The sequence below is a fragment of the Streptomyces sp. NPDC111507 genome (assembly GCF_055638955.1).
In genome coordinates this window covers 1,626,637-1,684,307 of record NZ_JBVKBU010000001.1, presented here as the reverse complement: position 1 = coordinate 1,684,307, position 57,671 = coordinate 1,626,637, and the positions used below count along the sequence as shown (strand labels likewise).

Here is a 57,671-nt window from a genome sequence, read left to right as displayed (position 1 = left end):
ACACGGAGCTGAAGAAGGGCGTCACGTCGCTGTCGCCCGACGACCGCAACAGGGTGACGGTCCCCCTGAGCAAGAAGGCCGACCGGGTCGGAGAGACCCAGTGCAACAAGATGGCCACCCAACTCCTCTTCACGCTCCAGGACCTGACGCCCACGGGTGTCGACGAGGTGGAGCTGCAGCGGTCGAACGGTTCGCAGTTGTGCGTGGTCACCGAGAGCCAGGCGGAGACCGTCGCTTCGCACGGCACGGCCAAGCACCCTGAGTACGAGTACTTCATTGACGCCAAGCAGCGGCTCGTACGACTGCCCAGCGGCAACAGTGACAAGCAGCCCGAGCCGGTACCCGGTGCGCTGGGAGTGGGCGACAAGAAGCTGCGGTCGGCCGCGGTGTCCCGGAACGAGGACAGCGCGGCCGGCGTGTCGGCCGACGGGAGTTCGCTGTACGTCGGATCGCTGGTGTCGGGCGCCTCGCTGGGGGACGCGGTGCTGCACAGTCAGGGGACGAAGGCGGACGACCGGCTGACGACGCCCAGTTGGGACGGACAGGGCGACCTGTGGGTGGCCGACCGCGATCCGAAGAACCCGCGGCTGCTCCTGCTGGAGAAGGGCGCGGGTACTCCGCTGGCGGTCACCGCGCCGGGTATCGACGGGCGTGTCCAGGCGGTGCGGGTGGCCGCCGACGGGGTGCGGATCGCACTGATCGTGCAGAAGGACGGCAAGAGCTCGCTGCAGATCGGGCGCATCCAGCGTGACACCAAGACCGGCGGACGGCCTCTCATCTCGATCCTCGAGCTGCGCTCCGTGGCGCCGCAGCTGGAGGAGGTCACCGCCATGTCGTGGGCCGGGGACAGCCGGCTCGTCGTCGTCGGGCGCGAGTCCGGCGGGGTGCAGCAGATGCGCTACGTCCAGGTCGACGGCTCCACTCCGGTGGGCGCCGCACCCTCCGCGCTGACGGGGGTGAAGGAGGTCGCCGCGTCCGAGGACGAACGGCTGCCGCTGGTGGCGCACTCGGAGGAGGACGGGATCGTGCGGCTGTCCTCCGGGGAGCAGTGGCAGAAGATCGTCAAGGACGGCACGGCACCGGTTTATCCCGGGTAGCGACCTCTTTCTTCCGATTTCTTCCGGGTACGGACTTGCCGGGCCTCCCCTTTCGGGCAGGCCCGGCTGCCGTATGGGGTGGATCCGGCCGTTGCAGGGGGCGGACCTGGCCGTCGTACGGGGTGGACTTGGCCGCCATTGCGGGCCGGGTCCCCCGGACGGGTGATGGGCGTGGAGTTGTCCACAGGCGGTTGTCCACAGGGGTGGCCGGTCGGCCCGCGCGTTGGCACAGTGGTGGGCATGCGGGGGTGGTGGCAGGACCTCACCGATCTGGTGCTGCCGGCCGAGTGCGGAGGCTGCGGAAGGTCTCGCACGGTGCTCTGCCCGGAGTGCCGTGCCGCCCTGAGCGGGGCCGCACCGCGCCGGGTGCGACCGGATCCGGAGCCGCCCGGGCTGCCGGTCGTGCACGCGGCGGCCCCATACGAGGACGAGGTGCGCGCGACGCTCCTCGCCCACAAGGAACGGGGGGCGCTGACACTTGCGAGACCTTTGGGGACGGCCCTGGCGGGGGCTGTACGGGCAGGGCTGCGGCACCTGTGTCTCCCGGTCCCGGAGGGGCTGTCCACGGCCCGGGACGGGCACCTGAGGGGCGGCAACAGGCAACTGCGGCCCGGGGGTGGTCAGGGGCGTGTGCCGCTTTCCGGCACAGGTTCTCTGCTGCTTGTTCCCCTGCCGTCCTCGCGGCAGGCGGTGCGGGCGCGCGGCCATGATCCGGCGCGGCGGATCGCGCTCGCGGCGGCGGGGGAGCTGCGGCGCACGGGGACACCGGCCCGGGTGCTGGCCGTGCTGCGGCAGCGGCGCGCCGTGGCCGACCAGGCGGGGCTCGACTCGCGGCAGCGACTGGACAATCTCGCGGGCGCCCTGGAGGTGGCGGCCGGAGGTGCCCGGCTGTTGGCGAGCGGGGGCAGGGTCGTCCTCGTGGACGACCTGATGACGACGGGTGCCTCGATGAGGGAGGCGGCCCGTGCCGTACGGGCGGCGGTGGCGGGGGAAGCAACGGGGGAACGGATGACGGAGGCAACGACAGTGGTTACCGACCGGGCACAAGGAGCCCAGCGAATGGCGGGTATGAGCGGAGTCGACGACATGATCTGCGCGGCTGTGGTCGCGGCCCCGCCGGACTCTTTCGAAATAAACCGGAACTGACCGGGAACTTCCATCGTTGCAGGTAATGACCAGGTCAATTCACCTGAACGGAGGTACGCCGCAGTAGAGGGTGACGACATCCGTCCAGGCGAGATATGTTCGGTTGTGAGGCAATGGCGCAGGCCGTACCTCGCCCATCCGAATGTTGTGCTGCGGGTTTCTGAATCACCCGCAGCGATGGGGTGTAGATCTTGCCCATGGGGGAGGAGGAGGTGAAAGTCACCAAGTCCGAGGTTCCGGCACTCACCGGGGCCTGGTGCAAAAGGGAGACGCTCCGCCAGTGCAGCGGAGCAATCCGGGAACGGAGTTCTGCGTGGACATCGTCGTCAAGGGCCGCAAGACCGAGGTGCCCGAGCGGTTCCGCAAGCACGTGGCCGAGAAGCTGAAGCTGGAGAAGATCCAGAAGCTCGATGGCAAGGTGATCAGCCTCGACGTGGAGGTGTCCAAGGAGCCCAACCCCCGGCAGGCCGACCGTTGCGACCGAGTGGAGATCACGCTCCACTCCCGCGGTCCGGTGATCCGGGCGGAGGCGGCGGCAAGTGACCCGTATGCGGCACTCGACCTGGCGGCGGACAAACTCGAAGCCCGTCTGCGCAAGCAGCACGACAAGCGCTACACCCGCCGCGGCAACGGACGGCTCTCGGCCGCGGAGGTCGCCGACCACGTCCCCGGCGCCGCGACGCTCAACGGGAACGGGACCGTCGTCCACGAGGACGAAGCGGACAGCGTGCCGACGAAGAAGATCGGCTCCCTCGAGGTCATGGGCGAAGGCCCCCTCATCGTTCGCGAGAAGACCCACGTGGCCGCCCCGATGACGCTCGACCAGGCGCTCTACGAGATGGAGCTGGTCGGGCACGACTTCTATCTCTTCGTCGACTCCGAGACGAAGGAACCCAGTGTCGTCTACCGGCGGCACGCATACGACTACGGCGTCATTCACCTCAGCACGGACCCCATGGTCACCCAGGCCGGACCGGACGCGCCGGGCGGTGCGCTCGGCGGCTGACCCGCCCCGATGACGGCTGAGCCGGTGCCCCTGGAGCGCGCGTGCGCCCCCAGGGGCACCGGTGTGCGACCACTTCGCGACCCGCTCTGTCACCGCACTGTCGTCCGGGCATGGAATCATGGCCGAACCGGCCCCAACCGGTGGGTCGTTGCCTCGGATTGGCGATGGCACAAGAACGCAGGCCACGGCCTTCAGGGGGAGGAACGATGGCGGACAGTTTCGGACCGATGCGTGACGGGGATGCCGACGGCGGCGTCGTCGGCATGGGCCCGGACGCGGGCTCTCCACGCAAGGAGCCCATTCGGGTCCTCGTCGTGGACGACCATGCCCTCTTCCGCCGCGGCCTGGAGATCGTGCTCGCGGCCGAGGAGGACATCCAGGTCGTCGGCGAGGCGGGTGACGGGGCGGAGGCGGTCGACAAGGCGGCCGACCTGCTCCCCGACATCGTGCTGATGGACGTACGAATGCCGAAGCGGGGCGGCATCGAGGCGTGCACCTCCATCAAGGAGGTCGCTCCGAGCGCGAAGATCATCATGCTGACGATCAGCGACGAGGAAGCCGATCTCTACGACGCGATCAAGGCGGGCGCTACCGGTTATCTCCTCAAGGAGATCTCCACGGACGAGGTGGCCACGGCCATTCGCGCGGTGGCGGACGGGCAGTCGCAGATCAGCCCGTCGATGGCGTCGAAACTTCTCACCGAGTTCAAGTCGATGATTCAGCGGACGGACGAGCGCCGGCTCGTGCCCGCGCCGCGGCTCACGGATCGCGAGCTGGAGGTTCTCAAGCTCGTCGCGACCGGGATGAACAACCGGGACATCGCCAAGGAGTTGTTCATCTCCGAGAACACCGTGAAGAACCATGTGCGCAACATCCTGGAGAAGTTGCAACTGCACTCCAGGATGGAGGCGGTGGTCTACGCGATGCGGGAGAAGATCCTCGAGATCCGGTGAGTCTGCGTTGCGTCTGCGTAAGGCTGGTCGGGTCGGTCGGCCGAGTTGCCGGTCGGGTCAGGCCAGTGCGCGGGTGAGTTCCTTTGCGAGGGGCTCGCGGAGGTCCGGGGCGTCCACCCGTTCCACCCGTACGTTTGTGCAGTCCACCCAGCTCGCTGCCTCCAGGAGGGCCTGGGCCACGGCAGGGACCGCCTTGGCGCCGTCCAGCGTGACCTGTTTGGCGACCAGGGTGCGGCCCTCGCGGGCGGGGTCCACGCGGCCGACGAGCCGGCCCCCGGCGAGGACCGGCATCGCGAAGTAGCCGTACACCCGCTTCGGCTTGGGCGTGTACGCCTCCAGACGGTGGGTGAAGCCGAAGATCCGCTCCGTGCGGGCCCGCTCCCAGACGAGTGAGTCGAACGGGGACAGCAGCGTCGTACGGTGGCGGCCGCGCGGCGGTGTCTCCAGGGCCGCCGGGTCCGCCCACGCGGGCTTGCCCCAGCCCTCCACCGTCACCGGGACCAGGCCCGAGTCCGCGATCACCGCGTCGACCTGCTCGCCCTTGAGACGGTGATAGTCGGCGATGTCCGCGCGCGTGCCGACGCCCAGGGACTTGCCGGCCAGGCCGACCAGACGGCGCAGGCACTCCGTGTCGTCCAGCTCGTCATGGAGCAGGGCCTCGGGGACGGCGCGCTCGGCGAGGTCGTACACGCGCTTCCAGCCGCGGCGCTCCGTGCACACCACCTCGCCGTACATCAGCGCGCGCTCCACGGCCACCTTGGTGCCCGACCAGTCCCACCACTCGCTGGTCTTCTTCGCGCCGCCCAACTCCGTGGCCGTGAGGGGGCCTTCTGTACGGAGCTGCTTGATGACCTGGTCGTAGGTGCCGTCAGGCAGGTCGTGGTTCCAGTGCGGGCGGGAGCGGTAGGCGCGGCGGCGGAAGGCGAAGTGGGGCCATTCCTCCACGGGGAGGATGCAGGCGGCGTGGGACCAGTACTCGAAGGCGTGGGTGTCGGTCCAGTAGGCCTGGTCGACGGTTGTGCGGCCTACCGCGCCCAGGCGGGCGTACGGGATGAGTTCGTGGGAGCGGGCCAGGACGGAGATCGTGTCGAGCTGGACCGCGCCGAGGTGTCGCAGGATTCCGCGGACGCCGGCCCTGCGGTCGGGGGCGCCCAGGAAGCCCTGGGCCCGTAGGGCGATGCGGCGGGCTTCTTCGGCGGAGAGGTCGGTGGTGGGACGCGGGAGGCTCGTCATGTTCCACACGGTAGGCGGTGCCACTGACAGTGGACTCGCCCCCGCCGCCCCTACCCGTCCCATCCCAGGGGCTCCGCCCCAGCCCCGCCAGGGGCTCCGCCCCTGAACCCCCGGCGGGGCTGCACCCCTGCACGCATGGCGGGGCTCCGGCCCTGGACCCCCGGCGGGGGCTCCGGTCCTGGACCCCGGTGGGGCTGCGCCCCTGCACCCATGGCGGGGCTCCGGACCTGGACCCTGGTGGGGCTCTGCCCCAGCCCCCGCCAGGGGCTCCGCCCCCGGACCCCTGGCAGGGCTCCGCCCCTGAACCCTGGCAACGCTGCGCCCCCGGCCCCCCGGCGGGTGCCCCTGCACCCTGGCGGGGCTCCGCCCTCGGACCCCCGGCGGGGCTGTACCCCGGACCCCCGGCACGGTTGCACCCCGGCCCCCCAGCGGGGCTCCGCCCCCGGACCCCGGCCGGGCTCCCCCCTACTTCCCTCGAACCCCCCGTGGGGCTTTGCCTCCGGGCACCCGCAGGGGCTGTGGCTGTGGTGGGGCTGTCGCCCCAGCGCACTGCGGGGTTTCGCTCTGTCGCGGACGGGCTGCGTCACAGCCCTGCCCCCGCAGGGCTGTGCCCTGCATCCTCCCGGGGCGGCAGCCGCAGGTCTCTGGGGAGCCGGTGTCGGGCGGCCTGGATGAGGTGGGTGTGTGGTGGAGGGGGGTTTACGGGGTGGAGGGCGGGGCGGGCAAGTACGGGGCCGTTGAGGCCAGGCCCAGGTCCGAGGGGAGCAGGGAGCCGATCCAGCAGTCGCGGCGTACGCCCTTGTTGTTGAGGGCGGAGCGGAGGGTGCCTTCCAGGGTGAAGCCGGCGCGTTCGGCGACCGCGCGGGAACCCTTGTTGCCGACCTCGGCGCGCCATTCCAGGCGGTCGACGCCGAGGCTCGTGAAGGCCCAGCGGGCAGCGGTGAGGGTGGCCTCGGTGATGTAGCCGTTGCCGCGGTGCTCCTTGGCCGCCCAGAAGCCGACCTCGCCGACACCCAGGGAACGCATGCTGATGGAGAGCATGCCCGCGAGGTCCCCCGACAGGAGGAAGGCGCCGAAGGTGAACATGGAGCCGTCCGCCCAGCCGTCCGGCACCATCTGATCCGTGAAGCCCGTCGCGTGCTCGCGGAGATAGGGCGAGGGGATCGTGGTCCAGCGCTGGATATCGGGGTCCTGGACGGCTTCGTACACCGAGTCGGTGTCGTGCGAGTCCACGGCGCGCAGGAGCAGCCGGTCGGTGGTCAGCGTGACGGGGTCCATCGGCCGATTCTGCTAGGGCCACCGAAAGGGCGCCATTCCTTTGCGGCGAGTGACGGTTCGGTTACTTTTCGCAGCGCGGGCACGGCACCTTCCGCCACCCCTGTCCGTTGTCCTAGTGGCTGTCACTGGCAGACCTCCCGGCGCGGTGGGGTCCTCGCTTACGATGGCCGTTGCTCAAGCTGTGATTTGAATCTGACATTGAACCCGACCGTCCCAGGCCCGACCGGCAAGGAGACAAACCCCCGTGTCCGTCCTCTCGAAGATCATGCGTGCAGGCGAAGGCAAGATCCTGCGCAAGCTGCACCGCATCGCGGACCAGGTCAACTCCATCGAAGAGGACTTCGTCGACCTCTCCGACGCCGAGCTGCGCGCCCTCACTGATGAGTACAAGCAGCGGTATGCGGATGGGGAGAGCCTGGACGACCTGCTCCCCGAGGCCTTCGCCACCGTGCGTGAGGCCGCCAAGCGCGTCCTCGGACAGCGTCACTACGACGTGCAGATGATGGGTGGCGCCGCGCTCCACCTCGGCTACGTCGCGGAGATGAAGACCGGCGAAGGCAAGACCCTCGTCGGCACGCTGCCCGCGTATCTGAACGCTCTCTCCGGAGACGGCGTTCACCTGATCACGGTCAACGACTATCTGGCCGAGCGCGACTCCGAGATGATGGGTCGCGTCCACAAGTTCCTGGGTCTGACCGTCGGCTGCATCCTCGCCAACATGACGCCGGCCCAGCGCCGCGAGCAGTACGCGTGCGACATCACGTACGGCACGAACAACGAGTTCGGCTTCGACTACCTCCGCGACAACATGGCCTGGTCGCAGGACGAACTCGTCCAGCGGGGCCACAACTTCGCGATCGTCGACGAGGTCGACTCGATCCTCGTCGACGAGGCCCGTACGCCGCTCATCATCTCGGGCCCGGCCGACCAGGCCACCAAGTGGTACGGCGACTTCGCCAAGCTGGTCACCCGGCTGAAGAAGGGCGAGGCCGGCAACCCCCTCAAGGGCCTCGAGGAGACCGGGGACTACGAGGTCGACGAGAAGAAGCGCACCGTCGCCATCCACGAGCCCGGCGTCTCCAAGGTCGAGGACTGGCTGGGCATCGACAACCTGTACGAGTCGGTGAACACGCCGCTGGTGGGCTACCTGAACAACGCCATCAAGGCCAAGGAGCTCTTCAAGAAGGACAAGGACTACGTCGTCATCGACGGCGAAGTCATGATCGTCGACGAGCACACCGGCCGTATCCTCGCCGGCCGCCGCTACAACGAGGGCATGCACCAGGCGATCGAGGCGAAGGAAGGGGTGGACATCAAGGACGAGAACCAGACGCTCGCCACGATCACCCTGCAGAACTTCTTCCGCCTCTACGGCAAGCTCTCCGGCATGACCGGTACGGCGATGACCGAGGCCGCCGAGTTCCACCAGATCTACAAGCTCGGCGTCGTCCCGATCCCGACCAACAAGCCGATGGTCCGCAAGGACCAGTCAGACCTGATCTACCGCACCGAGGTCGCCAAGTTCGACGCGGTGGTCGACGACATCGCCGAGAAGCACGAGAAGGGCCAGCCGATCCTCGTCGGTACGACGTCGGTCGAGAAGTCCGAGTACCTTTCGCAGCAGCTCTCGAAGCGGGGCATCCAGCACGAGGTGCTGAACGCGAAGCAGCATGACCGTGAGGCCCCGATCATCGCCCAGGCCGGCCGCCGGGGCGCTGTGACCGTCGCCACGAACATGGCCGGTCGAGGCACGGACATCAAGCTCGGCGGCAACCCCGATGACCTCGCCGAGGCGGAGCTGCGTCAGCGTGGCCTCGACCCCGAGGAGCACATCGAGGAGTGGGCCGCGGCCCTCCCCGCCGCCCTGGAGAAGGCCGAGCAGGCCGTCAAGGCGGAGTTCGAAGAGGTCAAGGAGCTCGGCGGGCTCTACGTGCTGGGCACCGAGCGCCACGAGTCGCGTCGTATCGACAACCAGCTGCGCGGTCGTTCCGGCCGTCAGGGCGACCCGGGCGAGTCCCGCTTCTACCTGTCGCTCGGTGACGACCTGATGCGGCTGTTCAAGGCCCAGATGGTCGAGCGCGTGATGTCGATGGCCAACGTGCCGGACGACGTGCCGATCGAGAACAAGATGGTCACGCGCGCGATCGCCTCCGCCCAGTCGCAGGTCGAGCAGCAGAACTTCGAGACGCGCAAGAACGTTCTGAAGTACGACGAGGTGCTCAACCGGCAGCGCGAGGTCATCTACGGCGAGCGCCGCCGCGTCCTGGAGGGCGAGGACCTGCAGGAGCAGATCCAGCACTTCACGGACGACACGATCGACGCCTACATCGCGGCCGAGACCGCCGAGGGCTTCGCCGAGGAGTGGGACCTGGACCGGCTGTGGGGCGCTTTCAAGCAGCTCTACCCGGTGAAGGTCACCGTCGACGAGCTGGAGGAGGCGGCCGGTGATCGTGCCGGTCTGACCGCCGAGTTCGTCTCCGAGTCCATCAAGGACGACATCCACGAGCAGTACGCGGCCCGTGAGGAGACGCTCGGCTCCGAGATCATGCGGGAGCTGGAGCGGCGGGTCGTCCTGTCGGTCCTCGACCGCAAGTGGCGCGAGCACCTCTACGAGATGGACTATCTCCAGGAGGGCATCGGCCTGCGCGCCATGGCGCAGAAGGACCCGCTGGTCGAGTACCAGCGCGAGGGCTTCGACATGTTCTCCGCCATGATGGACGGCATCAAGGAGGAGTCCGTCGGCTACCTGTTCAACCTGGAGGTTCAGGTCGAGCAGCAGGTCGAGGAGGTCCCGGTCGAGGACGCCGCGCCGTCGCTGGAGAAGAAGGAGGACGTCGTGCCCGCGGGTGCGCGTCCCGAGATCCGCGCCAAGGGGCTCGACGCCCCGCAGCGTCCCGACCGGCTGCACTTCTCCGCGCCGACGGTGGACGGTGAGGGCGGCATCGTCGAGGGCGACTTCGCCAACGACGACGACGAGCCCGTGCGTTCCGAGGCGGACGGCCTCACGCGCGCGGAGCGCCGCAAGCAGCAGAAGAGCAACGGGCGGCGCCGCAAGAAGTGACCGATCGGCTCGCGAGAGCCGATGAGAGTTGAGAAGCGGTGAAGGGCCGGGCACCCGTGGGTGTCCGGCCCTTTGCGTTGCTCAGTGGGGGTTCAGGGGCCCGTGGGAGCCGGGCGGTGCGGGTTCAGGGGCCCGTGGGAGCTGGGCGGTGGGGGTTCAGGGGTCTGTGGGAGTTGGGCAGCGGGGCAGCGGTCCGTAGGAGTTGCCGCGAGGTGTTCACGGATTCGGGGGGCTGCTCAGTCGTCGTCCGGGCGGGGCATGCGGGGGCCGCCCAGTTCCACCGCCGTGCAGCGCCAGCGGAGGTCGGGGCCCTGTTCCAGGCGGAAGGCCATCGCGCGGAGCCGGTCGCCCGCGCCGATGCGGGCGAAGGCCTCGATCGCGCCGGGCCGTGGCACGTAGTAGCCGATGTCGCGGACGACCGGGCGGGTGCCGCGGGTGCGCAGGGGGCCGCGCTCGGCGAGCCAGGCCAGCTCGTCGTAGGCCCGGCCCGCGGTGTGGCGCAGCATGCAGTGGACGGGGCGTTGGCCGCTGAGCACGGCGAGGAGGCGGTCGGCGAAGAGGTCGGTGGGACGGGGCTGTGGCGGCGCTGTGGATGGCGATGAGGGCGGCAGCGAGGGCCGTGGAGGGTCGGCCGGCGGGGGCAGGAGGAGGGTGCGGGATGCGGCCTCCGCCGGGGGTGTGTGCGGTGCGGGCGCCTGGGGTGGGCTGTCTCCCGGGGCCGGGCGGGGTGCGCCCGCGCCCGGGGTGCGCGGTGGGGTGGTGCCGGGGCGGCGGGTGTCGTGGCGGCCGGGTGGGCGGGTGCCCGGGCGGCGCTTCGTCCTGGTCATCACCTTGTTCATGTGTCGTCCCCGTTCAGTGTCGGCCCCGCTCGCCGCGACCGGTCGATACCGGGCGGTAACTTCGTGTTGGGGATCTTCTACGAGGCGGGAGCGGGTCCCCGCAAGGACGCCGGGCGCGCGCCGCGGCGGCAGGAAGGTTCACCTATCAGAGTGAGCGGGAGGGGCGGGAGGCCCGGCGGGGAAGGGATGTTCCGGGTGAATCGCGGGCCGGGGGTGGACGCCGTACGGGGGAGGGACCGGGACCCGAAAGGGGACGCCCGCACGTATCCTGAAGGCCTTCCCGGGAGGCGCGGGACCGCCCTTCCAGGAGCCCTCCGACCCGGGAAACCCACCCGACTACGAAAGCGGCCAGCCATGCGCGTCTACGTCCCCCTGACCCTCTCCGGTCTCGCCGAGGCGTACAAGACGGGGGAGCTGGCGGCGGGACCGGTCGTCGCGTACGCCGTCACGCCCGCGTTGCGCGAGTGGTACCTCTCCGACGACATCGAGGAGCTCGAGTACGCGGCGCTGAACCGGGCCGCGCTGGCCTCGCTGCGGCTGCTCGCGGGGGAGCCGGGGGCCGTGCGGCGGCGGGTGGTCGTCGCGGTCGACGTTCCCGACCGGGCCGCGGTCGCCGACCCCGACCGGGGGCTCGATCCGGTGGCGCTCGGTGAGGTGCGGGTGTCGGGGCCCGTGGCCCTGTCCAAGGCGGCCGCGGTGCACGTCGACGCCGATGACGCCGGGGAGGACGTCTCGGCGGCCGTGGACGCGCTCGGGGCGGCCGACCACGGGGACGACGACGCGCAGTTCATCGTGGACGGGGCCGAGGACCACGAGTTGTTGTGGTTCGCGACGCAGGAGATTCCCAACCTGGTGGGGCTGGAGGACTGAGCCTGCGCCGAGGGGCGTTGTCAGTGCGGGCGGGTAGTTTCTTGGTATGGGGAAGCAGGGCGCAGCAGCGCACATCGTGTGGGACTGGAACGGGACGCTGTTCCACGACAACGCCGCGATCATCGGGGCGACGAACGCGGCATTCGCCGAGTTGGGGTTGGAGCCGCTCACGCTCGAGCGGTACCGGGAGTTGTACTGCGTGCCGGTGCCGAAGTTCTACGAGCGGCTGATGGGGCGGCTGCCGACCGATGCCGAGTGGGAGGTCATGGACGACACCTTCCATCGGTACTACGCGGAGCATCGTGTGACGTGCGAGCTCACCGAGGGGGCGTCGACGTTGCTCGCGGACTGGCGGTCGGCGGGGCGCAGCCAGTCGCTGTTGAGCATGTATGTGCACGAGGAACTGGTCCCGCTGGTCAGGGGGTTCGGGATCGAGCCGCACTTCGTGCGAGTGGAGGGGCGGGTCGGGCCGTCCGGCGGCAGCAAGGCCGAGCACATGGTGCGGCACATAGGCTCGCTCGCGGGCGTGGACCCGGAGCGCACGGTGGTGATCGGGGACGCCGCCGACGACGCGGTGGCGGCGCTGCACGTGGGGGCGCGGGCCGTGCTCTACACCGGCGGTTCGCACAGTCGCGCCAGCCTCGAAGGGGTCGGCGTGCCCGTGGTGGACAGCCTGGAAGAGGCGGTCGAGGAGGCCGAGCGACTGATGGCGGCGTAGGTCTGTCGTCCGAGCTCGCCGCGCCGGGTGTGCGGCGGCCCTCGTCGGCGGGGCAGCCGCGTACTCGGCTCACACCTCCCACGTCACCGCCCCCGAGTCGTTCAGCCCACCGGCGCCTTCGCCCTCAGCACCCTGAGGAACTCGCGCATCCAGGCCGGGTGGTCCGGCCAGGCGCGGGCGGACACGAGGGTGCCGTCGACCACTGCCTCCGCGTCCTGGAAGGTCGCTCCGGCGGCCTGCATGTCCAGTTCCAGTGCCGGGTAGGCGGTGACGCGGCGCCCGCTCAGGGCGTCGGCGGCGGCCGTGAGGAGGGGGCCGTGGCAGATCTGGGCCACGGGCTTGTCGGCGTCGAAGAAGGACTTGAGGATCTTGCGGAGTTCGGGGTCGTTGCGGAGGTACTCGGGCGCGCGGCCGCCCGGGATCACCACGGCGGCGTACTGACCGGGGTCGACCTCCGAGAACGCTAGGTCGGCGGGCCAGGTGTAGCCGGGCTTCTCCGTGTACGTGTCGAAGCCGGGTTCGAAGTCGTGGACCACGAAGCGGAGCTGCTTGCGGGTGGGGGCCGCGATGTGGACCTCGTAGCCCTCCTCGCGCAGGCGCTGGTAGGGGTACAGGACCTCCAGTGATTCCGCCGCGTCGCCGGTGACCATCAGGATCTTCGGTGTCATGTCGGTGCCGCTCCCTTCGGTGGAGCTTCGGTGGAGCTTCAGCGGGCCCCAGTTCTATTCCGCCTCCGCCCCACCGTCCTCGTCAACGTGGTGCCGCAGGAGAGGGTTACCGGAGGACTGCACGTTCCCGTCCCTTTCGTCCCTGTGCATACTGTCAAAGTTCCACCCCCGGTTTTGTACACATACGGCTCATGACGGGCCCCGGGTAGGGAGCGATAGCCTGGTGGCGTGATCAGCGCGATATCTCGCGGGGGCTCAGTTGCCCCTGCCTCGCGCCCGGAGCGCACGGACGACATCCGTGACCGGGCGGCGATCGCTGATCTTCACGGGCGGGATGGAGCGGCGACCGCGGCAAGCACCAGCGGAAACGCGGGCGCAAGCGGAATCGCGAGCGTTCTCCGTAGGCCGCGGACACCCCGGGGACGGACGACGCAGAGATCAGCGTCACAGTCGCCGAGGGTGCCGAGAATGGCCGATACCCCCCCGCCCATCTCTCCATGCGGCATAGCGTCGGACCAGACCGGACACCCCGCGTCACGGCGTTACGTCGGAGAAGAGACCGTACTTCCTTCTACGTCACGCAACGGCGCGCGACAGGAGCCAGAGGACAATGCAGACCAAGCTGGACGAAGCCAAGGCCGAGCTGCTCGAGAGGGCTGCCCGGGTAGCTGAGAACAGCCCGGTCGGGGGGCACCTACCGACTGGGACGACGAGCGAGGGCACTCCGGACAAGGACACCGTGCTCGCGTTCCTCCAGCGCTACTACCTGCACACAGCCCCGGAGGACCTGACCGACCGCGACCCGGTCGATGTCTTCGGAGCCGCCTTCTCCCACTACCGACTGGCCGAGAATCGCCCCCAGGGCACGGCCAACGTCCGAGTGCACACGCCCACCGTCGAGGAGAACGGCTGGACCTGCAGCCACTCCGTCGTCGAGGTCGTGACCGACGACATGCCCTTCCTCGTCGACTCGGTCACCAACGAGCTGTCCCGGCAGGGCCGCGGCATCCACCTCGTCATCCACCCGCAGTTCGTCGTACGGCGCGATCTGACCGGCGAGCTCATCGAGGTGCTCCCCGGCCGGCCCACCCTCGAGGATCTGCCGCACGACGCGCACGTCGAGTCCTGGATCCACGTCGAGGTCGACCGCGAGACCGACCGTGCCGACCTGAAGCAGATCACCGCCGATCTGCTGCGCGTCCTGTCCGACGTCCGTGAGGCCGTCGAGGACTGGGAGAAGATGCGCGACGCCGCGTTGCGCATCGCCGAGGAACTGCCCACCGAGCCGACCGCCGACGACCTGCGTGACCTGGAGGTCGAGGAGGCCCGTGAGCTGCTGCGCTGGCTCTCGGACGACCACTTCACCTTCCTGGGGTTCCGCGAGTACGAGCTGCGCGACGACGACTCGCTGGCCGCCGTCCCCGGCACCGGACTCGGCATCCTGCGCTCCGACCCGCAGCACGGCGGTGACGACAGCCACCCGGTCAGCCCGTCCTTCGAGCGGCTGCCCGCCGACGCCCGCGCCAAGGCCCGTGAGCACAAGCTGCTCGTCCTCACCAAGGCCAACAGCCGCGCCACCGTGCACCGGCCGTCCTACCTCGACTACATCGGTGTGAAGAAGTTCGACGCCGAGGGCAACGTCGTCGGTGAGCGGCGCTTCCTGGGCCTGTTCTCCTCGGCCGCGTACACCGAGTCCGTGCGCCGCGTCCCCGTGGTCCGCCGCAAGGTCGAGGAGGTCCTCAAGGGCGCGGGCTTCTCGCCCAACAGCCACGACGGCCGCGACCTGCTCCAGATCCTGGAGACCTACCCCCGCGACGAGCTCTTCCAGACGCCCCCCGACGAGCTGCGTTCCATCGTCACCAGCGTCCTCTACCTCCAGGAGCGGCGCCGCCTGCGCCTCTACCTGCGCCAGGACGAGTACGGCCGCTACTACTCGGCCCTCGTCTACCTCCCGCGCGACCGCTACACCACCGGGGTGCGCCTCAGGATCATCGACATCCTGAAGGAGGAGCTGAACGGCACCAGCGTCGACTTCACCGCCTGGAACACCGAGTCGATCCTCTCCCGGCTGCACTTCGTGGTCCGGGTCCCGCAGGGCACCGAGCTGACGCAGCTCAGCGACGCGGACAAGGACAGGCTCGAGGTGCGGCTCGTCGAGGCCGCCCGCTCCTGGGCCGACGGTTTCGCCGAGGCGCTGAACGCCGAGTGCGGCGAGGAGCGCGCGGCCGAGCTGCTGCGCCGCTACGGCAGCGCCTTCCCCGAGGGCTACAAGGCCGACCACACCCCGCGTGCCGCGGTCGCCGACCTGGTCCACCTGGAGAAGCTCACCCGCGACCGGAGCAAGGACTTCGCGCTCAGCCTGTACGAGCCGGTCGGTGCCGGTCCCGGCGAGCGCCGCTTCAAGATCTACCGCACCGGCGAGCAGGTCTCCCTCTCGGCGGTCCTGCCGGCCCTCAACCGCATGGGCGTCGAGGTCACCGACGAGCGCCCGTACGAGCTGCGCTGCTCGGACCGTACGACGGCCTGGATCTACGACTTCGGGCTGCGCCTGCCCAAGTCCCTGAACGGCAACGGCGACTACCTCGGCGACGACGGCCGTGAGCGCTTCCAGGAGGCCTTCGCCGCCACCTGGACCGGCGAGGCCGAGAACGACGGCTTCAACGCCCTCGTGCTGAGCGCCGGGCTGACCTGGCGGCAGGCGATGGTGCTGCGCGCGTACGCCAAGTACCTGCGCCAGGCGGGCTCCACCTTCAGCCAGGACTACATGGAGGACACCCTCCGGAACAATGTCCACACCACCCGGCTGCTTGTCTCGCTCTTCGAGGCGCGGATGTCGCCGGAGCGCCAGCACGCCGGTGTCGAGCTGACCGACGCGCTGATGGAGGAGCTGGACGCCGCTCTCGACCAGGTGGCCAGCCTGGACGAGGACCGGATCCTGCGCTCCTTCCTCACCCTCATCAAGGCGACCCTGCGCACCAACTTCTTCCAGGAGGCGTTGGGCGCCAAGCCGCACGAGTACGTCTCCATGAAGTTCGACCCGCAGGCCATCCCGGACCTGCCGGCGCCGCGACCGGCGTACGAGATCTGGGTGTACTCGCCGAAGGTGGAGGGCGTGCACCTGCGCTTCGGCAAGGTCGCGCGCGGTGGTCTGCGCTGGTCCGACCGGCGCGAGGACTTCCGGACGGAGATCCTGGGTCTGGTCAAGGCACAGATGGTGAAGAACACCGTCATCGTGCCCGTCGGCGCCAAGGGCGGCTTCGTCGCCAAGCAGCTGCCCGACCCGTCCGTGGACCGCGACGCCTGGCTCGCGGAGGGCATCCGCAGCTACCGGACCTTCATCTCGGCGCTGCTCGACATCACCGACAACCTGGTCGCCGGTGCGGTCGTGCCCCCGGTGGACGTGGTCCGGCACGACGGGGAGGACACCTATCTCGTCGTCGCCGCCGACAAGGGCACCGCGACCTTCTCCGACATCGCCAACGAGGTCGCCGAGAGCTACAACTTCTGGCTCGGGGACGCCTTCGCCTCCGGCGGCTCCGCCGGTTACGACCACAAGAAGATGGGCATCACCGCGCGCGGTGCCTGGGAGTCCGTGAAGCGGCACTTCCGGGAGCTGGGCGTCAACACCCAGACCGAGGACTTCACCGTCGTCGGTGTCGGTGACATGTCCGGTGACGTGTTCGGCAACGGCATGCTGCTCTCCGAGCACATCCGCGTGGTCGCCGCCTTCGACCACCGGCACATCTTCCTCGACCCGACCCCGGACGCGGAGACCTCGTACGCCGAGCGGCGTCGACTCTTCGAGCTGCCGCGCTCGTCCTGGGCGGACTACAACACCGAGCTGATCTCGGCCGGCGGCGGAGTCTTCCCGCGGACCGCCAAGGCGATCCCGGTCAACGCGCACGTCCGCGAGGCCCTCGGCATCGAGGCCGGTGTCACCAAGATGACTCCGGCCGACCTGATGAAGGCGATCCTCCAGGCGCCGGTCGACCTGCTGTGGAACGGCGGCATCGGTACGTACGTCAAGGCGTCCGCCGAGTCGCACGCGGACGTCGGCGACAAGGCCAACGACGCCATCCGCGTCGACGGCGCCGACCTGCGCGTCAAGGTCGTCGGCGAGGGCGGCAACCTCGGTCTGACCCAGCTGGGCCGGATCGAGTTCGCGCAGCACGGCGGCAAGATCAACACCGACGCCATCGACAACAGCGCGGGCGTGGACACCTCCGACCACGAGGTGAACATCAAGATCCTGCTCAACGCGGTCGTGACCAACGGCGATCAGACGGTCAAGCAGCGCAACAAGCTGCTCGCCGAGATGACCGACGAGGTCGGCGCCCTGGTCCTGCGCAACAACTACGCGCAGAACGTCGCGATCGCCAACGCGCTGGCCCAGTCGCCGAGCATGCTCCACGCCCAGCAGCGCTTCCTGCGCTTCCTGGTCAGGGAGGGCCACCTCGACCGGGCGCTGGAGTTCCTGCCCAACGAGCGGCAGATCCGTGAGCGGCTCAACTCCGGGCAGGGCCTGACCGGTCCGGAGACGGCCGTGCTCCTCGCGTACACGAAGATCACGGTCTCCGACGAGCTGCTCGCCACCTCGCTGCCCGACGACCCGTACCTGCAGAGCCTGCTGTTCGCGTACTTCCCCACCGCGCTGCGTGAGAAGTTCCGCGAGCAGATCGAGGCGCACGCGCTGCGCCGCGAGATCGTGACGACCGTACTGGTCAACGACACGGTCAACACGGGTGGTACGAGCTTCCTGCACCGCCTCCGTGAGGAGACGGGCGCGTCCCTGGAGGAGATCGTCCGGGCGCAGACCGCGGCCCGCGCGATCTTCGAGTCGAGCAAGGTGTGGGACGCGGTGGAGGCGCTCGACAATGTCGTCGCCGCCGATGTCCAGACCAGGATCCGGCTGCACTCGCGCCGTCTCGTCGAGCGGGGCACGCGCTGGCTGCTCAACAACCGGCCACAGCCGCTCCAGCTCGCCGAGAACATCTCCTTCTTCAGCGAGGGGGTCGCGCAGGTCTGGGGCGAGCTGCCCAAGCTGCTGCGCGGTGCGGACCTGGAGTGGTACCAGCAGATCTTCGAGGAGCTGACGGGCGCCGGCGTCCCCGAGGAGCTGGCCACGCACGTGGCCGGGTTCTCCTCGGCCTTCCCGACGCTGGACATCGTCGCGGTGGCCGACCGCATGGGCAAGAACCCGATGGCCGTCGCGGAGGTGTACTACGACCTCGCCGACCGCCTGAACATCACCCAGCTCATGGACCGCATCATCGAGCTCCCGCGTGCCGACCGCTGGCAGTCCATGGCCCGCGCCTCGATCCGCGAGGACCTGTACGCGGCCCACGCGGCGCTCACCGCGGACGTGCTCGCCGTCGGCAACGGCACCTCGACCCCGGAGCAGCGCTTCAAGGCCTGGGAGGAGAAGAACGCGGCGATCCTGGGCCGTGCCCGCACCACCCTGGAGGAGATCCAGACCTCGGACTCGTTCGACCTGGCGAACCTGTCGGTGGCGATGCGCACGATGCGGACGCTTCTGCGGACGCACTCGTAGCTCACCTCTGGGTGCGCTTGACTCGCTCGTGAGCGCACTTGTTTCACTCGATCGGATGTACGTCGATGGGGCAGCCCCGGCCGGGACGGCCGGGGCTGCCCCTGTTTGTGCAGGTAGGCGCAAGCGCCTCGGCCGCCCTCTTGCCTCGCTCTTGCGGATCTCTCGGGAAAACCGGAACTGGAATTTACCTATTGCTGATAAAAGGGACAATCGTGACTGTGAATCTCTCTGAGGGGCGGGCCCGTGTAGGCCGGCAGGCCCCCGCGCCGCCCCAGCCCGCACCAGCCGCCACTCCTCCCGGGGCGATCGAAAGGACCCGGCGGATCGTCCTCGAAGTGGTGAAGTTCGGAGCCGTCGGCGGGAGCGGTATCGCAGTCAACTTCCTGGTCTTCAACCTTCTCCTGCACGGCCTGAAGTGGGCCCCGATGGCCGCCACGGTCATCGCCAGCTGTGTCGCCATGGGCAGCAACTACCTCGGCTTCCGCTTCTTCGCCTACCGTGACCGGGCCTCGCGCACCCGACGCCAGATCGCCCTGTTCTTCGCGTTCAGCGGCATTGGCGTCATCATGGAGAGCGCGCTGTTCTACATCGGCTACCACGGTCTGGGCATGGACACCCCGCTCGGGTCCAACCTGGCCAAGGCGCTGTCGATCGTGCTGGCCTCGGCGTTCCGTTTTCTCGTGTACCGCACCTGGGTGTTCGAACAGGTGAAACACAGCCGCTAGACAGCAGCTCGCAACCCTTTGCGGGCGATCGGCATCTACCTAGGTGATACGCAAATGGACTAGATCGCCTAGGTTGAACCATCAGGAATGTCTAGCATTAATAGGATGAGTGTGGATCACCCCTGCCCGCCAGCAGAAACAGCAGCCTTGCCCGCCGTGTCCGTGGTCGTGATCGTCTACAACGACGCGTCCCGGCTGACGACGGCCGTGCGCTCCGTTCTCGACCAGACCCTGCGCGATGTCGAGGTCGTCATCGTCGACGACCGCAGTACGGACGGCTCGTACGACGTGGCACAGCGACTGGCCGCCGCGCACCCGGACCGCGTCCGGGCCTTCAGGCTGCCCGAGAACAGCGGCGGCTGCGGCGCCCCCCGCAACCACGGCATCCAGCAGGCCCGCGGCGACTACGTCCTCTTCCTCGACAGTGACGACGTCCTGGAGCGCAACGCCTGCCGCAACATGCTGGAGGCCGCCGAGTCCACCGGCGCGGACCTCGTCTCGGGCCTGTGCGTGCGTGTGCACGTCGACTCGCGCACCGGCAAGGAGGTCAAGTGGTACCCCTGGCTGTACGACCGCACCCGCACCCTGGAGTCCATCTCCGAGCTGCCCGACCTACTGGTCTTCGACACCCTGTCGACGAACAAGTGCTACCGCAGGCAGTTCCTGCTCGATGAGGGCCTTGAGTTCCCGGTCGGGATCCACTACGAGGACCTGCTGTTCTCCGCGCAGGCCTACGTGGCCGCCCAGCGCATCACGCTCATCCCGAACCGGGTGTACGACTGGCGGATCGTGGACAAGCCGGCGGAGTCGGCCGCCAAGTCCATCAGCAACCGGCGTGACGAGATCGCCAACTTCACGCACCGCATGGAGATCCACCGCCGGGTCGACCAGCTCCTCGCCGACCACGGCCTGCTGGCGCTGAAGTTCGCCAAGGACGTCAAGTGGCTCAAGCACGACCTGGTGCTGCACCTGCGCGAGCTGCCCTTCCGTGACGAGACCTACCGCCAGGAGTTCGCGCAGATCGCGCGCACCTACCTGGAGTCGATCGACCGCATCGCCTTCGACGAGGTCGAGCCGATCCACGCCATCTGCGCGTACCTCCTCCACGAGGCCGACTGGGACAACCTGCTGCCCGCCGTGGACACGCTCAGCAACCGCGACAAGATCTCCTCGCCGCTCGTCGAGCACGAGGGGCGCGTGTACTGGTGCGCCGAACACATCGAGCACGACGCCTTCGCCCGGCACGTCCTGGACGTCACCGAGCTCGGTTACCACACCAAGCCGGTCGAGAAGATGTTCCTGCGCAACGCGCTGACCGGATACGCGGAGACCGACGGCACCGTCCGGCTGGCCGGGCGCATCACCAACCCGCTCGGCGTGATCCCGCCCGACGCCCGGCTCTCCGCGCAGCTGGAGTTCTACGCCCGCCGTCCGGGCGTGCGCTTCCAGACCTTCCGCTTCCCCGTGGCCACCGTGCGCCACGAGGGCGAGGCCATCGCCTGGGAGGCCTCGGCCGACCTCGCCAAGGGCCTGCGTCCGCTCGGCATCGTGGACGCGGTCTGGGACGTACGCCTCCACCTCGCCGTCGCCGGTGAGGGCGAAGGCGCGGGGACGGTCCGCACCACGACCCGGCTCACGGCCTCCGAGCCCGAGCTGGCCCAGGGGCACCTGCCCGTCCGGCCCCGCCTGACCCGGCTGGTCGCCGACCGCATCGAGCCCGAGGTCTCCTCCCGCGGCCACCTCTCCTTCCGGCTCGTCCCGGACAAGAAGGCCAACGAACTCGTCCAGCGCGGAGTGCAGGGCCCGACCGGGCGGCTCGCCAAGACCGGCTACCGCAAGGTCAAGGCGCTGCGCAAGGAACTCGCCTCCGGCGACACCAAGCTCCGCGTCTACCACGACGTGTTCAGCCGCCTGCCCGTCAAGAAGGGCCTCGTCGTCTTCGAGAGCCACCTGGGCCGGCAGTACAGCGACAGCCCCAAGGCCATCTACGAGGAGATGCGCCGCCAGGGCATCGACTTCGAAGCCGTGTGGGCCTACGCGGACAGTCCCCAGGGCTTCCCGGACGACGCCACCCTCGTACGCCGCTGGTCGCTGCCCTACCTCAAGGCGCTCGCCCAGGCCGAGTACTGGGTCGACAACCAGAGCTATCCGCTGAAGGTCACCAAGCGGCCCGAGACGACGTACATCCAGACCTGGCACGGTTCGGCGCTCAAGCGGATGGGCTTCGACGAGCCGGAATGGAAGCTCAAGTCCCGAGAGGAGCAGGCCGAGCAGCAGCGCACCCTCGACCGCTTCGACCGCTTCCTGATCCGCTCCGAGCACGACGTGCGCACCCTCGCGCGGGCGTTCCGGCTCCAGGAGCGGACGCTGCTGCGGGTGGGCTACCCGCGCAACGACGCGCTCGTCCAGGCCAAGGAGCGCGAGGAGGCCACCGGGCAGCGGGAGCGCGGTGCGCCGGCGGCCGAGTTCGGCATCCCGGACGACAAGCAGATCCTGCTGTACGCGCCGACCTTCCGTCAGCGCGGCGGCAAGCGCCGGTTCGAGCTGCCCTTCGACGTGGAGCGCTTCGCCGACACCTTCGGCGACCGCTATGTCCTCCTGGTCCGCTCGCACTACCTCAACCACGTCGTGCTGCCGCCCTCCGTGCGCGGCCGGGTCATCGACGTGACGAACTACCACGACATGACCCCGCTGCTGGCGCTCGCCGACGGTCTGATCACCGACTACTCGTCCGTGATGTTCGACTACTCCCTCCTCGACCGCCCGATGTTCTTCTTCACGTACGACTACGACGAGTACGTGCACGAGGGCCGCGGAACCTACTTCGACCTGCTGGAGAGGGCCCCCGGCCCGGTCGTGCGCACCGAGGACGAGCTGCACGCGGTCCTGGACTCGCTGGACGATCAGAAGGTGAAGTACGCGGCCCCGCGCGAGCGGTTCGTCGCCGACTTCGGCGAGTTCGACCAGGGCAACGCCGCGCAGAGCATCGTCGACCAGTTCTTCTCCCAGTGGAGGCGCGCGTGACCGCGTACAGCGAGCGGGACGTCTTCTTCGTCTCCAACAGCGTCGACGAGCTCGGCGGCGTGACCAGCTGGTCGCATCAGATGGCCCGGCTGTTCACCGAGCGCGGGCACCGCGTGCACGTCATCGGCATCACCGAGCCCGCGGTCGTCCAGGAGCTCGGCGAACTCCCTTACCCCACCACGACGTTGTACGAGGCGCACCCGCCGCGCGTGGGCTCCGCGCGCGGCATCAAGGGGCGGCTCAACGTCGCCGAGCGCAGGCTGCGCGCCGAACGGGCGGCGGGCATGCGCGAGCAGGCCGCCAAGCTGACCCGGCTGTTCCGGGCCGCGCGCCCTGGCGCCGTCGTGATCGTCACGCAGGTGTGGGCGATGGAGTGGGTGGAGCTCGCCGACACCACAGGCCTGACCGTCATCGGCATGAGTCACGAGTCCTTCGCCTACTCGAAGGCGACCTCGCGCTTCGGACGGGTGCAGAAGCACTACAAGGACGTCGACCGGATGCTCGCGCTCACCCGCGAGGACGCCGACCTGTGGATCCGCCAGGGCCTCGACAACGCGTCCTTCATGCCGAACCCGATCCCCTTCATGCCCGAGGTGCCCTCCTCGCGCACCGAGAACGTCGTCGTCAGCGTCGGCCGGCTCTCGGACCAGAAGGGCATCGACATGCTCCTCGACACCTGGGCCGAGGTGGCGCCCCGCCATCCCGACTGGACCTTGCGGATCTTCGGCTCCGGGGAGGACGAGGAGATCCTCAAGAAGCAGTGCACCGCCCTCGGCCTCGACGACTCCGTCGAGTGGATGGGCCGCACCAGCGACGTACCCGGCGCCCTGCGCGGCGGTTCCGTCTTCGTCCTGTCCTCCCGCGGCGAGGGCTTCCCCCTCGCCCTCATGGAGGCCATGGCGACCGCCCTCCCGTGTGCCGCCTTCGACTGCGCTCCCGGCGTCCACGAGATCGTCCAGGACGGCGAGGACGGACTCCTGGCGGCCCTGGGCAACACCGGGGAACTGGCCCGCCGCCTCGACACCCTGATGTCCGACAAGGACCTGCGCGACCGCATGGGCGAGGCGGCCCGCGTCAACATCCAGCGCTACACGACGGACGAGATCGTCCGCAGGTGGGAAGACCTGTTCACCTTCTTGGAGAGGTGAGCGGAGGCGCCCCGAAGGGGTGCGGGGAACCGCGCGACCGGCCACGACGAACTCGCGGCCGACATCGAGCAGTTCCCCGCACCCCCTGGGTCGCCCCTACTTCCCCGTGAACTTCTCGTACTCCGCGAGCACATCCTCCGTGGGCCCGTCCAGGCGGAGCTCCCCCCGCTCCAGCCACAGCACCCGGTCGCACGTGTCCCGGATCGACTTGTTGTTGTGGCTCACCAGGAACACGGTGCCCGCGTGCTTGCGCAACTCCCGGATCCGCTCCTCGGAGCGCTTCTGGAAGGAGCGGTCCCCCGTGGCGAGAGCCTCGTCGATCATCAGCACGTCGTGGTCCTTGGCCGCCGCGATGGAGAACCGCAGCCGCGCCGCCATCCCGGAGGAGTACGTCCGCATCGGGAGGGTGATGAAGTCGCCCTTCTCGTTGATGCCGGAGAAGTCGACGATCTCCTGGTAGCGCTCCTTGACCTGCTCGCGGGACATGCCCATGGCGAGCCCGCCGAGGTAGACGTTCCGCTCACCCGTGAGGTCGCTCATCAGGGCCGCGTTGACGCCGAGCAGCGAGGGCTGACCGTCGGTGTAGATCTTGCCGTTCTCCACCGGAAGGAGGCCGGCGACCGCCTTGAGCAGGGTGGACTTGCCCGAGCCGTTGGTGCCGATCAGACCGATGGCCTCGCCGCGGTAGGCGGTGAAGGACACGTCCTTGACGGCGTGCACCTTGCGTACGCCCGCGGCCTTCTCGGCCTGCCCCCGCCGCAGCATGCGGTTGAGCGCGGCGGTGGCGCTGCCCCGTCCTGCACCGGTGCCGTTGACCCGGTAGACGATGTCCACGTGGTCGGCGACGACGGTGGGGATGAGCGCGTCGGCGCTGCCGGCCGCGTCCTGGGGCCGGGCGTCCTGCATGAGGGTGTCAGCCATGTCAGCCACGTCCGTACGTCTCCTCGGCCTTCCAGAAGTAGATGAAGCCGCCGACTCCGGCGAGCAGTGCCCAGCCGATCGCCAGCGCCCATACGTGGTGCGGCAGCTGGTGGGCGTGGAAGCTGTCGATCAGCGCGTAGCGCGTCAGGTCGATGTAGACGGCGGCCGGGTTGCTCTCCAGCGCGACCATCGCCCAGTGCGGCATGTGGCTGTGCTTGAGCGTCGAGGCGATGCTCCACATGACACCGGAGACGTACATCCAGGTGCGCAGCACGAACGGCATGAGCTGTGCGATGTCCGGCGTCTTGGCGCCCATCCGCGCCATGATCATCGCCACGCCCGCGTTGAAGACGAACTGCAGCGTCAGGATCGGCACGACGAGCAGCCACGACGCGCTCACGGGAATGCCGAAGCAGAGCAGGATGACGACCAGCGCGGCCATCGAGAACAGCAGCTGCTGGAGCTGCTGGATGGCGTACGACACCGGCAGCGCGGCCCGCGGGAAGTGCAGGGCTCGGACCAGGCCGAGGCTGCCGGAGATCGCCCGGGTGCCCGCCATGATCGAGCTCTGTGTGAAGGTCCAGATGAAGACACCGGTGACCAGGAACGGCACGAAGTCGGGCACGCCGTGCTTGGTGCCGAGCAGCACACCGAAGATGAAGTAGTAGACCGCCGCGTTCAGCAGCGGGTTCGCCACCTGCCAGACCTGGCCGAGCTTCGCCTGGCTGTACTGGGCGGTGAGCTTGGCGGTGGCGAAGGCGGTGATGAAGTGACGCCGTGCCCAGAGCTGGCGGACGTATTCAGGCAGGGTCGGGCGGGCGCCACTGACCGTGAGGCCGTACCGGGCGGCGAGCGCCGCGGGATCGTCGGTGGGGGGAACCGACGTCGGCGGTGTGTGGAGGACCTGGCTCACATCCGCTGCTTTCGCTCGGGGGGTGGGATGCGCGGGCCGTCCTTGACGTTTCTTAACTGCGGCTTTGCCAGCTGCTTACGTCGGGACGGGACCGTATCGTCGCAACGCGAGACTATGGCTTCTTGACGTCGGAACGCAACCGTTTCGTCGTAACGCCCTATGCTGGAAGGCATGACGACGAACGCCGACACCACGAGTGCCGCCGCGAACGCGGGGAGTGCTGCCGGGAAGGCCCCGCGTCGTAGGGCTCCGGCGGGGGCGGCCGTGCTGCGCGAGGACGTGACCGAGGCGATCCGGGCCGCCGTCTTCGAGGAGCTCGCGGCCGTCGGCTACGCCCGGATGTCCATCGAGGGCATCGCGCGCCGCGCGGGTGTCGGCAAGACGGCGGTGTACCGGCGCTGGCGTTCGAAACTGCACCTGGTGCTCGACCTGGTCTCCGCCATCGCGATCCAGGGACTGCCCGCCCCTGACACGGGCTCCCTGGAGGGCGACCTGCGCCTGCTGTACGAGGTCACCTCCCGTGCGCTGCGCCACCCCGTGGCCGGCCAGATCATCCCGGACCTCCAGGCGGAGGCGGCCCGCAACCCCGACATCGCGGACGCCATGCAGAAGGCGCTGCGGGAAGGCCAGCAGGGAGTGGCGAGCGGGATCGTCGCGGCGGCGGCCGCGCGGGGCGAGGTGCGCGAGGGGATCGACCAGGAACTCGCGCTCGACCTCATGTCGGGCCCGCTGTACTGGCGGGCGGTGGTGGTCCGCGGGCCCAAGTTGCCGAAGGGGTACCTGGCGAGCCTGGCCCGGGCCACGGCGGCGGCGCTGCGGGCGTTGTGAGGGCGCCTGTCCGACGGGCGGCGGGTTCAGGCGCCTGCCGAAGGGCGCTCAGGCCGCGTGCTGTCCCTCCTTGCGGCCCTTGAGAAGGGCGCTGCCCGCGCCGAGGGAGACGACTCCCATGCCGACCGCCGTCGCGACGCCCCGCGCGCCGTCGACGACGACGAGGCTGAACAGAAACAGGAACGGGAACCAGAGGGCCGGCTTCGACGACAGGAGCGCCCTCCCCAACCCCTGGCGCAGTGGGCTGCACCTCACCAGGTCACCCGTTCGCCCACGGGGGCTGCCGTTCGCCTAACCTGTGGCCATGCGAGAGACGGTGCGGCAGGCCGCGCGGGCCACGGCCGGCCTCGTCATGTCCGCCGTGCTGGCCTTCGGCACGATCCTCTTCATCACCGTGCTGCTGATCACGGCCACGCTGACGCTCGCGGTCGTCGGCGCCGGGCTGCTGCCCGAGACGGTGCTGCTGATCCGGCGGATCGCCGGGGCCAAGCGGAACCTGGTGGCCCGGTGGACGGGCAAGGTGATCCCCGAGGCCTACCAGCCCATCGAGGGCCCGCTGCGGCAACGACTGCGCACGGCGGTCCGCGGCCCCGGCACGCTCGGCGACTTCCGCTGGATGGTCTCCCACTACGTCTACGGCTTCCTCGGACTGCTCACCGTCCCGCTGTGGCTGCTGGGCCTGCTAGTCGACGGCGTACGACAGGGGCTGCTCGGCCGCTCCCCGCTCGTCCTGCCGCTGATCGGCCGGCTCGCGGACCTCGACGCCGCCTGGTCCACCGCCCTGCTCAAGCCCTCCCCGGAGGCGCTGCTCGCCGTCCGGATCGAGGAGCTGACCGAGACCCGGGCCGGTGCGATCGCCGCGCACGGCGCCGAACTGCGCCGCATCGAGCGCGATCTGCACGACGGCACACAGGCCCGGCTGGTCTCCCTGTCGATGCGCATCGGTATCGCCAAACGGGCCTACGAACGCGACCCGGAGACCGCGCTCAGACTTCTCGAGGACGCGCAGAGCCAGGCCGAGGAGGCGCTGACCGAGCTGCGCCACGTCGTCCGCGGCATCCACCCGCCGATCCTCACCGACCGGGGACTGGCCGGCGCCGTACGGGCGCTCGCCGCGAGCAGCGGGCTGGACGTCACCGTGGTCGTGGACGGCCTGGAGGACGGGGCGCGGAGCGGGTCCCGAGCCCCGGCGGCGGTCGAGGCGGCGGCGTACTTCGTGGTCGCCGAGTCGCTGACGAACGCGGCCAAGCACAGCGGATCCGAGCGCGCCGAGGTACGGCTGGTCCGCAACCGGGGCGGGCTGAGCGTCCGGGTCGCCGATGAGGGACAGGGCGGAGCCGACCAGGGGGGTGGCTCCGGGCTGCTCGGTATGCAGCGACGCGTGGCCGCGCTCGACGGGACCCTGTTGATGACCAGCCCCGTCGGGGGGCCGACCGTGATCGAGGTGGAGCTGCCGTGCGTGTGGTGACCGGGACAGTGGAGACGAGGCCGCCGTGCGTGTGGTGATCGCCGAGGACAACGCCCTCCTGCGGGAGGGGATGGTGCTGCTGCTGACCTCCGCCGGGCACGAGGTCGTGGCCGTCGCGGGCAGCGGCCCCGAGGTGCTGCCCGCCCTCCTCGAGCACCGGCCGGACATCGCCGTGCTCGACGTCCGGATGCCGCCGGGCTTCCGCGACGAGGGCTTGCGCGCGGCCCTGGAGGCACGCAAGGAGATGCCCGGTCTGCCGGTGCTCGTGCTCTCCCAGTACGTCGAGGAGTCGTACGCCGCCGAGCTCCTCGGCGGTGGTGCGAGCGGGGTCGGCTATCTGCTCAAGGACCGGGTGGGCCGGGTGGACGAGTTCCTCGACGCGCTCGACCGGGTCGCGACGGGCGGTACGGCTCTCGACCCCGAGGTCGTCACCGAGCTGCTCACCCGGCGCCGTGACGATCCGGTCGACACGCTCACGCCCCGCGAGCGCGAGGTTCTGAAGCTGATGGCCGAAGGCCGCGACAACACGACCATCGCCAAGACGCTGGTCGTCACGGAACGGGCCGTCAGCAAGCACATCGGCAACGTCTTCCTGAAGCTGGGCCTGCCGCCGAGCGACAGCGGCCACCGCCGGGTGCTCGCGGTCCTGGCGTACCTCAACAGGGACTCGTGAGCCGTACCCGGTACACGCCGGGTACGCGGGGGCTCCCGGCGGCCGGCACTCACCCCGCCAGCCGCCGGGCCAGCCCGGCGAGTTCGGCCGCTCTCAGCACCCGCCCGCCGAACCCCGGCAACGGCACGTGCAGCGCCGCCACCCACGGCGCCGGAATCCCGTCCACCCCGTGGACGGCTCCGGCCAGCCCACCCGTGACGGCGGCGACGGTGTCCGTGTCGCCGCCGAGATCGACGGCGGCCCGCACGGCGTCCTCGTAGGAGCCCGTGCTCCGCACCGCCCACAGGGCGGACCCGAGACAGGGCCACACCGCCCCGTTGAACTCGGTGGCCCGATCGGGGTGCCAGGCGTCGGCGAGAACGACGGCGTACCGAGCCCGATGGTCGGGATGCACGGCCTCCAGGACGTCCGGTACGGCGGTGACGGGATCGCCGCCGTCGAGCGCGACCCGGATCAACTCGTGGAAGATCGCGGTGCCTTCCCACGCCGCACGGTCGCCGTGGGTGAGTGCGGCGATGCGGCGGCCGGCCTCCATGGTGGCGTCCCGGCCCTGCCGCGCGAAGTACACGGCGGACGTGGCCGCCCGCATCAACGCCCCGTTCCCGGCGGCCCGTTGGCTGATCTGGAAGTGCAGGGCGGCGGCGAGGTCCCAGGGGTCGTTGCCGGTGAGCACGGCCTCGGTCTGCAGGCCGATGTCCTTGGGGTCGGCGGCGGCCCAGCGCCGGAATCTGTGGAAGATGTCGGGGAGTTCGAGGGCGTCGTGGTCCGTCAGGGACTCGCCGACCAGCACCGCCATCTGGGTGTCGTCGGTCGCCTCGCCCGGGTCCCAGCCGCCCCCTCCGCACATTTCGCCGCCCTGCCCGGCGGTGGGGAAGCGGGCCGAGAACGCTCCCTCGGGCCCGAACTCGAAGGGCGCGCCGAGGGCGTCTCCCACGGCGGAGCCGAGAACGGTGCCGACGGCGCGTTCTTGAGGGCGGGGCACGGGGTCAGCGCGGTGCGGGGGAGTCCGGGGCGCAGCCGCGGAGGGTGTGGGCGATGACGTGTTCAAGGTCCCTGTCCAGGGTCGCGCTGGGCAGGGTGACGCTGACCGCGAGCCGCGCGAAGCCGTTGAGGGTGCTGAAGATCGGGATGCCGATGGTTTCCATGGGTCCTTCGCGCACCTCGCCCCGGCGCTGGGCCTCCGTGATGAGTTCCGCGGCCAGGCCCCCCATGCTCTGGGCGGCCTTGACCAGGGCCTCGGACGCCTCCGGGTCGTGCTTGACGGCGAACATGAGGTCGAGGAGTTCCGCGTTGGCGGTGGCGAAGCCCACGTAGGTGCGGGCCAGGGCGCCGAGCCGGTCGGCGAAGGTCTCGCCCGCGGTCTCCTGCGACGCGGTCAGGGTGGCCAGGAGCCGTTCGAAGCCGGCCAGGGCCAGCGCGTCCAGCAGGGCCTGCTTGTCCTTGAAGTGCCGGCTCGGGGCCGCGTGACTGACGCCCAGATCACGGGCCAGTTCGCGCAGGGACAGGGCGCCGGGGCCCTTCTCCGCGAGTGTTTCCTCGGCGCGGGTCAGCAGTGCGGCGCGCAGGTCTCCATGGTGGTAGCGGCGAGGGCGGGTCTGCATGCCCGACAGTCTATCCGGTATGTAACCGGCGACTACATTGTTGGCGCTGTCAGCTTTGTTGGCATCGCCATCATTGTTGTCGTTGACATCATTGTTGTCGGCGTCTACATTCAGGGCATGGCTACCAAGCACTCGGCTGACCAGAACAGCAAGTGGAACGCGGGCGACATCGGTGACCAGCGCGGCCGTACGGCCGTGGTCACCGGCGCCAACAGCGGGCTCGGCATCGCCACCGTCGACGCCCTCGCCCGGGCCGGCGCCCATGTCGTCCTCGCCGTACGGGACCCGGAGCGCGGTGAGGCCGCCGCCCGCACCGTCAACGGAAGCGTCGAGGTGCGCCGACTGGACCTCGCGGACCTCGCGTCCGTGCGTGAGTTCGCCGCGTCCTGGCGGGGCGAACTCGATCTGCTGATCAACAACGCGGGCGTCATGAACATCCCCGAGGCCGGCACGAAGGACGGCTTCGAGATGCAGTTCGGGACCAACCACCTGGGGCACTTCGCCCTGACGAACCTGCTGCTGCCGTATATCACCGACCGGGTGGTCACCGTGTCCTCAGGGGCGCACAAGATGCCCGGCGGCCCCCGCATCCACTTCGAGAACCTGAACCTGACCGGCGAGTACTCGCCCGTCGCCGCCTACAGCCAGTCCAAGCTCGCCAATCTCCTGTTCACCCTGGAGCTCCAGAGCCGGCTGGCCGCCGCGGGTTCGTCCGTACGGGCCCTCGCCGCGCACCCCGGCTGGGCCGCCACCGGTCTCCAGGGCCGGGACGCGAGCGTGCTGCGGCGCACGCTGATGGCGGTGGGCAACCGGTTCATCGCCCAGGACAACAAGGCCGGTGCCCTGCCCACGCTGTACGCCGCGACGCAGGACCTGCCCGGCGCCAGTTATGTGGGACCCGACGGGCTCGGCGAGATGCGTGGCGCGCCGACACTGGTCGGGCGCTCGGCCGCAGCCAGCGACCCGGTGTCCGCGGTCCGCCTGTGGGCGGCCTCCGAGGAACTGACCGGCGTCACCTTTCCCCGGCTGGAATCCGAGCAGAGCCAGACCCGGACCCTGCAGACCGTCTCCGTCTAGGTCCGGTCCGCCGGACAAGGCCTGGGCCGACAGGCGCTACGAGCGCGCCGCGCCGGGGTGCAGCCGTACCCACCCCGCCCATGCCGACGTGATCATGTCCTGCACGTCGTACTTCGCCTTCCAGCCCAGTTCCACCGCGATGCGGTCGGCGGAGGCGACGACGCGCGCCGGGTCGCCGGGGCGGCGCGGTGTGGTCACCGCGGGACGGTCGTAGCCGGTGATCGCGTTGATCCGGTCGATCATCTCGCGGACGGAAACGCCTTCCCCACGGCCGATGTTGAGGGTCAGGTCCCGCCCGGGCGAGGCCTCCAGGGCGCGGGCCGCGGCCACGTGGGCCTCCGCCAGGTCCACCACGTGGATGTAGTCCCGAACGCACGTCCCGTCGGGCGTCGGGTAGTCGTCGCCGAAGATGCGCGGCGGCGCGTCCTCCGTGAGCTTCTCGAAGACCATGGGGACGAGGTTGAAGACACCGACGTCGGCGAGTTCGGGGGTCGCCGCCCCCGCCACGTTGAAGTAGCGCAGCGACGCCGTGGACAGGCCCGTGGCGCGGCCCGTCGCACGGACCAGCCACTCGCCCGCCAGCTTCGTCTCGCCGTACGGGCTCATGGGTGCGCAGGGGGTTTCCTCCGTCACCAGGTTGACGTCCGGCATGCCGTAGACCGCGGCGGAGGAGGAGAACACGAAGGAGCCGACGGACGTCGCCGTCACCGCCTCCAGGAGAACCCGCAGGCCCTCGACGTTCTCGCGGTAGTAGTGCAGCGGGAGGTCGACGGACTCACCGACCTGCTTCTTCGCCGCGAGGTGGACCACGCCGGTGATCGCGTGCTCCTCGATCGTGCGGGCCAGCAGCTCGGCGTCCAGCGTCGAGCCGACCACCAGCGGTACGTCGGAGGGGACCCGCTCGGCGATGCCCGTGGACAGGTCGTCGTAGACCACGGCCTGCTCGCCCGCGTCCCGCATCGCGCGCACCACGTGCGCCCCGATGTAGCCGGCGCCGCCGGTGATCAGCCAGGTCATGAACGGTCGTCCCCTCGGGAGTGTGATCGGTGTGAGGTCGGTGTGAGTCGGTGTGAGCTCGGGGTGAGATCGATGTGCCGTTGCGACATCAGTGAAGCAGGCGCTTGAGCCGACGGCGTACCACGTCGGTCGTCCCTCGCAGTCCGGGCGCCAGACGCAGTGCCAGCGCCCCCGCGTGGGTGCGGTACGGCTGCACCAGCAGGACGCCGTACCGCAGGTTCGGGACCGCGCGGCGGCGCAGCAGGCCCCCGCCGCCGACCGCGTGCGCGGTGACGTCCCGGCTCGAACCGTCACGGTAGTGAACCCGCAGCCGCAGGTCCCAGGTGCCCGAGCCCAGCGCCGACAGGTCCACCGGCAGCTCGCCCGACCAGGTGGCCCGGTCCGCGTCCTGGGTCAGCTCGACCGACAGGCTCAGCCCGATCCGCTCCTCGTCCCGGTGCGTGAACTCCACGTCCGCCGAGGCCGGACCGGCCTCCGCGAGCCGTCCGTACAGGTCGTGCAGGCGCAGCCGCAGCCGTGCCGCACGCGCGCGGGGACGCAGTTCCGCGTCGACCGCGGCGGGCAGCACATGGGCGGGGCGTTGCAGGTAGTGGTCCAGCGTGACCTGGGGGAGGTCGTCCGACCAGGCGGGCGTGCCGTCGGCGGCGCGGGCGTACGGCGGGCGCAACCGGGCCGGGCGGGCGGCGAGCTCCTTGAGGCGCGGCAGGTCGCGGGGCTCCTCGGAGGCGAGCACGACACGGGCGATCAGCCGGCCGGGGGCGGTCGGGTTGACGGTGAAGTCGCTTGCGTCGAACGTCGACAGATACGTGCGCGTGAGCTCCCACCAGGCCCGCTGGTAGTCGGCGTCGCGCAGCTCCAACTCGCGGGCGTACATGCGAAGTTCATGGTCGAGGAACTTCGCGTTGGCGGCCCGGGCGAGCTGCTTCTCGCCGGCGCTGAGCAGGATCTCGTAGGCGGTGTGGTGCGCCTCGGTGCGGGAGCGCCAGTTCTCGATGTCCGCGCGGTCCAGGGAGATCGACAACTGCTGGGCGCCGCGCCGCACATGCCACACGTACACCGTGTCGGGGATCAGCGCGATGCGCGGCCCGGCGGCCAGCACGCGCGCGGTGAACACGAAGTCCTCGTACGGGTGACGGCCCTCGGGGAAGCGGATCGCGTGTTCACGAAGGAAGTCGGTTCGGTACAGCTTGTTGACGCACAGCGTGTCGTGGACCAGACGGGGCCGCTGCGTCGGGTGGGGGACCAGCGCGGGCTTCGCGTAGAGGTCGCGCTCCCAGGGGACCTCGCGGCCCGAGGGCAGTTCGCGGCGTACGCACAGACCCGCCGCGACCTCCGTGCGCTGTTCCCGCGCCGCTTCGAGCAGCGCGTCCACGGCGCCCGGCGGCAGCACGTCGTCGCTGTCCAGGAACATCACGTACGGGGCGGTCGCCGCGTCGATCCCGTCGTTGCGGGGGCTCCCGCAGCCGCCGCTGTTCTCCGGGCGGCGTATGACCTTCACGCGCGGCTCATCGGCGGCGAGGCGGTCGAGGAGGTCGGCGCTGCCGTCGGTCGAGCGGTCGTCGACGGCCAGTACCTCCCGGACGGCCGGGCCCTGAGCGAGTGCCGAACGCACCGCGTCCGTCACGTGGTCGGCGTCGTTGTAACCGATGACGACGACACAGACCTGCGAGTGGTGAGGTTTCATAGGATCCACGGGCCGAAATCGTAGGGCTTGACAGTAATTATCCGTTAAGAGGTACTTAGTGGCCGGTCCGGAAGACGACAGGAATTGGGTCAGGGTTCCGTTTCTGCGTGTCGTTTTTCGGCCGATCCACCACGAGCACGGGAAGTCCGGAGTGCCAGAGCCGGGTGAAGGACAGCACCGCCGCGGCCGCCAGCAGACCGTTGCGGATGAGCATCAGCAAACAGCCCGTCCAGGTGCTGTCGATGACCTCCCCGTACAGGGCAGGGTAGGCGACGGAGCTTACCGCCGTCGCCGCGACGACGAGCACCGCCACCGGGCGCTGTGTGGTGTGCCGCGATGTCAGGCACACGGCGGCCAGACCGAGCAGCCACACCATGTACTGGGGGCTGATCACCCGGCTCGTCACCGTGAACATCAGCACGGCGGCGAGTGCGGCGTCGTACGGGGTCGCCGTCGTCCAGTGCCGTGCGCGCACCCGCCACAGCAGCAGCAGCGCGAAGGAGACGGCCGTCAGGGTGAGCGAGAGCGTCGCGACCGTCTGGACGTGGGGGCCCACGAACTCCATCGCGCCGTACTGGTAGCGCACGCTGCCCGGCCAGCCCGCGTGGCGCGCGAAGCCGAGCACCGTGCCGCCGAGCGACTCGATCTGCACGCCCCGGCCGCCCTGCTGGCGCAGGAAGTCGAAGGGGTCGCTGAAGGCCGTCGCGAGGACGGTGAGCAGGGTGACCGCCGTGAGCGCCGCCGACGTCCAGGCCTCCCGGGTCGTACGGCCCCGCGGGGTGCCGATGAGGACGAGTGCGGGCCAGACCTTCACCAGGGCGCCGAGCGCGGCGAACGCGCCGCCCGCGCGCGGGGAGCGCTTCAGTGCCAGCAGGGAGACGACGGCGAACGCCGTGACCTGTACGTCGTAGCGGGCGAGCGGGATGTGCAGCAGCAACGGCAGGCCCAGCGTCCACAGTGCCGCGCCGCGCAGGCTGCGGCCGGGTCTGCTGCCCGCGCGTGCCAGGACCAGCACGATCACGGCGTCCGCGACCAGCGTCAGGGCCACGAAGGCGTGCGGGTACGTCAGGCCCGGCAGCAGCCCGGGCGAGAGCAGTACGGGGCCTGCGCCCGGCGGGTACTGCCACAGCCGGTCGCCTGCCGGATAGGCGCCGTGCGACAGGGTCTCGTACCAGCGGAAATAGAGGTGACTCACCTCGCGGGAGACCCCGCCGCCGCCCAGCACGGAGAGGTCGTCGTGCGCGAGCAGCCACAGCATCAGCGCGCGGGTCGCCATCCAGGCGGCGGCGAGGGGGAGCAGACGGGATCGGCCTCGGGGGCTCAGGTAAGCGTTCATCAAGCCCGGATCGTAAGCTCTCGGATGCCTCACAAGAACTGATACGCCATCAAAGGTTAACGAAGGTCAGTTAATAGTAAGAAATGGTACACAGGGGGAAGCGTGCTGATGAAACAGTCCGGCGCCGGCCGCCGGCAGGCTCCGGACGTCTCGGGGGCCTCGACCGAGCCCGTGGCGCGGGTCGTCGCCGTGGTGCTGCCCGTGCTCGTCATGCTCACGCTCGGGCTCTGGAGGCTCGACCGCGGGGGCATGTGGCGCGACGAGGCGGCCACCTACCAGGTCGCGCGGCGCTCGGTTCCGCAGATCTGGCATCTGTTGCACCACGTCGACGCGGTGCACGGCCTGTACTACCTCTTCATGCATCTCGTCCTCATCCCCGCCCCCGGCGAGGTCGCCCTGCGTCTGCCCTCGGTCGTCGGCGCCGCCGCGACCGCGGGTCTCGTCGCCGCCCTCGGGATCCGTCTGTGCAACCCCCGCGTCGGCCTCTGGGCGGGACTGCTGTACGCGGTCACCCCCCTGACCGGGCACTTCGCCCAGGAGGGCCGTTCGTACGCCCTGGTCGCGGCCGGGGCGACGGCGGCGACCCTGCTCCTCGTGCGGGCCCTGCGCGGGGGCAGGGGCTGGTGGGCGTACGGCGTGACCGTCGCCGTCACCTGCCTGCTGCACGAGTTCGCCGTACTCCTCCTGCTCGCGCACGGGACGACCCTGGCGCTGACGCGGATGCCGTGGCGGGTGTGGTGGCGATGGGGCATCGCGGCGGGGGTCACGCTGCTCGTCCTGGCGCCGCTCGCGCTCGTCTCCCACCGGCAGTCGGCGCAGGTGGCATGGCTGGCGGTGCCGAATCGCGAGAGCGTGGACAACCTGACGCACGCGTTCCTCAGCCAGGCCCAACTGGTGTTCGTGCCCTACGTGTTACTGATCGCACTCGCCCTGTGGCGCCCGTTCCCGCGACGCGGCGAGCCGAACCTCGTGTCGGTCGCCCTGCCGCTGCTGCTGGTCCCGCCGGCGGTCCTGATCGCGGTCTCCCGCTTCCGGCCGCTGTACGACGAGCGGTATGTGCTCTACGCGCTGGCGGGGGCACCGCTGCTGGCCGCGGCGGGGGCGGAGCGGCTGACCGGGTGGGTGTCCCGGCTGCCCAGCGCCGCGGCTCCCCGCCTCGTCGCCCTTGCCGGTGTCCTCGCCATCTCCCTCGTCCTCGCCGTCCAGTTCCCCCTGCTCCGCAAGGACCGCGACCCCGCACACCGTCCCGACAACCTCGCCGCCGTCTCCGCCGCCGCCGGTCGCGAACTACGGCCCGGTGATCCGGTGTTGTACCTGCCGTCGCTCACACGTCGCTCGGCGCTGGCCTATCCGGCGGGCTTCCGCGGGGTGCGCGACGTCGCCCTGAAGACGTCCGCCATAGCGTCCGGGACGCTGTACGGGACGGAAGTGGGCCCGCGCGAACTGCGCAGCCGGCTCGAGCGGCTCGACCGGGTGTGGCTGGTGTGCGAACCGTTCGTGTTCCGGCCGCACTGGCGTCCGGACACCCAGGTCGCGACCGAGGCGACCAAACGCGCCGTACTCGCCAAGGAATTCACCCTCCGCGAGCAGGTTGTCCGCAGGGGTGTCACCCTTCGCCTGTACGTACGCCACCGCTAGGACCGTCCAGCGTACGTATGCCGCGGCCAGGACCTGTCCGGCGGATCGGACCCTAGGGGACGTCCGCGCCGGCCACGTCCAGGGCCGCGGGGTCGAGCGTCGCCGCGTCCAGCGCCGCCGTGAGCCGGTCGAGCCGCGCCTGCAGCTCCCGGATCTCCTCGAGGTTCGCGCCCGTCGCCGCGGCGATCCGGCGCGGTACGAGCAGCGCGCGCTCGCGCAGGGCCGTGCCCTCGTCCGTGAGATGGACGTGCACGGAGCGCTCATCCACCGCACTGCGCTCCCGCCGCACCAGACCGGCCGCCTCCAGCCGCTTGAGCAGCGGGGACAGCGTCCCGGAGTCGAGCCGCAGATGCTCGCCGACCTTCTTCACGGGCAGCTCGCCGTGTTCCCACAGCACCAGCATCACCAGGTACTGGGGGTAGGTGAGCCCGAGGTCCTTGAGGATCACCCGGTACACGCCCCCGAAGGCGCGCGAGGCGGCGTTCAGGGAGAAGCAGATCTGCTGGTCGAGACGGAGGTAGTCCCCGTCGGACGGGGCCTGGGTGCTCGGGGTCGGCATGGCGGTCATGACTCCAGGATAGCTCTTGTCCATCATTAAGTTGTGCACAATTGAATTGCGTGCTCTAATTGAGGCCGTGAGGCGGTCGGACCGGCCGCCCCGGCAAGACCTTGACTTGAGAGGGATGGTCCCCATGGACGCGCTCTACACCGCTGTCGCCACCGCCACCCACGGCCGTGACGGCCGTGCCGTCAGCTCCGACAACAAGCTCGACCTCCAGCTGGCGATTCCGGTGGAGATGGGTGGCAGCGGAAAGGGCACCAACCCCGAGCAGCTGTTCGCCGCCGGTTACGCCGCCTGTTTCGCCAGCGCCCTCGGCGTCGTCGGCCGCATGGCGAAGGTCGACGTCAGCGAGGCCGCGGTGACCGGCGAGGTGACCATCGGCAAGCAGGGCGAGGGCTTCGCCCTGGCCGTCACGCTCCGCGTGGAGCTGCCCGACTCCGTGGACGAGGCCACCGGCCGCAAGCTGGTCGAGCAGGCCCACCAGGTCTGCCCCTACTCCAACGCCACCCGCGGCAACATTCCGGTCGAGCTCGTCATCGAGTAGTTCGGGAGCGAGTGGTCCCGAGGCTGTGACGCCGCTCAGTACCCGCGCCCCGTCAGGGGTGCGGGGCTGTGGCATGTGCGGCTCCGCCGCGTCCACTCCGCGGAGCGACCCTCGCGAGGACCTCGCCCGTACGCCGGCTCCAATCCACCACCGTCGCCTCCTCCGGCACCCGGCTCCACCGCGTCAGCAACAGCCACCGCACGTGATACCGCCGCACCACCGCGGAGCGCCGCGCCCGCGTCGACGCGGGGTCGAGGTACCCCCGGACGGCCGCGAGCCGCCGCACCCGCTCCCGTTCGTCCAGTCCCGCGTCCGGCCACACGGGCGCGGCCAGGTTCGGGCCGTAGCCCGGGATCACACGGGCGGCGTAGTACCCGTCGGCGATCACCACTTCGCCGGGCTTGATGTGCCGCGCCGCCCAGTCGTACGAGGGCCAGCGCGGCGGCTGGTCGAAACTCACCGGATCGAGTGAACGCGGTACGACGGCACCGGCCTGCACCGTGAGGAAGCCGACGCAGGCGCCGACGGCCGCCACCACCCCCAGCGCCCGCCGCCACACCGGCCACGGCCGCGCCGCCACCAGCTCGATCGCGAGCGCGAACTGCGGCGCCACCAGCGCGAGTCCCAGGATCCTGCCGTAGGTGTAGTGCCCGCTGACCCAGCCGTACGCCACCACCAGGCAGTCCAGTGCGAACATCAGCACCAGTGGGTCCCGCCGGGAGCGCCGCGCGCGCAGCCACAGCGCCGGTACCCCGATCAGCGCCAGCCAGAAGTGTCCGGGCACCCCTTCGTACAGCCGCCGGTGCATCGCGTCCATGCTGTGGTCCCCGGGCAGCGTGAGGACGTCGAAGTACGGCCAGAGGTGGGCGACCATCAGCGCCGCCGCCCCCGTGATCGCCCACCGGGCCGCCACGCCCGCCCGCCATCCCCGCTGCCACCCGGCCACGAACGCCACCGCCCCGAGCGCCGCCGCCGACGCGGTGATCGGATGGACGAGCAGGATCAGGCCGTAGAGGACGCCGAGCCCCTTGTACCCGGACAGGCTCCGTAGCCCGCTCGGGCCGACGAACCGGACCGGGCCGCCGATCCCTCCCGCGAGCGTGCCCGTGAGCGCCCACGCCCAGAAGGTGAGTCCGATGGCGAACGTCGACGGATAGCCGAGGTTGCCCGTCATCGACATCAGCCCGAGGTAGCCGCTCGACCAGGCGCGCTCGGTGCCCCACAGCAGCACCATCGCGAGCAGCGCGCACACCGGCGCCCAGGGGCGGCGGGGCGCCAGGACGCGCACGAAGCGGCCGATCCCCGTCAGCAGCACCAGCAGGTTCAGCGGCGTCGAGAGCCGGACCACCTCCCAGCCCGTGAGGCCCGTCAGCCGGGCGAAGGCGCCCTGGGCCACGGTGTACGGAGAGTAGAAGGGGCTGCCCTCGCCCGGCAGGTCCGCCGTCGGATGGGCCGGATGCAGGAGGTTCGCCTTGAGGCGCTCGACGACCGCCGCGTGCTGGCCGAAGTCGCAGCACATCGGCACCCGCCAGGAGGCGAGGCACAGCACCAGCCAGAACAGTCCGCCGAAGACCTGATAGGGCGTGGGGCGCCAGGGGTTGCCGCCGCGCAGCGCGCTCGCGCCATGGGCGGTCCGCCGGACGGGGAGGTCGACCTCGGTCTGAGCTGTTCGGGTCATTTGTCGTATATGCCCATCGAGGCCGACGGCTTTGCCGAACTTCACCTCATCGAGCGACTCCGGCGCCCGTCCCGGCGCCCATCGCGGTGTTCGGCCCCGCGTCCGTCCGAAGCGGGCCCGGCACCGTGTCGAGACCCCGCACCCGCGGCCGTACGACCTGTTCCAGCAGCAGCGGAAGTCCCACCACCGGCAGCACCCACGCCAGCACGATCAGCCGGTCGCCGTAGATGTTGATGTCGGGGTGTCCGGCCTGGTTGAGGACGCCGGTGAGCGCGCCCGCGACCAGGAACACCCCGAAGGCCGGGCGTTGCCGCAGCGCGCCCCAGGCCCCGGCCAGCAGGGCCGTCGGGAAGAACGGCTGCCAGAGTTCGCGACGCAGCCACTCCACCCAGAAGTTGACCTCCAGGTCGAGGAAATCCGACCACGGCCGGCTGCGGTCGGGCCGGGAGAAGTGGGCCGTGAGCAGGTCCTGGAGGGACTCCGACTCGGACGGGTAGCCCAGCACCTTCGCCGCGAGCAGGGTGACGGCGACCCCGCAGGCCGCCACCACCCCCACCTCCCGCAACGGCCGTGCGAGCCTCCGCAGCGGTGGCCGTGGTCCGCCGCGCCGGATGCCGAGCACCGCGCAGGCGCCCGCCAGGCACAGCCCGAGGAACAGCGCCTGCGAGTGCTTGACGGCGAAGAGCGCGGCCAGGGACCCGCCGACCAGCACGGTCGCGGCCCGCGTCCGGCCCTCCAGAGCGAGTGCGCAGCCCCACAGCGCCGCCAGTGTCAGGGTCAGCAACAGGCCCTCGGTCATGGGCCGTATGGCGGTCGTGCCGCACGGCAGGACGTAGAAGAGGGCCTGTCCGGTCAGCGCGGCGACGGTGGGGGCGCGCAGGGTGCGCAGCACCAGGAAGGCGAGTACGCCCCCGGTGACCGTGATGAGGACACTCGACGTCCACAGGCCCCACTTCACGCCGAGGACGGTGATGAAGGGGACCAGGAAGACCGGGTAGCCGGGGCGCGCTTCGAAGATCCGCATGAAGCGCGGCGGCATGAACGGCACGGTGTGGCCCGCCGTCTGCCCGGCGCTCAGCCGCTTCGACACCCAGCCCCACTGGTCGCGCCGGCACTCCCCGACGACCCGCCCGGCGGGACTCGGCTCACGGAAGTGGACGACGTTGACGCTCTGGTTGCGGCGCGCGATGGACGCCCGCCCGGCACAGGCGTAGTCGATGGTGGCCGTGGCCGCCTCGTGCTTGCTCGCGCCGCGCAGACTCAGGGCGTACGAGAGGTAGTTCTTGGTGTCGGGGGTGTCGCGGCCGGTGACGTTCGCGAGCTGGAGCAGGGCGAAGACGGCGGCCAGGACGACCACCCAGAACCGGGGCGGGCGCGGCTTCACGAACCGGCCGACGACGGTCATGAGGGCGCTCACGACGACGTGAGGACGTTGTGTCCCGCCTGCGCGGGCACCACCGCCACCGGCACCGGGTGCTCGACGCGCTCGCCGAGCAGCAGCGTCCGCACCACCCGCTCGGCCGCCCGCCCGTCGTCGAACGCGCAGAACCGCGCCCGGAACCCGGACCGCAGCCGCGCCGACTCCTCGTCCCGCCAGGCCCCGGACGCGAACAGCCACGCCAGCTCCCGGTAGGAGCGGGCCACATGGCCCGGCGCGTCGGCCGTGATGTCGAAATACGCGCCCCGGCTCGCGGCGTACGCGCCCCAGTCGTCCGCGTGGATCACGATCGGCCGGCCCAGGTTGGCGTAGTCGAACATCAGGGCCGAGTAGTCCGTGACCAGTACGTCGGAGGCGAGCATCAGGTCCTCGACGTGCGGCTCGTCGGTCGCGTCGAGCACGACCCCGCGCCGGTGCAGCTCGGACAGGCCCATCCCGCGCGAGGGGCCGTCCGTGAGCGAGGGGTGCAGCCGTACGAGGAGGGTGTGGCCCTCGCCGAGGTCGTCGGCGAACCGGGCGAGGTCGATCCGGTCGACGAGGCCGCCGCGGACGTAGTCGCGGCGCGTCGGCGCGTACAGCACCACCCGGTGGCCGGCCGGGATGCCGAGGCGGGCGCGGACCGCCGCACCGTCCTCGGGCCGGGCCCGTACGAGGACGTCGTTGCGGGGGCTGCCGGTGCGCAGCGAGGTGAAGTGGCAGGGGTAGGCGCGGTCCCAGACCAGTTCGGAGTGGCGGTTGGCGACCAGGCTGTAGTCCCAGCGGTCGGCGCGGCGCAGCATCTGCGGCACGTCGAAGCCGTGCCGGGCGCCTGCCTTGTCGCGCAGGTCGGCTCCCATGTACTTCAGCGGGGTGCCCTGGTGGGTGTGCACATGGACGCTGCCCGCGCGCTTGACCAGGGTGCCGGGCCAGTTGACGTTGTTGATCAGGTACGTGGCGCGGGCGGTGACCCGGCGGTAGCCGAGCGAGTCCGGCAGGACGTACTCGACGCCGGGCGGCAGCAGCGGCACCTGGTCCTCGCGCACCACCCACACCCCCCTGACGTGCGGGGCGAGTTCGCGCGCCGCGTGGTAGATCGCGCCCGGGTCGCCGAGCACCCCGCGGTGCGAGAACGCCGAGTACACCGCGAGGTCCGGGTCCAGCGGCCGGTGCTCGTGCGCCGCGGACCAGCCGCTCTTGACCCGGGTGGCCGCCACCTTGCGCACCTGGAGCCCGCGCCGCCCGAGTTCCGCGCCGAGCCGGCCGGACTGGCGCCGGGCGAGGTAGGTCACGTAACCGCCCTGGAGGACACGCAGTTCGCGCGGCACCGGGCCGCCGCCCTGGTGCTTGCGGAAGAGGGCGGCCGTGCGCCGGAAGAACTCGCCCTTGTCGGACGGGGGCAGCCGGTCCGGCTTGGCGAGGATGTCCAGACAGTGTTCGCCCATCTTGCGGTGCAGGAACGGGCGCCAGCTCGACAGCTGCGGGCGGGAGTCGACGAAGGCGAAGACGCGCTCGTACTGGTCGTGGATGTCGAAGTGCTTGCGACTGGTGGTGGACAGGATGTTGCCCTGGCGGCGCTGCCGGTAGTTCAGACAGATCCGGTCCAGGGTGGCGATCCGCTCCGCGCTGAGCAGGACCGGGAAGGTCCAGGGGGTGTCCTCGTAGTAGCCGGGCGGGAAGGTGAAGCCCTCCCGCTCGACGAACGTGCGGCGGTAGACCTTGTTCCACGCGACCATCAACAGGTCGAGGATCTCCGGGTGTTCGGCGGCCGTGAAGCAGCCGTCGCCGCCCTCGGCCAGCACCTGCGCGAGGGCGTTGCGGCGCGTACCGCCCCACCAGTAGGTGCGCGCGTAGTCGAAGACCAGCACATCGGGGTCGGCCGTCTCGTCGAGGCGGTCGGCCATGGCGCGCAGGGCGCCCGGCGTGAGGGTGTCGTCGCTGTCGAGGAAGAAGAGGTAGTCCCCCGTCGCATCCGGCATTGCGGCGTTGCGGGCGCGGCCGAGGCCCACGTTCCGCGGCAGGTGCAGCACTCGCAGGCGCGGTTCGCGGGCCGCGTACTCGTCGAGGATCGCGCCGCAGCCGTCCGGCGAGCAGTCGTCGACCGCGATCACCTCGATGTCGGTGTACGACTGGTCCAGGACCGAGTCGAGGCACTCGCGCAGAAAGCCCTGCACCTTGAAGACGGGGACGATGACGCTGAAGCGGGGCACGTCAGCTCCTTACGAGGGTGGACGCGGCGGGGGCCGGAAGGCGCTCGGCGAGCGGGATCACCGGCGGGATCGCCTCCGGCGGCCGGCCCAGCAGCACTCTGCGGACGACCCGCTCGGCGGCCTGCCCGTCGTCGAACTGGCAGAAGCGCTCGCGGAACGCGGCCCGCAGGGCTCGCGAGGAGTCGTCCGCGTAGGAGCGGTCACGGAAGGCCCCCGCGAGCTCCCCCAGGGTGCGCACCACCGGGCCCGGCGGTGCCTCCATCAGGTCGAAGTAGACGCCCCGCGTCTCCCGGTAGACCTCCCAGTCGTCGGCGTACACGACGATCGGGCGGTCGAGGTTGGCGTAGTCGAACATGATCGACGAGTAGTCCGTGATCAGCGCGTCGGCGGCCAGACAGACGTCCTCCGAGGACCGGTGCCGGGTCACGTCGATGATCCGGCCGCTGCTCGTGCCCCTGCCCTCGTCGTAGAAGTAGTGGGCGCGCAGGAGCACGACGAACTCGTCGCCGATCTCCTCGCAGAAGGCCTCCAGGTCGAGCCGGGACTCGAAGCCGGTGCTGTAGTCGCGGTGCGTGGGCGCGTAGAGGAGGGCGGTCCTCCCCTCGGGGACGCCCAGCCGGGCGCGGACACGGGCCACGTCCTCGGCGGTCGCCGTGCAGTAGACGTCGTTGCGCGGATAGCCGTACTCCAGGGCCTCGTACGTGCCCGGGAAGGCCCGCTCCCACATCTGGGTGGAGTGCCGGTTGGAGGAGAGGTTGTAGTCCCAGCGGTCCACCCGGGCCAGCAGCTTGGTGAAGCTGCCGGTCGCGGCGGCCACGATCGGATACGTCGACTGGTCGACGCCCATCGTCTTCAGTGGCGTGCCGTGCTGGGTCTGCAGATGCACGCTGCCGGGCCGCTTGACGACACCGTCCGCGAAATTGGCGTTGTTGACCAGGTACTTGGCACGGGCCAGCACCTCCCAGGCGCGCGGGCTGCCGATCACCGCGTGGTCGACACCGTCCGGGACCTGGTCCACCGCGTCGGCCTCGACCAGGAACACCGAGCGTAGATGCGGGGCGAGTTCGAGGGCCTTGGCGTGGATCGCGGCCGGGCTGCAGGCGTAACCGCGGCCCCAGTAGGCGCAGTACACGACGAGGTTCTCGTCGAGGGGGAGGCACAGTTGCACGGCGTACCGTGCGCGGGCGCTCAGCAGACGGGGGCGCGGCAGCTTCCCCCAAGCTCTCGACTTCGCTCGACCAGGGGGGACCCCCATTCCGGCCCTCGCCATCCGCCGGCTGACGCCGCGCAGCGCGCGGAAGGCGCTGTACGCCCCGGCCGCCAGGAGCCGGTACTGCACCCCGATCCGGCCCGGCGGCGGCTGGAACCCGGCCGGCCGGTGGCGCCGGTAGAGCCGGCCGGCGCGCCGGAAGAAGGCCCGGCGCCGGTGCAGCGGAAGCCGCTTCGGATGGGCGGCGGACTTCAGCACCGCCGCGAAGAGGTCACCGAACAGCGCCCGCGACCGCTCCACGGACAGCTCTTCCTCGGCCGCCCGGCTCAGCACCAGGTCGACCTGGTCGAGAAGCTGGAACTGGTGCTCGCCCGGCGTGTTCAGGCGGCTGCCCTGCCGCCGCAGCCGATGCCGTACGACGACCTGGCGCAGCACCGCCACCCGCCCGGCGGCGACCGTCACCAGGCCGCCCCAGCCGAGATCCGTGAAGTGCCCCGGGGGAAAGGCGAGGCGCCGCTCCCGCAGGAACGCCCGGCGGTAGGCCGCGCTCCACGCCGGAAGGCCCGCCCCGGTCAGCCGCGGCGCCCGGTCCGGGGGGAACACCCCGTCCGGGGCCTTCGGGAGGGATGGTGTGCTGGTCTCGACGTCCCACCAGTGGACGCGTTCGTGTCCGAAGTAGAGGACGTCCGCTTCCTCGGGCTCCTTGCGGAGTGTGTGGTCCAGGGCGGCCAGCGCGCCCGGCACCAGGACGTCGTCGCCGTCGAGGAAGAGCAGATACGTGCCGCTCGCCGCCCCGGTCCCGGTGTTGCGCGCCCCGCTCAGTCCGTCCGCGGGCGGTGAGTGGACCGGGGCGACCCGGGAGTCCCGCGCGGCGTACCCGGCGGCGACCTCGCCCGCCGGGGAGTCCGGCCCGTCGCAGACCGGGATCAGCTCGAAGTCGCCGAAGGACTGGTCGAGGACCGAGTCCAGTGCGAGGGCCAGTCGCCCGGCGACTCCATAAGTGGGGACGATGATGCTGAAGCGGGGCATTCTGCTCTTTCTCTGCTTACTTCTCTGGTTGCTTCTCTGCTTGTTTCTCGGGCTACTGCCGGGGTGCTGGTGGGTGTCAGCGCCCGGGCCGCCCGGCGGGGCGCCAGGTGACGGGTCTCGTCGGGGTGGGCCGGGAGGGGCTGGAGGGCATGCCTGCTCCGGTTCAGAGGGTCTCGGCGACGGGGAGGACGGGGGTGCCGGGTGCGGGCACGGTGGCCAGGGGGGTCCGGGGGCGGGCGGCGGCGGCCGAGGGGACCGGGTGGCGCTCCGCGGGCGGCAGCACCCGCGGCAGCCCGGCGCTCTCGCCCAGCACGACATGGCGTACGACCCGCTCGGCGGCGCGGCCGTCCTCGTACGGGCAGAACCGCTCGCGGAACGCGGTCCGCAGCTGGGTCGAGCGGGAGCCGCGCCAGTGGCCGGTCGCGAAGATGTCGATCAGCTCGTCCTCGCTGCGCGCGACCGCGCCCGGCGGGAAGGTCCGCAGGTCGAAGTAGGTGCCCCGGGAGGCCTGGTAGGCCTCCCAGTCGTCCGCGTGGATCACGATCGGCCGGTCCAGGACCGCGTAGTCGAACATCAGGGAGGAGTAGTCGGTGACCAGCGCGTCCGAGGCCAGGCAGAGGTTCTCGATGCTCGGGTGGCCGGAGACGTCGATGAGCCGGGCCCCGGAGCGGGTGCTCAGCGCGGCGGCGTACGAGTGGTGGGCGCGGGTCAGGACGACGAACCGGGGGCCGAGCCGGCGCAGGACGCGCTCCAGATCGAGGGCGAGACGCTGGGTGCGGCGGTAGTCGCGGTAGGTCGGCGCGTACAGGACGGCGACCGTGCCCTCGGGGATGCCGAGGGACTGCCGCAGCCGGGTGACGTCCGTCGAGGTCGCCCGCTGGAACACGTCGTTGCGGGGGAGGCCGTACTCCAGCGTCGTGTACGCGGCGGGGAAGACGCGCTCCCAGATCAGGGTGGAGTGGCGGTTGCCCGACAGGCAGTAGTCCCACTTGTCGGCGTTGCGCAGCAGCTCGGCGAAGTCGGTGTCACGGGCGGCCGCCGGGCGGTCCTGGAGGTCGAGGCCCATGTACTTGAGCGGGGTGCCGTGCTGGGTCTGGATCATGATCTGGCCGGGGCGCTTGACCAGCCGGCGGTCGAAGTTGACGTTGTTGACGAGGTACTTGGAGCGGGCGAGCGCCGTCCAGTACGCCGTCGTACCGGGTCGCAGACGGCGCGTCGAGGCCGGGATCGTGTGGTGGTGCTCGGGGTGCGCGATCCACGCCGTACGGATGTGCGGGGCGAGGTCGCGGAACGCGGACTCCAGGGCGCCCGGGTTGCAGCCGTGGCCGCGCCCCCAGTAGCTGGAGAAGACGGCGCGGTCGGCGCGCAGCGGCAGGCGGAGCTGGACGCGGTAGTGGAACTGGAGGGCGCCGCCGCGGACCTTGCGCAGCAGCCCCTTGACGCCACGCAGCGCCTTCTTGTGGGTACTCGTGACCAGGCCGAGCAGCCGGTACGTGCGGTGGTTGCCGAGCCGGACGAGGGCGTGCCGCAGGCGGGTGCGGGGGCGGACGGGGGCGCCCGGGGCGCGGTAACGGCGGTAGTGGGTGCGGGCCTTGCGCAGGAACTCGGCGCGGGTGCCGCGCGGCAGCCGCCCCCGCTTGGTGAACACCGTGGAGAGGTGGTCGACCATGCGGCGGAACAGGACCGGACGCCAGCGTGCCAGCTCCGGGTGCGCGTCGAGATGCGCGAAGACACGGTCGTACTGCTCGAAGATGTCGAAGTGCTTGCGGCTGCTGGTGCCGAGGATGTTGCCCTGACGGCGCTGGCGGTAGTGCACACAGACCCGGTCGAGGGTGGCGATCGTCTCGGCGGAGATCAGCGCCGGGTAGGTCCAGGGGGTGTCCTCGTAGTAGCCGGGCGGGAAGGAGAGGCCCGCACGCTGCACGAACTCCCTTCGGTACGCCTTGTTCCACACCACCATCAGGACCCTGAGCAGCCCCGGCCGGTCGTCGAGCCGGAAGGGCGCGGGTCCCCGCTCGCTGAGCTGCTCCGCGAAGCGGTTGCGGACGATGTCCCCGTTCCAGTAGGTGCGCGCGTAGTCGTAGACCAGGACGTCCGGTTCGGCGGTCTCCTTCAGCCGGTCGGCGATCGCGCGCAGAGCGTCCTGGGTGAGGGTGTCGTCGCCGTCCAGGAAGAGCAGGTAGTCGCCGGTGGCGTGTTCGAGACCCGCGTTGCGGGCGCGGCCGAGGCCTACGTTCCCCGGCAGGCGGACGGGACGGACCCGGGAGTCACGGGCGGCGAACTCGTCGATGATCGCACCGCAGGCGTCGGGCGAGCAGTCGTCGACGGCGATCAGTTCGAGGTCCGGACAGGACTGCTCCAGCACGGATTCGAGGCATTCGTGCAGGTACGCCTGAACCTTGTACGCGGGGACGATGACACTGAACCTGGGCAAGGGACATCCATGGGTCGGCGCGGGCATACTGCCCGGCAACGGCCGAAGGGGTGACTTGGTTACGCCAGATGTGGCATACGGGGGATTCTGGGTGAACGCCGAGGGGCGAGCCGGTGTCCGGCTCGCCCCTGATGTGGTTATTTGTCCGGCTACTTCACCGCGCCCGCCATCACCCCGGACACGAACTGACGTTGGAACGCGAAGAACACGGCCAGCGGGATGACCATCGAGATGAAGGCGCCGGGCGCCAGCACGTCGATGTTGTTGCCGAACTGGCGTACCTGGGTCTGGAGGGCGACCGTGATCGGCTGGCTGCCCGCGTCGGAGAACACGAGCGCGACCAGCATGTCGTTCCACACCCACAGGAACTGGAAGATGCCGAGCGAGGCGATCGCGGGACCGCCGAGCGGCATCACGACCTTCAGGAACAGGCGCAGTTCACCCGCGCCGTCCAGCCGGGCCGCCTCCAGCAGCTCCCGGGGGATCTCCGCGAAGAAGTTCCGCAGCAGGAACACCGCGAAGGGCAGACCGAAGCCCACGTGGAAGAGGATCACCCCGAAGATCGTGCCGAAGATGCCGATCTTGCCGAAAAGTTCGGCGATCGGGATCAGCGCCACCTGCACGGGGACGACCAGCAGTCCGACCACGGCCAGGAACCACCAGTCGCGGCCCGGGAACTCCATCCAGGCGAAGGCGTAGCCCGCGAGCGCGCCGATGACGACGACGAGGACGGTCGCCGGGACGGTGATCAGCACCGTGTTCCCCAGCGAACTGGTGATGTCACCGTTCTCCAGGAGCTTCTGGTAGCTGTCCACGGTGAGCTGGGAGGGCTCGCTGAAGACCTTCCACCAGCCGGACGCGCTCATGTCCTCCGGTGTGCGCAGCGAGGCCAGCAGCAGCCCGATCGTCGGCACCAGCCAGAACAGGCCGACGAGGAGGAGGAACACCCGGACGATCCCGCCGCTGACACCGCTCGCGAGCCGTGAGCCGAGCGACTGCCTGGGCTTGACGCCGGTGACGGGCGCGGTCTTCGTGAGACCGCCGACGTGGGTGGTCATCGCCGTACCTCCCGTCGCAGTCGGCGCACGTTGAACCACACCACCGGGATCACGAGCAGCAGCAGGAACACGGCGATCGCGCTCGCGATGCCCGGCTGGTCCTCGGAGAAGCCCTTCCGGTACAGCTCCAGGGCCAGCACGTTCGCGTCGTCCTGGGAGGAGCCCGGCGGGATGATGAAGACCAGGTCGAAGACCTTCAGCACGTTGATCATCAGCGTGACCAGGACGACGGCGAGGACGGGCGCGAGCAGCGGCACGGTGACCCTGCGCAGTACCTGCCACTCGTTGGCCCCGTCCACCCGCGCCGCTTCGAGGAGTTCACGCGGCACGCCCGCGAGCCCCGCCGCGATGAGCACCATGGCGAAGCCGGCCCACATCCAGACGTACGCGCCGATCACGGCCGGGGTGACGAGCGACGGGCCGAGCCAGTCGACGCCGTTGTACGGCTCCCGGAAGTTGCTCGCCGGGAGCCGGAGCCGAGCCCCGTCCGCCTTGTCGGAGAGCGTGAAGGTGCCGTCGTCCCGTACCTTCGCCGAATCGACGACCTTGCCGTCCTTCACCGCCTCGATCTTCATGCCCGGGTAGCCGAGTTCGCCCGGGTCGACCTGGCCGAGCCTGCCGACGCCCTTGCCCCGGGTGAAGTCCTGCCAGGCGGTGCCGGTGACCTTGCCGGGCTCGGACGGTGCCTGTACCGCCTTCTTCGCGCCGCCCGGCATCTTGTCGGGGGCGACGCCGACGAGGGGAAGGGAGACGGACTGCCCGGTGTGCACGGCCTGTTGGGTGAGGAACCCGCCCTTCTCCGGCCGGAGCGGCGACTGCCGTCCCGGATGGGCGTTCGGGAACGCCGACGACTCGGCGAAGGTGTCGTGCACCCCCACCCAGACCGCGTTCGCGACCCCCTTGTTCGGGTCCTGGTCGTACACCAGCCGGAAGATGATCCCCGCGGCGAGCATCGAGATCGCCATCGGCATGAAGACGACCAGCTTGAACGCCGTGCCCCAGCGGACCCGTTCGGTGAGGACCGCGAAGACGAGACCGAGCGCGGTCGCCACGGTGGGCGCGAACACGACCCAGATGACGTTGTTCTTGAGGGCGGTACGGATGCCGTCGTCGGTGAACAGCGCCTTGTAGTTGTCGACCCCGGCGAAACCGTCGCCGGACTGGTTGAGGAAGCTGCGGATCAGCGAGTACCCGATCGGGTAGACCACGAGCGCGCCGAGCAGCACGAGACAGGGCAGCAGGAACAGCACCGCCACGGTCCTGCGGGTGCCGGTCACGCTCTTGCGTGTGCGGGCCGGAGGAACCGGTGCGGTTCCTCCGGCCGTTGCCGACGTCATCGCCGGATCAGCTTCCGCTGCCGTACGCCGCCGCCGCGTCCTTCTCCAGCGTCGCCTGGGTGCCCGCGACGTCGGTCGGGTTCTTCAGGAAGTCCTGGAGGTCCTTCCACTCACCCTTGCCGGGCGTGCCGCCGAAGGCCTGCGGGGCCTGGTCGGACATGTCGAAACGGAAGTCGTCGCCCGACGCGATCAGGGACTTGGCGATCTTCTGCTGCACCGCGTTCGGGTACGCCGAGTTCGGCACGTTCTTGTTGGGGGAGAGGTAGCCGCCCAGCTTGGCCTGGATCGTCGCCGCGTCCGGGGAGGCCAGGAAGGTGGCCAGTGCCTGCGCCGCCTTGGAGTCCTTCAGGATGACGGCCGCGTCGCCGCCGGAGACCACGGGTGCCGCGCTGCCCACGGCGGGGAACGGGAACACCTTCGCGTCCGTGCCCACCTTGGCCTTGGTCTCGCCGATGTTGACCTGTGCGAAGTCGCCCTCGAAGACCATGCCCGCCTTGGGCTGGTCGCCGCCGGTGAAGGTCTGGGTGACGGAGTTCGGAAACTCCGTCTGCAGGGCGCCGTTCGCGCCGCCCGCGATGTAGTTCTTCTTGCCCCAGATCCCGGCGAGGGTGGTGAGGGCCTGCTTGACGGACGGATCCGTCCATTTGATCTTGTGCTGGCTCAGCTGGTCGTACTTCTCCGGGCCCGCCTGGGAGAGATACACGTTCTCGAACCAGTCGGTGAGGGTCCAGCCGTCGGCGCCGCCGACGGAGAACGGGGTGACACCGGAGTCGTAGACCGTCTGCGCGGTCGTCAGCAGGTCCTGCCAGGTCTGGGGCTCCTTCGCGCCCGCGTTCTCGAAGACCTTGGCGTTGTACCAGATCAGCGACTTGTTGGCGGCCTTGTAATACACGCCGTACTGCTTGCCGCCCACCTTGCCGATGTCCTGCCAGCCCTGCGAGTAGTTCTTGGCGAGTTCGGCCAGGGCCTCGGGGCCGAGTGGCTTGGCCCACTTCTTGTCGACGGCCTGCTTGATGGCGCCGGGCTGCGGGAGCAGCGCGACGTCCGGCGGCTGGCCGCCCGCGATCTTCGAACCGAGGAAGTTGATGATCGGGTCCTGGGCCGCCACGAAGGTCACCTTCGCGCCGGTGCGCTTCTCGAACTCCGCGAGGACCGTCTTGAAGTTCTTCTGCTCCTCGCCGGTCCAGACGGCGGCGACTTCGAGGCTCTCGCCATTGAGCTTGGGGAGGGTGACGGTGTCGCCGCTCGCACTGGCACTGCTCGTACCGCCGTTCTCCTTCTTGTCCTTGCTGCCACCGCCACACGCGGTGAGGGCGAGCGCGACGGCGACGGCGGCTGCGGCGGCCTGTGCGGCCCTGGGTGACCTGCGGTGGTGTGCGGCTCTGCGTGACCTGTGCGTCGAGTGGTTGGGCGACTTGTGTGTACGAAGAGCTCTGTGCATCACTGCCCCGTTCTCGTTCTTCGTCGAACGTCCGGCGCTGTCCCGTGCGCTCTGGTCTACGCCCGGGGCATCGAAGGCGGCAAGAGCGCCTGCGCTGTCAAATGGGTGATCGTGATTGGGTCGTGACGTGGGCGGCTGTGCGAACGCGGTGCGGACTCTGTGCGGCGGAGGCGTTCCGGTGTTGATAGTGGCGCATGGAGGACTGGAACGCCGGGTGATGGTGGGTCAGCCGGGCGGAGTGAGGTGGACGGGGCCGGTGTGGACCGCGCCGTCGAGGGGGCTGCCGTCGGTGCGGGTGCCCGCGGTGAAGGCGCCGTCGGTGAGGACGGGCACGGTGGTACTCGCGTCCACCTCGACCGCGATCGCCACGTCGTCGGCGAAGCCGCTCCGGGCCAGTTCCAGGGCGGAGGAACAGGCGGCCACGGCCGCGGCCGCGTCGGGGGTCCCGGTGTAGGCGGTCCGTGCGGCGGCGGCCTCGGGCGACAGCGGTCCGGCGCCGCCCGTCGCCTGGAGTGCGGCGATGACCGCTCCGGCCCCCATCAGGTCTTCCAGTCCGGGCCGCAGGCTGCCGTCCGGCCAGCGCTCGCCCGCGGCGATCACGGCGAGTGGCCGTTCCAGGGTCCCGTGACCATGGAACGCCAGCCATCGGCCGACGGCCGACGCGTTGCGCAGACAGCCCGCGACCACGGTCGAGCCGCCCGCCGCCGCGGCGATGGCGGATCCGTTGGGCGAGGGGAGGACGAGCCGGGGGGTGAACGGGGCCCGCCGGAGCGCGGCGGGGGACAGCGACCAGGGAGAGGCCGCGGTGACCGCCCGCCGTCCGACCGCCAGTTCCGCGGCGTTGTCCCGGGCGAAGACGGACGCTGTCTCGTCCCGCCAGGCACAGGGGTGGACCCGGGTCCCCGCCTCGACGGCGACGTTCACGGCCGTGCTGAATGACAGCACGTCCACCACCACGAGACACCCGACCCCGCCCGCGATCCGTTCCGCCCCACCGGCCCCCCACTCGAACCGGACCCCGTACTCCTGCTGCAGGTACCACTCACTCAGGTCGCTCATGTCATTCATGAGAGCCGAGTGTCGCGTGCGGCTGTCGAAGACCTACAGCAACGACGGTATCTCCACGGCCGCCACCGACCTCGCCGCCCGCTCGAGCGCGCTGGCCAGCAGGGCCAGGTCCGTGGGGCCGTTGCCGAGTTCGCGGACCGGGCGACGGGCCGGGGGGTCGCCCATGCGGTGCCATTCGAGGGGGACGACCGTGGGGCGGAGGGTGGCCGTGCGGGGGATGCGGCCCGTGACCCGGCCGGCCTGGAAGGGCGTGAGGCGACCGTCGGGAGTGGACAGGCGGCCCCGGCCGGGGGCGGGTTCGTCCGCGCCGGGGGACACCGGGTCGAGGGAGATACGGAGCGAGGCGGCGCGGCCCAGTTCGGTGGTCGCCGTGCGGCCGTCGTCCGCGGCGGCCGCCACCAGGTGCACACCGAGGCGGTCACCCTCGCGGGCGACGGCCTCCAGAGCCCGTACGACCGAACCGGCCGCCGGTCGTCCCGGGGAACCCAGCGCGGGGGAGAGCAGCGCGTCCAGGTCGTCGATGATGACGAAGAGACGGGCCAACGGGGGGCCCGGATCCATCCGTTCGCGGGCAGCCGCCGGGCGCAGCCGCAGGGTGGAACTGGGGGGTGCGTCGAGATCCGCGGCGCCGGAGGCGGCGGGAGAGACGGAGGGGGAGGAGGAGCCGGGCTTCGCTCCCGGGGAGGGTTTGGGGGTGCGCTGGGTGACCATCCGGCCCGACACCTCGCCGCGCGTGTGCCACTCCGCGAAGCCGAGCCGGCCCAGGAGCTCGGCCCGCCGCTTCAGCTCGGCGCTGAGTGCCTGGGCGAACTCCCGCATCCGCACGGGGTCGTTGGCGGTGAGGTGGGTGGTGACGTGGGGCAGGTCCGTACAGACCCGCAGCCCCTCCGCTCCTTGGCCCGCGCCGTGGCCCCCGGTGCTGTCCCGCCCGTCCATCAGCACGATCCCGAGCCGGTCGGGGCGCTCCGCGGCGGCGAGGGACGCGGCGATCGCGCGGAGCAACTCCGTACGACCGCTGCCGGGCGGGCCCTCGATCAGCAGGTGCGGGCCCTCGGCGGGGAGGTCCACGGCGACCGGGCCGCGCGGGCCGGCGCCGAGGACGGCCCGGCCGCGTCCGCCGAGCGCGTCCGTGTCGTCCGCCGCGTCCGCCCAACGCGCCATGAGGGATGCCGGGGTGGCCCGGGCCAGTCCCAACTCGTCCAGCAGGCGGGCCGCTTGAGGGAGCGGCGCGGACACGCGTGCGTGGCGGTCGGCGTGCGCCCCGTCCGTACGGAGGGGGGCCAGTGCCCGCGCGAAACGCTCCGCCCAGGCCAGTGACACCGCGTCCACCGCGGCGACCGTGCCGTGCCCCACGGGCCCGTCGGATCCCACTCGCATCAGCCGCAGCGCCGTCGCCACATCCCCGCTGAGCAGCGCGACCGCCCCGCACTCCCGGAACGCCGGTGATGCCTCGCAGGCCGCCTCGTACGTCTCCGTCACCGGGGACGCGGGCGACGCCGACACGGTCTCGGCCAGACACACCACATGTATGCCCGCCCGCACGCCCTCGTGCGTCAGCCGCAGCACCGCCTCGCGTACGTCGGCGCCGCCGGGGTCCCCGTCCACGACGAGCACGGTGAACGGCCCCTCGAAGTCCCGGTCGATGCCCGTCGGGTCCTCGTCGCGGGCCCAGGACGGGCGCCGTGCGCCGCCCCGCGCGTCCACGGGGACGCGATCGGCCCTGTCGTACGCCCCCCGGGCGCCGCCCGTTTCCGTCAGCTGGTCCTCCAGGCGGCGCAGGAGCTCGTCCGTGCGGGCCGTCGCCTGTTCACGGTCGTAGGCGAGGAGGAGACGGCAGTCCTGGCCGTGGGTGGGTCGCAGATGCGGGAGCCAGCCGAGCCAGGACCACTCGGCGGTGCGCTCCTCCACAGGGCGGGAGCGGTCCGCGCTGATCAGGACGATGTCGAGGGCGTCGGGGGAGTGCAGCGCGGCGAGCTGGGCGACCACCGAGCGGGCCAGCCCGGCCAGCCGCGCCCGCGGCCCCGCCAGGCCCAGCGAGCCGACCTCCCGCAGGCCCGCGGTCACCGGCACCGCGGGCACCAGTCCCGAACCGTCGGGCGCCGCCCGGTCCGCCGTGCCCAGCCGCACCGTCAGCGTCTCCGGGTGGCCCGGGCCGCGCTCCCACAGCCGCGGTCCTGGACCCAGCGCGGTGAGCAGCAGCGTCGCGGGATCGGGCCAGCTCTCGGGGGCCTGCGTGGGCAGGGAGGCCGCCAGGAACTCCGCCGCCCCGTCGTCCCCGTCCGTCTCGTACGGATCTCCCGGTCCGGTGCCCGGCAACTCGTCCCGGCCTCCGGTCAGCCGACGCGCCCACGCGCCGAACCCGCTCCGCTTGCGCATCCCCGGCGGTACGTCGGTGCCCCGCGTGGGCGTGCCTTTGCGGGTGCCCGGCTCCGGACCGGCCGCGGCCCGGGGCGTGACTCCGCCCCCCGACGCGTCCCGGCCGGACGGCCGCGCGGGCCTGCTCTCGATCCGGGGTGCACGGCCCTGCTCGGGCACGACCGGGCCGTGCTCCTGTGCTCCGGGTACGCCGCCCGCGGCTCCCCACTCCGCCGATCCGAAGCCGTGATGTGTGTCACCGACGGGCGGCACGGGCAGCGCGCCGGCACCGGAGGCGCCTCCCACGCGCGCATGGGGCACGACAGGAGCGGAAGGCCCGGTGGGGGCGGAAGGACCGGCGGGACCGGTGGGGTCTGCCGAGGACGACGAGGGGCCGGGGCCGGTGGGCGGCTTCGGGCGGGTGGCCGTACCGGTGAGGGTGGTGACCCTGACGTGGCCCTCCCCGTCGGGCGTCGTGTCCACCGGATCCGCGCCACCGGGCGGAGCCAGTCGCAGGGCGGACTCGCCGACGCGCAGCAGCGCGCCCTGCCCGAAGCGGACCGGGCGGGTGCCGACCTGGGTGCCGTCCAGCGTCGTGCCGTTCGTCGAGCCCAGGTCGGCGACCGAGACGCGGCCGTCGGGGGTGACCGTGACCGCGCAGTGCAGGCGGGAGACGTCGGGATCGTCCAGCGGGACGTCCGCGTCGGCGGAGCGGCCGATGTCGATCCGGCCGCCGTGCAGCAGGTGGACGCCGCCCGCGTCGGGGCCCGCGACGACATGGAGCCGGGCCGCGACCCCGTCCACGTCGGGACCGGGTTCGGCGGGGCAGCCCAGGGACAGCACGGCGCCGTCCGTCAGGGGCGGCTCGCCCAGTGTGCAGCGCTGGCCGTCGAGGCGCTCGGCGCCCGCGTACAGCACGACGGGACCTCCGCCGAGCTCCCGGCCGCGGTCGTGCTGGCCTGCGCCCTCACCGCCGACCGCCGAGGCCAGACCCGCCGCCACCGCTGCCAGCGCCGTCCCGGCGGGAGCGGTGACCAGCACATCGCAGGCCGCGGCTCGCCCCCGCGGCTCCGAGGGCGAGCCCAGCGGGTCTACGACGGTCAGCCGGATCTGCATCGCCGCCAGCGGTCCCTTCCGCGCAGGCACCCGCGAGGAGGGCGAGGCTGTGCCGCGGTCCCCCACCGCAGATTCCCCCACCGCACACGGGCACGTCGGCCAGTACTGAAGGCATCCTCGCACCTGTCACTGACAACACGCCCGCCACCCACCGGCAAGTGATCTTGATTGGTCGGCTCTGCCCGTAAAAGTGCCTGACCAGTGCCCGACCGGTGCCCGCTTGAGATCGGTCACGTCGCCCCCGTGGACGCCGATCGGCAACCAACCGCCGCATGCGAGCGTCTTTCCATCGAACATGTGCGGGAACGCGTACGTAAGCGCTTATGCGAAGCACAGGTGCTTATGGGAAGCAGTGAGAAGCACAGGAAGACGACAGTCCGGTGCCAGGTGTCTCGGCACTACAGTGGGCGGAAACCGTCGCAGCATGTTGACGACGGCGGACGGACCAGGCAAGCAAGCAACAGGGAGCGCATGACGTGCGGCCGGTAGGGAGCAAGTACCTCCTTGAGGAGCCGCTTGGGCGCGGCGCCACAGGCACTGTCTGGCGAGCCCGCCAGCGGGAGACCGCGGGCGCCGAGGCGGCCGTCGCCGGCCAGCCCGGCGAGACCGTGGCGATCAAGGTCCTCAAGGAAGAACTCGCCAACGACGCGGACATCGTGATGCGGTTCCTCCGGGAGCGCTCCGTCCTGCTGCGCCTGACCCACCCGAACATCGTGCGGGTACGGGACCTCGTCGTCGAGGGCGACCTGCTCGCCCTGGTCATGGACCTGGTCGACGGCCCCGACCTGCACCGCTATCTGCGCGAGAACGGCCCGTTCTCGCCGGTCGCCGCCGCCCTCCTCACCGCCCAGGTCGCCGACGCGCTCGCCGCCAGCCACGCCGACGGCGTCGTGCACCGCGACCTGAAGCCCGCGAACGTCCTGCTCAAGCAGGACGGCGGCCAGATGCACCCGATGCTCACCGACTTCGGCATCGCCCGGCTCGCCGACTCCCCGGGCCTCACCCGGACCCACGAGTTCGTCGGCACGCCCGCGTACGTCGCGCCGGAGTCCGCCGAGGGACGCCCGCAGACGTCCGCCGTCGACATCTACGGCGCGGGCATCCTGCTGTACGAGCTGGTCACCGGGCGTCCCCCGTTCGCCGGCGAGTCCGCCCTCGAAGTGCTGCACCAGCACCTGAGCGCCGAGCCGCGCCGCCCTTCCACGGTCCCGGACCCCCTGTGGACCGTCATAGAACGATGCCTGCGCAAGAACCCGGACGAGCGGCCCAGCGCCGAGAACCTCGCCCGCGGGCTGCGCACCGTCGCCCAGGGCATCGGTGTGCACGCGAACTCCGCGCAGATCGCCGCCGCGGAGGGCGTGGGCGCGCTGCTCGCCCCCGACCCGGCGCCGGCCGCGGTGCCGGGCGTGCCCGGCGCGGCCGACCCCACGCAGGTGCTGCCGCACAGCGCCCCGGGGGCCTACGACCCGAACGGCGCGACCAGCGTCCTGCCGCACACCGGCGCCCCCGGCATGCCCGGCGCCGCCGACCCCACCGCCGTACTGCCGCACCGCGGCGCCGCCGACCCGACCGCCGTCATGCCGCCGGTGCCCCCGCACCAGCCGGGACAGCCCGGGCAGCCGGGGCAGGGCGAGGACCCGCACCCCTGGCAGAACCAGCTGCGCGCGGCCCGGGACCGCAACGAGCAGACCCAGGTCCAGTACCTCGACCCCGGCGAGGACCCGCTGCGCCGCCGTCCGCAG

At 70.9% G+C, this 57,671-nt stretch carries 41 protein-coding genes (2 of these 41 only partly in view); 18 read left to right on the top strand and 23 right to left on the bottom strand.

Annotated features, from left to right (window positions below; genetic code table 11):
- The 4 genes from ACZ7M2_RS07425 to ACZ7M2_RS07410 all read left to right on the top strand — a co-directional run.
- On the top strand, window positions 1-1,097 hold the 3' portion of the coding sequence (locus ACZ7M2_RS07425) for an LpqB family beta-propeller domain-containing protein (RefSeq protein ID WP_471594486.1). Its footprint begins 739 nt before the window's first position; only the last 1,097 of its 1,836 coding nucleotides appear in the window; its start codon lies off the left edge, out of view; it ends in the stop codon at window positions 1,095-1,097.
- A 240-nt stretch (window positions 1,098-1,337) separates the two neighbouring features.
- Window positions 1,338-2,243, top strand: a complete 906-nt coding sequence (locus ACZ7M2_RS07420; protein WP_471594485.1) for a ComF family protein — start codon at window positions 1,338-1,340, stop codon at window positions 2,241-2,243.
- Window positions 2,244-2,556: 313 nt separating this feature from the next.
- The gene (gene hpf, locus ACZ7M2_RS07415; RefSeq protein WP_471594484.1) at window positions 2,557-3,249 is read left to right on the top strand and encodes a ribosome hibernation-promoting factor, HPF/YfiA family; all 693 of its coding nucleotides are present in this window, start codon (window positions 2,557-2,559) and stop codon (window positions 3,247-3,249) included.
- Between the two features lie 206 nt (window positions 3,250-3,455).
- Complete coding sequence (locus ACZ7M2_RS07410) at window positions 3,456-4,202, top strand: response regulator (RefSeq protein WP_067380003.1); 747 nt, start codon at window positions 3,456-3,458, stop codon at window positions 4,200-4,202.
- A gap of 57 nt (window positions 4,203-4,259) precedes the next feature.
- On the opposite strand, the gene ACZ7M2_RS07405 is transcribed toward ACZ7M2_RS07410, so the two are convergent.
- Both ACZ7M2_RS07405 and ACZ7M2_RS07400 read right to left on the bottom strand, forming a co-directional pair.
- Window positions 4,260-5,435, bottom strand: coding sequence for a winged helix-turn-helix domain-containing protein (locus tag ACZ7M2_RS07405; RefSeq protein ID WP_352048951.1), 1,176 nt, complete (start codon window positions 5,433-5,435; stop codon window positions 4,260-4,262).
- A gap of 699 nt (window positions 5,436-6,134) precedes the next feature.
- Window positions 6,135-6,713, bottom strand: a complete 579-nt coding sequence (locus ACZ7M2_RS07400) for a GNAT family N-acetyltransferase (RefSeq protein ID WP_471594483.1) — start codon at window positions 6,711-6,713, stop codon at window positions 6,135-6,137.
- A gap of 244 nt (window positions 6,714-6,957) precedes the next feature.
- On the opposite strand from ACZ7M2_RS07400, the gene secA reads away from it, so the two are divergent.
- Window positions 6,958-9,774, top strand: coding sequence for a preprotein translocase subunit SecA (gene secA, locus ACZ7M2_RS07395; protein ID WP_471594482.1), 2,817 nt, complete (start codon window positions 6,958-6,960; stop codon window positions 9,772-9,774).
- A gap of 236 nt (window positions 9,775-10,010) precedes the next feature.
- On the opposite strand, the gene ACZ7M2_RS07390 is transcribed toward secA, so the two are convergent.
- Window positions 10,011-10,613 (bottom strand): Rv3235 family protein, encoded by a 603-nt coding sequence (locus ACZ7M2_RS07390; protein ID WP_471594481.1) that lies wholly within the window; start codon window positions 10,611-10,613, stop codon window positions 10,011-10,013.
- A gap of 354 nt (window positions 10,614-10,967) precedes the next feature.
- Between ACZ7M2_RS07390 and ACZ7M2_RS07385 the strand changes: the two genes are divergently transcribed.
- Both ACZ7M2_RS07385 and ACZ7M2_RS07380 read left to right on the top strand, forming a co-directional pair.
- Window positions 10,968-11,483, top strand: a complete 516-nt coding sequence (locus tag ACZ7M2_RS07385; protein ID WP_054229599.1) for a DUF6912 family protein — start codon at window positions 10,968-10,970, stop codon at window positions 11,481-11,483.
- A 46-nt stretch (window positions 11,484-11,529) separates the two neighbouring features.
- Window positions 11,530-12,201, top strand: coding sequence for an HAD family hydrolase (locus ACZ7M2_RS07380; protein WP_054229600.1), 672 nt, complete (start codon window positions 11,530-11,532; stop codon window positions 12,199-12,201).
- A 101-nt stretch (window positions 12,202-12,302) separates the two neighbouring features.
- Here ACZ7M2_RS07380 and ACZ7M2_RS07375 read toward each other — a convergent pair whose 3' ends face one another.
- Entirely contained in the window at window positions 12,303-12,869 is a 567-nt protein-coding gene (locus ACZ7M2_RS07375; protein WP_075029015.1) for a DJ-1/PfpI family protein, read from the bottom strand.
- Between the two features lie 610 nt (window positions 12,870-13,479).
- Between ACZ7M2_RS07375 and ACZ7M2_RS07370 the strand changes: the two genes are divergently transcribed.
- The 4 genes from ACZ7M2_RS07370 to ACZ7M2_RS07355 all read left to right on the top strand — a co-directional run bounded on the left by ACZ7M2_RS07370 (window position 13,480) and on the right by ACZ7M2_RS07355 (window position 23,317).
- Complete coding sequence (locus ACZ7M2_RS07370; RefSeq protein WP_471594480.1) at window positions 13,480-18,420, top strand: NAD-glutamate dehydrogenase; 4,941 nt, start codon at window positions 13,480-13,482, stop codon at window positions 18,418-18,420.
- A gap of 218 nt (window positions 18,421-18,638) precedes the next feature.
- Window positions 18,639-19,145: a GtrA family protein gene (locus ACZ7M2_RS07365; RefSeq protein ID WP_097225690.1), complete on the top strand. Its 507-nt coding sequence runs from the start codon at window positions 18,639-18,641 to the stop codon at window positions 19,143-19,145.
- Between the two features lie 105 nt (window positions 19,146-19,250).
- Window positions 19,251-22,169, top strand: coding sequence for a bifunctional glycosyltransferase/CDP-glycerol:glycerophosphate glycerophosphotransferase (locus ACZ7M2_RS07360; protein ID WP_471594479.1), 2,919 nt, complete (start codon window positions 19,251-19,253; stop codon window positions 22,167-22,169).
- Window positions 22,166-23,317, top strand: a complete 1,152-nt coding sequence (locus ACZ7M2_RS07355) for a glycosyltransferase (RefSeq protein ID WP_352048958.1) — start codon at window positions 22,166-22,168, stop codon at window positions 23,315-23,317. The genes ACZ7M2_RS07360 and ACZ7M2_RS07355 overlap by 4 nt, the downstream gene beginning before the upstream one ends.
- Window positions 23,318-23,413: 96 nt before the next feature.
- On the opposite strand, the gene ACZ7M2_RS07350 is transcribed toward ACZ7M2_RS07355, so the two are convergent.
- A complete protein-coding gene (locus tag ACZ7M2_RS07350) occupies window positions 23,414-24,223 on the bottom strand; it encodes an ABC transporter ATP-binding protein (RefSeq protein WP_471594542.1) in 810 nt (269 codons plus the stop codon).
- A 16-nt stretch (window positions 24,224-24,239) separates the two neighbouring features.
- On the bottom strand, window positions 24,240-25,151 hold the full coding sequence (locus ACZ7M2_RS07345) for an ABC transporter permease (RefSeq protein WP_099922352.1): 912 nt from the start codon (window positions 25,149-25,151) through the stop codon (window positions 24,240-24,242).
- A gap of 171 nt (window positions 25,152-25,322) precedes the next feature.
- Here ACZ7M2_RS07345 and ACZ7M2_RS07340 point away from each other — a divergent pair, with 171 nt between their 5' ends.
- Window positions 25,323-25,979 (top strand): TetR/AcrR family transcriptional regulator, encoded by a 657-nt coding sequence (locus ACZ7M2_RS07340; protein WP_248002945.1) that lies wholly within the window; start codon window positions 25,323-25,325, stop codon window positions 25,977-25,979.
- Window positions 25,980-26,027: 48 nt separating this feature from the next.
- On the opposite strand, the gene ACZ7M2_RS07335 is transcribed toward ACZ7M2_RS07340, so the two are convergent.
- Window positions 26,028-26,234: a hypothetical protein gene (locus ACZ7M2_RS07335; RefSeq protein WP_471594478.1), complete on the bottom strand. Its 207-nt coding sequence runs from the start codon at window positions 26,232-26,234 to the stop codon at window positions 26,028-26,030.
- Window positions 26,235-26,283: 49 nt separating this feature from the next.
- On the opposite strand from ACZ7M2_RS07335, the gene ACZ7M2_RS07330 reads away from it, so the two are divergent.
- Window positions 26,284-27,447 (top strand): sensor histidine kinase, encoded by a 1,164-nt coding sequence (locus ACZ7M2_RS07330; protein WP_471594477.1) that lies wholly within the window; start codon window positions 26,284-26,286, stop codon window positions 27,445-27,447.
- 25 nt (window positions 27,448-27,472) lie between these two features.
- On the top strand, window positions 27,473-28,120 hold the full coding sequence (locus ACZ7M2_RS07325; protein ID WP_352048961.1) for a response regulator transcription factor: 648 nt from the start codon (window positions 27,473-27,475) through the stop codon (window positions 28,118-28,120).
- A 49-nt stretch (window positions 28,121-28,169) separates the two neighbouring features.
- On the opposite strand, the gene ACZ7M2_RS07320 is transcribed toward ACZ7M2_RS07325, so the two are convergent.
- A complete protein-coding gene (locus ACZ7M2_RS07320) occupies window positions 28,170-29,102 on the bottom strand; it encodes an ADP-ribosylglycohydrolase family protein (RefSeq protein ID WP_471594476.1) in 933 nt (310 codons plus the stop codon).
- 4 nt (window positions 29,103-29,106) lie between these two features.
- Entirely contained in the window at window positions 29,107-29,721 is a 615-nt protein-coding gene (locus ACZ7M2_RS07315; protein ID WP_471594475.1) for a TetR/AcrR family transcriptional regulator, read from the bottom strand.
- Window positions 29,722-29,838: 117 nt separating this feature from the next.
- On the opposite strand from ACZ7M2_RS07315, the gene ACZ7M2_RS07310 reads away from it, so the two are divergent.
- Window positions 29,839-30,798, top strand: a complete 960-nt coding sequence (locus ACZ7M2_RS07310; RefSeq protein WP_471594474.1) for an oxidoreductase — start codon at window positions 29,839-29,841, stop codon at window positions 30,796-30,798.
- 36 nt (window positions 30,799-30,834) lie between these two features.
- Here ACZ7M2_RS07310 and galE read toward each other — a convergent pair whose 3' ends face one another.
- The 3 genes from galE to ACZ7M2_RS07295 all read right to left on the bottom strand — a co-directional run bounded on the left by galE (window position 30,835) and on the right by ACZ7M2_RS07295 (window position 34,835).
- A complete protein-coding gene (gene galE, locus ACZ7M2_RS07305; RefSeq protein WP_351703035.1) occupies window positions 30,835-31,815 on the bottom strand; it encodes a UDP-glucose 4-epimerase GalE in 981 nt (326 codons plus the stop codon).
- Window positions 31,816-31,903: 88 nt separating this feature from the next.
- Window positions 31,904-33,499 (bottom strand): glycosyltransferase family 2 protein, encoded by a 1,596-nt coding sequence (locus ACZ7M2_RS07300; RefSeq protein ID WP_471594541.1) that lies wholly within the window; start codon window positions 33,497-33,499, stop codon window positions 31,904-31,906.
- A 55-nt stretch (window positions 33,500-33,554) separates the two neighbouring features.
- Window positions 33,555-34,835, bottom strand: coding sequence for a glycosyltransferase 87 family protein (locus ACZ7M2_RS07295; RefSeq protein ID WP_471594473.1), 1,281 nt, complete (start codon window positions 34,833-34,835; stop codon window positions 33,555-33,557).
- Window positions 34,836-34,943: 108 nt separating this feature from the next.
- On the opposite strand from ACZ7M2_RS07295, the gene ACZ7M2_RS07290 reads away from it, so the two are divergent.
- Window positions 34,944-36,473 (top strand): glycosyltransferase family 39 protein, encoded by a 1,530-nt coding sequence (locus tag ACZ7M2_RS07290; RefSeq protein ID WP_471594472.1) that lies wholly within the window; start codon window positions 34,944-34,946, stop codon window positions 36,471-36,473.
- A gap of 52 nt (window positions 36,474-36,525) precedes the next feature.
- On the opposite strand, the gene ACZ7M2_RS07285 is transcribed toward ACZ7M2_RS07290, so the two are convergent.
- Window positions 36,526-37,041, bottom strand: coding sequence for a MarR family winged helix-turn-helix transcriptional regulator (locus ACZ7M2_RS07285; protein ID WP_471594471.1), 516 nt, complete (start codon window positions 37,039-37,041; stop codon window positions 36,526-36,528).
- A gap of 124 nt (window positions 37,042-37,165) precedes the next feature.
- Between ACZ7M2_RS07285 and ACZ7M2_RS07280 the strand changes: the two genes are divergently transcribed.
- Window positions 37,166-37,579 (top strand): organic hydroperoxide resistance protein, encoded by a 414-nt coding sequence (locus tag ACZ7M2_RS07280; protein ID WP_471594470.1) that lies wholly within the window; start codon window positions 37,166-37,168, stop codon window positions 37,577-37,579.
- 52 nt (window positions 37,580-37,631) lie between these two features.
- Here the strand turns inward: ACZ7M2_RS07280 and ACZ7M2_RS07275 are convergent, their stop codons facing one another.
- The 10 genes from ACZ7M2_RS07275 to ACZ7M2_RS07230 form a co-directional block, all read right to left on the bottom strand.
- The gene (locus ACZ7M2_RS07275) at window positions 37,632-39,257 is read right to left on the bottom strand and encodes a hypothetical protein (RefSeq protein ID WP_471594469.1); all 1,626 of its coding nucleotides are present in this window, start codon (window positions 39,255-39,257) and stop codon (window positions 37,632-37,634) included.
- A 46-nt stretch (window positions 39,258-39,303) separates the two neighbouring features.
- Window positions 39,304-40,662, bottom strand: a complete 1,359-nt coding sequence (locus ACZ7M2_RS07270; protein WP_471594540.1) for a hypothetical protein — start codon at window positions 40,660-40,662, stop codon at window positions 39,304-39,306.
- An 8-nt stretch (window positions 40,663-40,670) separates the two neighbouring features.
- Entirely contained in the window at window positions 40,671-42,881 is a 2,211-nt protein-coding gene (locus ACZ7M2_RS07265) for a bifunctional glycosyltransferase/CDP-glycerol:glycerophosphate glycerophosphotransferase (protein ID WP_471594468.1), read from the bottom strand.
- A 1-nt stretch (window position 42,882) separates the two neighbouring features.
- Window positions 42,883-45,120: a bifunctional glycosyltransferase/CDP-glycerol:glycerophosphate glycerophosphotransferase gene (locus tag ACZ7M2_RS07260; protein ID WP_471594467.1), complete on the bottom strand. Its 2,238-nt coding sequence runs from the start codon at window positions 45,118-45,120 to the stop codon at window positions 42,883-42,885.
- Between the two features lie 163 nt (window positions 45,121-45,283).
- Window positions 45,284-47,554 carry a bifunctional glycosyltransferase/CDP-glycerol:glycerophosphate glycerophosphotransferase gene (locus tag ACZ7M2_RS07255; RefSeq protein ID WP_471594466.1) on the bottom strand — a complete coding sequence of 757 codons (2,271 nt, stop codon included), beginning with the start codon at window positions 47,552-47,554 and terminating at the stop codon, window positions 45,284-45,286.
- 149 nt (window positions 47,555-47,703) lie between these two features.
- Window positions 47,704-48,612: a carbohydrate ABC transporter permease gene (locus ACZ7M2_RS07250; protein ID WP_471594465.1), complete on the bottom strand. Its 909-nt coding sequence runs from the start codon at window positions 48,610-48,612 to the stop codon at window positions 47,704-47,706.
- Entirely contained in the window at window positions 48,609-49,949 is a 1,341-nt protein-coding gene (locus tag ACZ7M2_RS07245; protein WP_403695288.1) for a carbohydrate ABC transporter permease, read from the bottom strand. The genes ACZ7M2_RS07250 and ACZ7M2_RS07245 overlap by 4 nt, the downstream gene beginning before the upstream one ends.
- A gap of 7 nt (window positions 49,950-49,956) precedes the next feature.
- A complete protein-coding gene (locus tag ACZ7M2_RS07240) occupies window positions 49,957-51,390 on the bottom strand; it encodes an ABC transporter substrate-binding protein (protein WP_471594464.1) in 1,434 nt (477 codons plus the stop codon).
- A gap of 225 nt (window positions 51,391-51,615) precedes the next feature.
- Window positions 51,616-52,449: a 2-phosphosulfolactate phosphatase gene (locus ACZ7M2_RS07235; protein ID WP_471594463.1), complete on the bottom strand. Its 834-nt coding sequence runs from the start codon at window positions 52,447-52,449 to the stop codon at window positions 51,616-51,618.
- Window positions 52,450-52,491: 42 nt separating this feature from the next.
- The gene (locus tag ACZ7M2_RS07230; RefSeq protein WP_471594539.1) at window positions 52,492-55,929 is read right to left on the bottom strand and encodes an FHA domain-containing protein; all 3,438 of its coding nucleotides are present in this window, start codon (window positions 55,927-55,929) and stop codon (window positions 52,492-52,494) included.
- A gap of 476 nt (window positions 55,930-56,405) precedes the next feature.
- Between ACZ7M2_RS07230 and ACZ7M2_RS07225 the strand changes: the two genes are divergently transcribed.
- Window positions 56,406-57,671: the 5' portion of a serine/threonine-protein kinase gene (locus ACZ7M2_RS07225; RefSeq protein WP_471594462.1), read on the top strand. Its footprint extends 453 nt past the window's final position; only the first 1,266 of its 1,719 coding nucleotides appear in the window; it begins with the start codon at window positions 56,406-56,408; its stop codon lies beyond the right edge, outside the window.

Bases quoted from the DNA above. Each gene is read 5' to 3' on its own strand.
- ACZ7M2_RS07420 (WP_471594485.1), top strand. From the start codon at position 1,338: ATGCGGGGGTGGTGGCAGGACCTCACCGATCTGGTGCTGCCGGCCGAG.
- ACZ7M2_RS07410 (WP_067380003.1), top strand. From the start codon at position 3,456: ATGGCGGACAGTTTCGGACCGATGCGTGACGGGGATGCCGACGGCGGC.
- ACZ7M2_RS07405 (WP_352048951.1), bottom strand. From the start codon at position 5,435: ATGACGAGCCTCCCGCGTCCCACCACCGACCTCTCCGCCGAAGAAGCC.
- ACZ7M2_RS07400 (WP_471594483.1), bottom strand. From the start codon at position 6,713: ATGGACCCCGTCACGCTGACCACCGACCGGCTGCTCCTGCGCGCCGTG.
- ACZ7M2_RS07390 (WP_471594481.1), bottom strand. From the start codon at position 10,613: ATGAACAAGGTGATGACCAGGACGAAGCGCCGCCCGGGCACCCGCCCA.
- ACZ7M2_RS07385 (WP_054229599.1), top strand. From the start codon at position 10,968: ATGCGCGTCTACGTCCCCCTGACCCTCTCCGGTCTCGCCGAGGCGTAC.
- ACZ7M2_RS07380 (WP_054229600.1), top strand. From the start codon at position 11,530: ATGGGGAAGCAGGGCGCAGCAGCGCACATCGTGTGGGACTGGAACGGG.
- ACZ7M2_RS07375 (WP_075029015.1), bottom strand. From the start codon at position 12,869: ATGACACCGAAGATCCTGATGGTCACCGGCGACGCGGCGGAATCACTG.
- ACZ7M2_RS07370 (WP_471594480.1), top strand. From the start codon at position 13,480: ATGCAGACCAAGCTGGACGAAGCCAAGGCCGAGCTGCTCGAGAGGGCT.
- ACZ7M2_RS07360 (WP_471594479.1), top strand. From the start codon at position 19,251: ATGAGTGTGGATCACCCCTGCCCGCCAGCAGAAACAGCAGCCTTGCCC.
- ACZ7M2_RS07350 (WP_471594542.1), bottom strand. From the start codon at position 24,223: ATGCAGGACGCCCGGCCCCAGGACGCGGCCGGCAGCGCCGACGCGCTC.
- ACZ7M2_RS07340 (WP_248002945.1), top strand. From the start codon at position 25,323: ATGACGACGAACGCCGACACCACGAGTGCCGCCGCGAACGCGGGGAGT.
- ACZ7M2_RS07330 (WP_471594477.1), top strand. From the start codon at position 26,284: ATGCGAGAGACGGTGCGGCAGGCCGCGCGGGCCACGGCCGGCCTCGTC.
- ACZ7M2_RS07315 (WP_471594475.1), bottom strand. From the start codon at position 29,721: ATGCAGACCCGCCCTCGCCGCTACCACCATGGAGACCTGCGCGCCGCA.
- ACZ7M2_RS07310 (WP_471594474.1), top strand. From the start codon at position 29,839: ATGGCTACCAAGCACTCGGCTGACCAGAACAGCAAGTGGAACGCGGGC.
- galE (WP_351703035.1), bottom strand. From the start codon at position 31,815: ATGACCTGGCTGATCACCGGCGGCGCCGGCTACATCGGGGCGCACGTG.
- ACZ7M2_RS07300 (WP_471594541.1), bottom strand. From the start codon at position 33,499: ATGAAACCTCACCACTCGCAGGTCTGTGTCGTCGTCATCGGTTACAAC.
- ACZ7M2_RS07295 (WP_471594473.1), bottom strand. From the start codon at position 34,835: ATGAACGCTTACCTGAGCCCCCGAGGCCGATCCCGTCTGCTCCCCCTC.
- ACZ7M2_RS07290 (WP_471594472.1), top strand. From the start codon at position 34,944: ATGAAACAGTCCGGCGCCGGCCGCCGGCAGGCTCCGGACGTCTCGGGG.
- ACZ7M2_RS07285 (WP_471594471.1), bottom strand. From the start codon at position 37,041: ATGACCGCCATGCCGACCCCGAGCACCCAGGCCCCGTCCGACGGGGAC.
- ACZ7M2_RS07280 (WP_471594470.1), top strand. From the start codon at position 37,166: ATGGACGCGCTCTACACCGCTGTCGCCACCGCCACCCACGGCCGTGAC.
- ACZ7M2_RS07275 (WP_471594469.1), bottom strand. From the start codon at position 39,257: ATGACCCGAACAGCTCAGACCGAGGTCGACCTCCCCGTCCGGCGGACC.
- ACZ7M2_RS07270 (WP_471594540.1), bottom strand. From the start codon at position 40,662: ATGACCGTCGTCGGCCGGTTCGTGAAGCCGCGCCCGCCCCGGTTCTGG.
- ACZ7M2_RS07260 (WP_471594467.1), bottom strand. From the start codon at position 45,120: ATGCCCCGCTTCAGCATCATCGTCCCCACTTATGGAGTCGCCGGGCGA.
- ACZ7M2_RS07250 (WP_471594465.1), bottom strand. From the start codon at position 48,612: ATGACCACCCACGTCGGCGGTCTCACGAAGACCGCGCCCGTCACCGGC.
- ACZ7M2_RS07245 (WP_403695288.1), bottom strand. From the start codon at position 49,949: ATGACGTCGGCAACGGCCGGAGGAACCGCACCGGTTCCTCCGGCCCGC.
- ACZ7M2_RS07240 (WP_471594464.1), bottom strand. From the start codon at position 51,390: ATGCACAGAGCTCTTCGTACACACAAGTCGCCCAACCACTCGACGCAC.
- ACZ7M2_RS07235 (WP_471594463.1), bottom strand. From the start codon at position 52,449: ATGAGCGACCTGAGTGAGTGGTACCTGCAGCAGGAGTACGGGGTCCGG.
- ACZ7M2_RS07230 (WP_471594539.1), bottom strand. From the start codon at position 55,929: ATGCAGATCCGGCTGACCGTCGTAGACCCGCTGGGCTCGCCCTCGGAG.